Genomic DNA, 57,671 nt, shown 5'->3' with positions numbered 1-57,671 from the left:
TAGAAACTTCTTTGGTATATTTTCTTTTTCTGCTATAGTAGCTATAGTTAGGTGTCCATTTTGATATACTCTTGCTAGACACACCATTGCTTTTAAGGCATACTTACATCGTTTTGATAACATAGTATAAATGCATAAAAAAAGCCCCTTATCGTTAAATAAGGAGCTTCTATATATTGATTTAATTTAAATACAACGTACAAATAGACTACTCCTCTTTTGAAAAGCATTTACACATACACATTACCATATTTAAATTATTTATTCTCATTTTTTGATTTTTTATTCTTGTACAAATGAAAGGATTATATTTTAATGTGCAAACATTTTTTTAATAATTTTTTTAATAAAAGGTAATAAATACCTCTCTTTGATTTGAATGAAATCCTTCAATACAACACCTAACACATTAAATATCAATACTAAAAACTAAAATAACGAAGTTGTAATAATTATAAATACTAAATCGTGATTATTGATAATAATCTTTAATTTTCTTGTTTAATACAACATTAAACAAGCTACAAAATGTGAAAAAATAGAAATAATCACCGAATTAATGACTTACACTCTTTTAAATTGGATAATAAATAAAGTAAAAATCCCAATTATTACAATTGGGATTTTCTAGAAGACTAATAACTGATATCACGAAGACATCTTACTTTAACCAGGAAAAGTTAGAATAATAACATTGTTACAAATCCTCCAAAACTATTTTCATTCACTTTTAAAGGACCATAGAAATCTATATTAGCAGCAACTCCAAAACTAAACTCTTTATAGCTCAATCCTACTCGTCCTTGGATATAACTTCGAGAATGTCCTTTCCACTCTGTTGCATATCCATATAATCCCTGTGCTTTTGTATAAAGTTTAAAAGTATCATTAAGCTTAGGAGTATATTCTACTAAAGCCATTCCTTCATAAGCAGGCTTTGACATAATATCTACTCTTCCATTAAGAACAACAACCCAATCCTTTTTAACCCAAGTATATAATAAACCAGCTGCTGGTTTAACTCCAAACTCTGGATCATAGTGAAATCCAGCAGTTACATCTAATCCTTTAATTACGGTATAGGTTAACTGTCCTTGAATCATTCTATCCTTTACATCTGGCTCTCCCCACTCTCCTACATAATTTATGACACTAAAGAAACCTATTTTAGGTAAACTTTGAAACTTCTTGTTAAGGAGCATATTAAAAGTGACTCCTCTACTTCCTATTAATGTCTCTACATTAACAGGCGGATTAACTACTATACTATCTTTATTAACCACTTCATCTTGTTGTTGAGCAACAATTGAAACACTGTAAAACAAACTACTTAAGATAAGCAACATCTTACAAATAGATCGGAATCTCATGTTTTTGATTTAAAATTTAATTGTAAACCTAAGTGCAATACTTTACTTTTGCAAGTAGTAACACTTTTGTATAGTAATACCATAAATTACTGTATTACTCATAGCCAATCACTTATGACGAAAAATAAAATAGAAAAAGTTGAACACAAATGTACCCTACACGATGTTTTAGAAATAGTTGGGGGAAAATGGTCTATTCCTATCATATTTACACTCTTTGATGGGACTAAACGATTTAGTGAATTAGAAAGAGAAATTCCCAATATTAATACACGGATGTTAGTCAAGGAACTAAAAAAATTACAACAGACAAATATCATCACTAGAGATGCTCTTCCTACTGTTCCTCCTACTGTAAATTATACCTTAACGCATAAGGGGCAAATGCTAGAACCTATTCTACGAGCATTCTTAAAATGGGGAGAAGAGTTTATTGATAAATAAGCAATAAATAACTTCCTTAATAACATCAATATAGAATCAATTATCTTTGTTTAAAATACACGATATATGCAAGTATCAAAAGACCCATTACACGGAAAGAAATTAGTAGATATTCTAGAAGAATTAGTAGAATACTATGATGGATTCAAGGAGTTAGGCAATCAGATTAACATCAGATGCTTCACTCATGACCCTAGTATTAACTCTTCTTTAAAATTCTTACGAAAAACTCCTTGGGCAAGAGATAAAGTCGAGAGCCTTTACTTATATGTTCTACGTCAAAAAGCAAAACAACAGAAATCTGAAGAATAAATCCTACTTTACTTCTGTTTTTTAATCATTGTTGTCCGATAAAAATATTAAAAAGAAAGAAGTCAGCATACTGGCTTTTAAAAATTAGTATAGTTTAGTCTTACAAACTCTAAACACGATGAGTAAAAGTACATATTTTTCAAATAAACCACTATGGACTGAAAGTCCATAGTGGTTTATTTACTTCTATTAGACTACTCTTTACTAAATAAAGTAAAGTACTCATCTTCATATTTTTTCTTTAATCGCTGTTTTGCTTTTTTGACTGCATCAATAGTTACTCCTAGAATATTTGCAGTTTCTTGATTAGTTAATTCCATTTTTTGCAACAACACAATGCGTAGATTAGACTCGGTCAAGTCAGGAAACTGAGTAATAATTTTATTAAAATAAACTGCTTGTTCTTCTTTAAAGGTTTCTTTAAACAAAACCCAATTCTCCTCTGTCATCAGGTGAGAACGAAGTAATTCTTCGATAGCAGGACGCTTTTCCTTGAAGATCTCCCTAGAAGAATGAGAAGCCTTATTTAACTCATGTTCTAATTTTGCTATTTGTGCGGTTTTTTCACTCAAGTATACTTGATAAGATGCTAATGATGCTTTCGTCTCTTTTAACTTATTCTCTGAATTTATTTTAGATAACTGAAAATCCAATAGCTTCCCTTCATAAGCATATTTTTGAAGCTTTAAAATTCGTTTAGAAAATAAGTACACCATACACAAGATAAGCGTTAGAAGAACAGTGGTACTCAGCAAGAGTAGTCGTTGATATCTCACTCTTTCTGAGAAACTTTTTTCCGCCTCTAGCTCCCAGTTTACTCTCTCAAGATTAGTATTCCAGTTAATTTTATTAATGACTTCTTCTCCTTCCCTAGCTTCTATCATACTGTCTATTTGATCTAACTCCCTTCTATAAAAGAGCTCTTCTGTATCTATCCCACGAGCCTTAGCGATATCGAGTAAATAAGATATAATTTCTCTTTTAAAGCCAGCTAAATAGCTTTTAGTTTTAGTAATCTCATAAGACTTTTTTAAAACTTCTTCTGCAAGATCATATCGCTTGCGATCTATGTATAATTTGCCCAATTGTATCTGACTATACATTAGATTCCTCTCCTCACCTAATTGTTGGCTAATTGCTATATCCTCTTTCAAGTATAACTCTGCTTTATCTATATCTCCTTGTTTTTGATAAACTGACGCTATTCCTCCTAAACTTTTGGCATATCTAAGGGTATCTTTATACGATAAGGACGTTTCTTTTGCCAATTCATAGTAATGTATGGATTGATCTAGACTATCTACTTTAGAATATACTACTCCTAAGCCCCATAAAATAGCACTGTTATTTATCTTTTGCTTTTTCCCTTCTTCCAAAGCTTTTTTATAATAAATGATAGCGCTCTCATTCATATTCATGGTCTCAAAGAAATAAGCTGTACGCAACAAAATATTTTTTGCTTGTACATCTAATACAATGCTTTTATTCTCTAAAGTTTTAGCAATCTTGATAAAATAGGGAGAAGCTTCGTAATAATAGTTATAAGAATAATAATAGAACCCAACCTCACTATACACCCATTCCTTCAATGCTACATTAGAAGACTTTTCTACCATAGATACGCTTTCTAAAAAAAGAGAAGTCGTAATATCATTAATACTATCAGTTACCTCTACATGGGATAATCCCTTAAGAATATTTTCAATCACCTTGCGTTCTACAATATTTTCAATATCGTCTACCTCAACAGCACCTGTCTTATAGTACTCATTAATTAAAATATCGTATTGCTGATTATCTAAATGCTTAGTGTCTGTACAAGCAACTATAAATAGGAATAGAAAGAAAGTAAATAGTTTGGTGGTCATTACATCTCATTTTGTACAAAAATAATCTTATTTATCACAATATAAATCGATTCATTAAGATATAGTGCAAACAAATACTTTATTAATTCAGATATTTTTTTGAAAGAATGGCTAATTGTGTCTTTAAATGATGTGTTGACGAGGTTAACGAATCGTTTTGAGTCCGTAGTAAGTCCGTTTTTTGCACAAAATAACGGACTGATTATGAACTTACCCTTTAGTAAACAAATATTCATCTGCAATGAGTAGTAAAGTATTTTGAAAAGTTTATAGATACTAACAAATATAGCATACAAGCTTTATAAGAAGCCAAACCTATATCATCATAGCAAAAAAAACAGTACCCTTCCCCTCTAAAAACACTTTACTTTTAACCCAAATTTCGCGATAGACATATAGACGAAAAGTAATTATACAAAATAGCTCTGAATTAGTGAGTAAAGCATACTAAAGTATGGTTTTAGAACTAATGAAAGAGATGTGAAGTAGAATTGCTTTGTAGTATTTGGCTAATACGATCTAGGTTTAACATATCAACTACTTTTTTTTATCAAATGATAAATTATTAAATTTATAGAGATGATAATTTTGACCTGTTAAAAAACGAGATTGATTATGACACAAGACAATGTAAACAAAGAGTTATCCTTAGCGAGTATTTTTCCAACGAAAACAAGAATTCGATTAGCTGTGGTATGGCTTATTGTTATCTTATTTATGTTATTCGGAAGTTCTATTACTGGAGATAGTTTATTCCCTTTATTAGCTACTAGTATTTTCTTGATCTTACTATTTACGATAGTAGGAGCTGCTTTTGGTGTTGTAAAAGAAGCGGATGAACTCGCTCATAAATTAGGTGAACCTTTCGGAACATTGATTCTTACTCTTTCGATTGTATCAATAGAGGTAATTTTAATTTCTGCCGTAATGTTAGGCCCAGGAGAAAACCCAACTATTGGAAAGGATTCAATTTTCTCTGTAATGATGATCATTATGAATCTAGTAATAGGGCTGTGTATTCTATTAGGTGGACTAAAGTATGGTGAACAAGAATATAATGCACAGGGAACAATGTCTTACTTAGCAATGATCATTATGCTAGGAGGTATCGGGTTAATGTTACCTAACTTCATTCAAGGTGCTGGTGGAGGGATGTTTATTGATACACAGGCTATTGTCTTGGCTGTATTTATTATTATTCTCTATGCTGTATTCTTATTCTTTCAGATGAAAGGATATAGACATCTCTATGTACAACCTCAAAAAGGGTCAATGGAAATTCCATATAAAGATAGAGCCATTGCAGATATTCAATCTACAGATGAGCACCAAACTTCTACAGGAAATAAAGGAGAGATATGGATACGTTCTATTATCCTAATCGGGATGATACTACCTATTGTACTTCTTTCTCATAATATGGCTGTAGTAGTAGACTACGGGATTAAAACCGCTAACCTCCCTACTCTATTAGGAGGTGTGTTAGTTGCCATCATCGTGTTCACCCCAGAGTCAATGACGGCAGTAAAAGCAGCATTAAACAATGAGTTTCAACGCGCTATCAATCTGTGCCATGGCGCATTCGTTTCTACAGTAGGATTAACGGTGCCTTCTGTACTAATCATTGGATTAATTACAGGCAAAACAGTATTGTTTGGGATGAATAGTACAGAGACTATTCTATTTGTGATCACCCTATTATTAAGTCTAATGACTTTCTTAGGCAAACGTACTACTCCTATCATGGGTATTATGCACTTAGTATTATTTGCTGTATTTACACTGCTTATTTTCTATCCATAATAACGTATTTCTTGTCAAAAATTCATTGGTAGAAAAATATACTAATTGATTTAAGCCAGATTATTACTTGTTTTATTCAGAAAGCTCTCTTTACGTCTATACATAAAGAGAGCTCTTATTTTAAACCAGATTATGTAACAGTTATTTAAACGAAAAGTAATTATACAATATAAATCTAGATCAATAATTCCTGTATAGAAGTAATCTATATATCCCTTCTCTTATTACTATACAAACATGTCTTCTTAACAATTATTAAATACCGCTCTCCTACTTTACCTATGTTTAACCTTTCTCTATTATTAACCTTGTGATAACATTGAAAAGTTTAATCAATACTGTAATTTCATTGCACAAAATGAGAAAGTGCCTAAAAAATTATAAACTTTTTATATTTAGCCCTATCATCAATAAGAGATAACTGATTTTTTGTCACATATGTTATATTATCAATAAATAACTCTCCTTAACTCTATGATAACACAGTAGTAACTCATAGGTCACAATCACATAAGTACTTTGTCTCAATGAAAAAACACTATTTATCTATGAGAAAAAGTCTAGTTATTTTTTCTTCTTTATTATTTCTTTCTTGTGGAGACAAGGATCATTCTATCAAGATGAAAGGTTCTGACACAGAGGTAAATTTAGCAGTAAACCTAGCAGAGAAATACACTCTAATAGATTCTGACTTTAGTATTGCTATTTCTGGTGGTGGTTCAGGTATTGGTATTACCTCTTTACTAAATGGTCAAGCTGACATCGCTAATTCTTCTCGCCCTTTATCAGACAAAGAGATTGCACAGTTCGAAAACAAGAATATAAAGCTTCGTACTGTCATATTCGCTGAGGATGCTACTGCCTTTGTAGTACATAAGGATCTACCTATAGAAGAAATAGATCTTGAAACTTTAGCTAAAATAATGAAAGGAGAAATCACCAATTGGAAAGAACTTACTTCTGTAGACCTACCTATTAATATCTATGGTCGTCAAAGTAGCTCAGGTACTCACTCCTTTATTAAGAAGAAGCTAAAGATAGAGTTTTCTAATGCTGCTAAAGAAATGACAGGAAATGCTCAAATCTTAGAAGGTATTAAAACGGACAAATCTGGGATAGGCTATGTAGGTGCAGGTTATATCTCTCACGAGACAGCTACTAATCCTACTGTAAAGATATTGAGTATTAAAGAAACTGCTACTTCACAAGCTTATTCTCCTATAGACTCCAATGCAATCAATAACAGTCTATACTTCTTCCAAAGACCACTGTATCAGTTCATCTTAGAAGATTCGTGGGAAAAGGTAAAACCATTCATTGACTTTGAAAACGGTGAGATCGGAAAACAACTGATCAAAGAACACGGTTATTATATAATAGAACGACCATAATATGAAATATAACGTTAGAATAGGATTAGATGTTACTTTTAAGTACATCTTTAAAGCGACTGGTCTTTTAGTGCTTTGTTTATTAGGAGGAATATTAGCTATGTTAATATATAATTCTATTTCCTTCTTTATGGATGTAAAGCCCCTTGACTTTATCACAGGGATGGAATGGAATCCTACAGCAAAGAACCCTGTATATGGAATGCTCCCTCTTATACTAAGTACTACCATAGTAACCTTAGGAGCGATGCTTATCGCTATTCCTCTAGGAATAGGTACAGCTGCTTTTATATCTGAATATGCTGGCACACGACTAAAGAATATTTTAAAGCCAGCTATAGAGATGCTAGCTGCGGTTCCTTCAGTAGTTATTGGTTTCTTAGGAATTGTAGTGGTAAGCCCTGGCTTAGCTGATATGGCAGGTTTACCTAATGGTCTTAATGCCCTAAATGGAGCTATCTTACTAGCGATAATGGCACTACCTACTATTATTACAATTGCAGAAGATGCTATACATGCCGTACCAAAAACATATAAAGAAGCAAGCTATGGTGTAGGAGCTACTAAATGGCAGACTCTTCGCAAAGTAATCCTTCCAGCAGCAGCTCCAGGTATTATCTCGGCAGTCATGTTAGGAGTAGGTAGAGCCATTGGAGAAACCATGACTGTACTTATGGCAACAGGTAATGCGGCGTTAATACCTACTGGATTCTTTGATTCTGTAAAAACAATGACAGCGACTATCGCTATCGAAATGGGGGAAGTTCCTTATCAGACAACACACTACTATGGGTTATACGCTCTAGCGACAGTCTTGTTCTTCATGACACTTATCGCAAACCTAGTAGGAGAATATTTTATAAATAGATTAAGAAAATACCATGCAGCATAATAAACTAAAACTATCCTCTATCGTAGAATGGGGAACATTAGTAGGAACCACTCTTATCGTGTGCTTTTTCCTTGTTGTAATCATCCTAGAGATTGTGACAAAAGGAATGGGAAGTTTATCTTGGGAGTTTATCTCTACTATTCCTAAAGAAGGAATGACTAAGGGAGGTATTCTTACACCGATTATAGGTACAGTGCTTATTACTCTTATCACGGCTTTATTCAGTATTCCATTCGGTGTATTCTGTGCGATCTACTTAAATGAATATGCAGAAAACAACTGGCTAACTAGAACGATTAGAGCAGCTATACGTAATTTATCAGGTGTTCCTTCTATTATCTATGGATTATTTGGATTAGCCTTATTTGTTCAGACGCTATCTCTAGGAACTTCTTTACTAGCTGCTGGATTAACATTAGGACTATTATCACTTCCATATATTATCACAACTACAGAAGAGGCATTAATGCAAATACCAAATAGTACGAGAGAAGCAGCACTAGCAGTAGGAGCTACTAAATTTGAGACTATTAAAGATGTGGTGATTCCTTCTGCTGTACCAGGTATTCTAACAGGTGTAGTACTAACACTATCAAGAGCAGCTGGAGAGACAGCTCCCATCTTATTCACAGGGGCTGCGTTTTATATCAGTGATACGAATGGATATCTAAACCAGGAGTTTATGGCTCTGCCTTATCACTTATATATGCTATCGACACAACATCAGTCAATAGAAGAAGTAAGACCTATTGCTTATGGAACAGCATTAGTGTTGATTATCGTAGTGTTCCTATTAAACTTAAGCGCATTTTATATCCGTTATAAATTCAGAAAAAATGAAAATTAAATTATCTGCTGAGAACTTAAATATTAGCTTTGGAAGCAAACAAGTTTTAAAAAATGTAAGTGTAGAATTCGAAGAAAATAAAATAACTGCCCTTATCGGGCCTTCTGGTTGTGGTAAGAGTACTTTACTAAGAAGCTTTAACCGTATGCACGACTTAGTTCCCTATGCTAAAATAAATGGAACTATCAAGTTAGAAGATATGGATATCTATTCTAAGACTATACCTGTAACGGAGATTAGAAAGCGCATCGGGATGGTATTCCAAAAAGCGAATCCTTTTCCAAAAAGCATCTATGACAATATCGCTTATGGGTTAAAGATCAATAATCTCCCTCATGATAAAAGTGTAATCGAAAAAGCATTAACAGAAGCATTTTTATGGGATGAAGTAAAAGATGATTTAAAGATGCCAGCTCATCGCTTATCAGGAGGACAACAACAACGTCTGTGTATCGCAAGAGCTGTAGCGCTTCGTCCGGAAGTAATCTTAATGGATGAACCGTGTTCTGCACTTGACCCTGTAAGTACAATTAAAATCGAGGAACTTATTCTTCATTTAAAAGAGAAATATACAATCGCTATTGTAACACATAATATGCAACAAGCACAGCGTATCGCTGATCAAACTTACTTTATGTATCTAGGTGAAGTAAAAGAAAGCGGTTTGACACAAGATATCTTTGAGAATCCTAAACACGAAATGACTAAGAATTATATCAACGGTGTTTTCGGATAAAAAATAAAAATGCCAAGTAGACCACTTACCTACTTCGTCATCAATAAGTCTGACTTATTAGAGTAAAAACGGATACCTTATAAGGGTATCCGTTTTTTATTATTTACAAGACTTCTGGATTAGCAATATAAAGTGGTGTACCCTTAATATAACTGATCATATTCTCGAAAGCTGTTCCGAAATATAATTCATAACTAGATTCTTCCACACATCCTATATGAGGTGTGCATACAACATTATCAAAATGTAGTAACTCATAATTAGTATCATAGATAGGCTCTTGCTCATAGACATCTACTCCGACTAATAGCTTCTGCCTACTCTGAAGCACATTAATCAATGCTCCGCGTTCGATTAGTTCTGCTCCATTAGAATATCTTAACGTTGTTACTTTTTCTACTTATTGCTATATTGTCACCTCTATTCTAACTGATTTAAGTATGCTATTTACCCCTATAACGACTTCTTTAAAGAACAATAAACAAGTAATTATTCGCCTTGCAAGCTCAAATGATGCTAGTGCATTATTAAATCTTATCAAACAATACTTAGACACCTCAGAGTATATTCCTATTAACAGTAGTGATTTTAATAAGACTGTAGCAGAAATAGAAGCTTGGATTGAGAAACTCAATGGTACTGATAATTCTATAATGTTAGTGGCAGAATACAATGGGCAATTAATAGGGAATTTAGATCTAACAGGGCAGCATAGAAAGACACTACAACATACAGCTGTATTAGGCATGGGAATATTACTAGAATGGAGAAACACAGGATTAGGAACAGCATTATTAAGTAGTGCTGTAGAATGGGCTAAAAGAAATAATACACTTGAGATACTTACATTAGATGTCTATACAGAGAATATAGCAGGAATAGAATTATACCGTAAACAAGGCTTTAAAGAGGTAGGCATTGTCCCTAATTTCATTAAAGACAATGATAGGTACTATGATAATATGCGTATGTGGTTGGCGTTGAGGTAGATATTATAGACCTCCGTTTTCAATATACTTAAGGTTATATTCTTCTTTCATTGGAGTATTCCCTAACTCTTCATATAAACCTGCTAACTCTTTGTAAATATAAAAAGAAGACACTCCTATCTCTTCGCTAATCTTAAAAACTTCTATAGCTTTATAAATACATTGTTCATCTCGATAAATATATCCTAAATCTTCAGCAATAGCTCCATAATGATCAGACTGCTGAAGCCCCTCTTTTAAAACATCTATTCCTATTTTCGGATTCGTATGCACATAGTATAACTCATAATTTCCATAGCACTCACTAGCCACCGAAGGAAGATACTGATTACTACTCGTCTCAACACATTCTAATACTGTCAATTGACCTAATACATTGTTTTTAAGGGCTATTTCACTTATTCGTTCAGGAAGTATCATTCCTATATATACTTCAGATATACCAGTATTCGAAATCTCTAATCCTTTGACAAAAAAATCCCCTTCTGCATCTGGCAGTACAGCGTATTTAGTAGCTTCAACCTCCCACTCAAGCACATCTTCATTGTCTTGATTAATGATAACAAATACTTTTACCTCTGAATCAATATGTAACTCTCTTACTTTCATAATAAGTAGTTTTTACTATTCACCCCCCTTATCTAACCATTTATTCATTTGTTGGATCATTCTAGAGTAATCTACACAATCATAAGTCCTAAAGGATTCCCAATCTTCTATTTCATCTTCTATGGCATAGTGTTCTCCTTCTTCATAAACACCTGTAATAATCTGTCTTTGTATCAATTCTTTTACAAATTGTTTATCAACTATTCCAGGTAGACCACGTGTACAACTAAACTGATAAAAAGGTTTATAAAAAATGATTCCATCTAATCTGTCTTGATACAATACTTTATCATCATCAACATAAGGATAATCAAAGTGAGTTTGTCCAAAAGGAGTTCCTTTTAGAGTAAAACCTATAGGTTTATTTCCTATCAACTCAAAAGCAGCATCCCATTTACCTTCATTGGATAATTCTATCTTATGTCCTTTACCATATTTGGGACTTTTAGAGTTTTCTGATTCATAATTGTACCAGTTCAAAGCTACTATCTTTACTTGATGCCTATATTTTTCTTTTAAATAACCTCCAACAGTCTTTACCTTAAGATTACCAATGATATCATCTATTTTCTCAGCATGAGGTCTATTCTGTATATACAAAGCTTTTTTATGTTCATTAATTGGACGCTGATTTTCATATAACTCTATAAAGTTGTAAGCCATAATACTATCTCGTGTATTTAACGTAGATAAATACTTTCGTTCAAAATCTATATACTTTTCTCTCGTCATTCCTTCCCATTCAAAAAAACAATCAGTAAAACCTATGGTTATCTTCTCTTGAATGGATAAATCTTTATTTATAGCATAAACTCCTTTTAGATATTTAATCATATTATACTTATCCCACAGAGCATTATAATCAAGTCCTCTATATAATAAAACTAACTCCTTTTCGAACTCCTCTTGTTTATTATAATCTCCTTTAACAACAATGTTTCCCCTGTCTGTTTGATTAACCACACCTACTTCTGTATATACATGACCGATTTCATTAATAAATCTATTATCCTTTAATATCTTTAGAATCAAATCATACTGTGTAGACTCTCTATGGTCACGTTCGCCTAGAATAACAATATCATTAGTTTTAAACAGCTCAAAAATATAATCTTTAGGAGACTGTTTTTGCTCTTCTAAGAATTCATAATACTCCTGTACTGTATATTGTGCAGAACAAACAAATGGCAAGAAGAACAAGATGATATAAAATAATTGTCTTCTCATTCTGATACTATTTATTGTATAATATTTTAAGTGTTTTACTCATAGATGCGCCAATTACAGAAGTATGAGTCTCTTCTTCAAAAACTTTAGTTATAATGAAACTGTCATTTATTTTGTATTGTTTTAAAGCATCTAGAAACAAATTAGTAGACAAGATAATAACTTCTGGTTCTAAACTACCATAAGATAAGAACACTCGTATATCTCTTCCAACCAAAGAGTTTTTAACAGCAGAAATCATTTCGTTATTATTCCAAAATAATGAAGCGCTATTTATTCCAAAATGACTAAACAGGTCTGAAGCATTAAGTAAACAATATGCTGCAAATAATCCACCTACTGAATGCCCTGTGATACCTCTATCCTTAGAAGTCTTATAGTGATTATCAATGTATGGAATAATATCTTTTCTTAAACATTGTAAGAACTTACTAGCACCTCCTGTTATTTCTTCAGATATCTCTAAGCCAAGTCCTGTAGCCACCTCTTCATCTACGTTCAAATCATTAGAAGGAGTATAATCTATCATTCTATTTTTAAACCAAGCGGGTGTAGACTGATCTTTATCACCTATCGCAACTATGATAACATCCTTAATTTCTTGACTTGAATCAAGTAATTTATGTATAGAAGAAATCATAGCAAAAGAATAATAAGCATCTAATACATACAAAACGGGGTAAACAGCATCTGCTTTCTCATTATAACTAGAGGGCAAAGAAACATATAACTGATATTCTCGATTATTAATACTGAATGTACGATATGTCCTTTCATAGTTAAGTGGTTATTAGTACTATATTGTCCTAAGCTATCTATACTACTAAATAATAAACAGAATAATAAAAAACAAACCCTCATATTAAAAAACACTATACAATTCTTTCATTTACATTACTTTACAGACAAAACTATCTCTATCTTAGTAAAGATAATGAAAATCACTACTAACTAAACAATTATTATGAAGATACAGAATAAACTTATCTATCCGATTCTACTATACTTTTTATTATATACTGTTATTACAGCTACCTATTTCTCATTAAGCTTTATTGACAATACAGAGTATCAATCAGTACTAGCCTCTATTCCTTTAATTATTCTAAGTATCCTTTTTATCAAGAAACATACATTACCTATTCGCGTTTCTTTAAAACTAAACATAGACAGCAAGTCTAAGAAAAATCTAATCAAATACACTACTTTGTTTGCTGTTATTTTTTTAGTAGTTAATAGTCTACAGATATTTTTATCTGATTCATCAGATATACATCATGAATACTTAGATCAGATTTGGTTCTTTATCCTGATATGCTTTCCGATAAAGGCTTTAGGAGAAGAGGTCTTATACAGAGGGTTAATTCAAAATTACATTGATAAATACATTAAACCTTCATCTAAAAGCATCAGTCCAGGTAACATTATCACTGCTTTATTAATGACTATTGCGCACTTAGGTTTCTTTTATATTATGCCGTTACCTAATGCCATATTAGCTTTTGTACTAGTATTCGTTGTTTCGCTTTTCTTTGGGTATATCTCTAAGATTACTAATCGTAACATCTTATACTGTACTATAATCCATATATTCTTAAACTATATCCATGTAGCTGTACAGTGCTTTTATATCTCCTTTATTCTTTAACCTTACCACCCCACTTCTCAGGTGCTGAAATAACACTAAACCTAAGAGTCGTAAACTCATAATGAAAGTCCTTTCGCTCTCTTTCTTTCATTGCGTCTATATGACGGTTAGGTTTGTCTATTTTACCGTGTCCTTTGACCATATCTAACATATTTTTCTGTGTATTCCATAGAGAAAAAGTGGAAACTGTATGTGGAAAACCAATAGATGCTGTAGCAGATAGTACTCCTGGGTGATCCCGTACCAACATCTCTACTGGTCTTCCCCATTTAATAAACCTTGGTATCTGTAAGAACTTCATTCTAGCCACTGTAACTGCTACAACTGAAGCAGATTGGTTTTCACTAGTACTCTCTAGTTCCTCTGGTACAAACCCTGAGACATTTCCCCATTGTTTGATTAATTTTAACTTGAGATACTCTCCTTTTGCAAGTGTTCTACCAACCGTATTATGGATTAAAAAATAATCTAATACACGTTCATCTTCCCATTGGGCAAATATAACTACATGCCTAAGTTTTAATCTGGATAGGGTAAAAATAGGAGAACCTAACACCATACTAGACATTACTTCTATGTGTAATAAACTTTTTTATCTCTTTAATCTATGTGAATTAAATAGCAATTTTAGTCTCATCCATAAAGATACTTTCACTAAGTGATAACTATATATAGTCATGGATTTAAACGTTTTTATTACATTATCATTTGTATCCTACCTGTAATATAACGATTTACATTTATAAAAAAACATATACTACAGTAAATAAGGGTTATATACTCACAACTGTGTTAATAATAAACGCAACTTACATATTCTTAAACTAACTCTATATACTATAAAGCCTCTTTAGAGAATACTCTTCTTATTATTTTAAATACGGATTATTATCCTTATCATGTTCTACCCATATAAGTTTGCTAGTATCATATCCAACTTCTTTAGCAATTTCTAAATACTTTACTTTTACATCTTCAGGCAAAGTTTTTTCTCTAGATAGAATCCATAAATAATCAAGATTTTTTCCAGCTATTAAAGCATATCTATAATCTTCATCTAAAGCAATGACATTATAACCAGAATAAAAAGGACCAAAGAAACTAACTTTTAAAGCTGCTGTTCCTTTATCATTCCTAAACTTTGCTACTCCTTTTGCTACAGACCACTCCTTCTCTACATAGTTGTATCCACTATTAAGAACCTCTACATTACCGTCTTTATCTAGGCTGTACTGAGCTGAAGTATTATTCAGATCTTTTTCAAAGCGAAAGTCAAAACGCGCTACCTCATACCATGTTCCCAAATAACGGTCAACATCAAAATTAGTAATTGGCGTAGCTTTCTCGGGAACATCACTATTATTACATGACATTAAGAACGTTAAACAAAAGAATAATAAACTGAAACGAATAAAGTAATTCATAATTAGTACATTTTGAGTTTTATCAAAAATAAAAAAACTACTTTTAATACAACTGTTTTATTTAGAATTATTTTAAACAATACTTATTATTTAATAAAAAGTAGTTTAGAATAGTAAGCATTCATCCCTTTTTAAAATTTAATATACTATCTATCATTTTTTTACCGATTTTTGGATTGTCATTAAATAACAAAAAACAAATCAAAAAACACAAAACATGAAAAAAACCACACTTTTATTAGCAATGGCATTAATCGTAATGTCTTGTAACCAAAAGAACAAAGAAGAAAATAAACCCGAAATAACAACTCAACAAACATCAACAAATGTTGAAGAAATAGACAGACCTATAGCTGGATTTAATATTGAAGATATAGCTTATAGCAAAGCGGATATAGGTACTTTCCCATTCTTTACCTTGCCTAAAGGGTTAAAAGAAATGAACAAACCATTTCAGAAAAACTTTGATATATGTTACTTCCCTATTGATGGAGTAATGACTCCTATTGAAGGAAAACTGTATAAAACTAATGTAACTGCTGTAACAGGAGAAGAGTTTTCTCAACGCTACTTTGAAAAAAGCTTAGAGGATTATTTAAATTCTATAGGAGCAGTAAAAGTTTTTGAAGGAGAAATCACAGGGGAAGAATATGAACGTTATAATAAACAAGATCCTAATAAAGGAGATGAAGGAGATATCGGATATACTGGAGAATTAATTAAACTTTATATTATCCGTACACATAATCAAGGAAACGTTTATATCCAATACACTGCTAATAATGCAGGTGGTAAGCTTAATATCTTACAAGAAGAAGCTCTACAACAGACAATTACTAAAATTACAGCAGACGAAATAGTAAAAGATCTAACAGAGAAAGGTAAATCTATCTTATATATCAACTTTGATATCGATAAATCTACACTTACTCAAGATGGAGAAAAAGTAGTGGATGAAATAGCTGTTGCCTTAAAGAAAGATCCTTCTTTAAAGATTTCGATTGAAGGACATACAGATAATACAGGCGAAGCATCTCACAACAAAAAACTATCTACCGATAGAGCTAATACAGTGATGAATGCTCTAATAAAACAAGGCATCGCTAAAGAAAAACTATCAACGAAAGGCTTAGGTGCAGAGAATCCATTAGTTGCTAATGACTCTGACAGTAATAAGGCTAAGAACAGAAGAGTCGAACTAATTCGAGTAAAATAAGACTATATCAATAGTGCTCTCCTTTAAACATGCTCCAAAGTATTTACCTTATTGGGGCATGTCTTAATGCACAGGCTGTAGGTGGTTCTATCTGAATATCGTATTAAAATCATATTATATATTTGTATCATGTGGTGCATCGTAAACATCCAGTATGCGTCATCGTAGGGGCGATAGGATGTTGGTATTATGTTATTGACATATATTTTACATGGGCGTAATGTTTTACACCCCTACCTATGTGTCCTAACAGAACATAATATGTAATTACCTATTTCTAATACATTAAAATATTCCCTTAAACGTAGGAGGACTAAACTTAATTCGCTTTCCTTCCCATTCTGTTATATTACCAGAACTATCCATGAAGGAAAACTCTATTTCATAATCATTATCTCTTTTAAAACTAAAAGCCCCTGAACACATATCATGCCCTACACTAATAGTATCTTTATAGGCAACTAAATAATAAGTAGTTTCTTCTTTTGTCTTTACATTCTTCATTGTAGTCTTTACTAAGAACTCTGAATCATCTTTGGTAGGATTAGAAAATATCACATTAGAAGAAGGACCACATCCATACATAATGTTTTCTTTCTTTTCTATCTTAGGCTTAGAAGCAACCACAGGTTTATTAGTATCAACAGTAGGCAATACCTTATACGTTATGGCTTCATATTTACCCGACTTTGTATTACGTCTTTCTAATTTGTCATGTTGAGGTAGATTATTAATTACTAAGGTATATTCAAGGCCTGCCTCTAACTCGTTCTTAGGCTTTAAGATAGCTTGTGTCAAATTAAAACTGCCTACGTAAGTCTCTGTCACAATTAATGGCACTATCTTATCACCACTTTTAAGATATATGGGATATTCCTTATTAAGCGCTTTAATGATTGATTGACTGTCAGCATAGCCCTCTATCATAAAGATAGAGTTCTGATTAATGGTCGATCCATTAGGGAAAGCACTTAAGCCAAATGATCCACATTTCGCATAAGTAGCCTCTATACCAAAAAACACCATAAATAACACTAAAAGTTGTTTCATCCTTTTTGAATTTATTAATACTTTATCTAAGATAATCTATTCATATAAAGATTATAGCTAGTAAGTATAAAAAAGCCTATATCAATAGTAATTCCTTTGATATAGGCTTTATATTTTATGTCCAAATAACTACTTCTTATTAGCCATTTGGTTCACTATTTCTTTTAGAAGTGCTTTGCGTTTAACAGCTGCTTCCTGTTCTTTCTTCTTCTTTTTATCTATTTTATCCTTGACAGCCTTTCTATTGGCAGGTGTATTTCTTCCCATTATTATCTGTATTACTATATACTCTAGTGCAAAGTTATCATACTCCTATCAATAATAAATATGATTTAATTAAAAATCTTTTTCTATAGGATTACTACTTAAGATCAGTTTCTGTTTCATCCTCGCAGGATATTGATCTATATTTTTTGCATTTGCTGGATTTAACTCTATCAGTAAATCTACAGCTGTTTTATTATAAAAAACCTTATCTGCTTTCTTAGCTTGTTTTCTAGACACCTCTTCATAATTAGCTAATCCGTCTAAAGCATCCTTAGCTAATTTTATATTTTGGCTATTAGTAAACTCAAAAGCGTACTCTCCTGCCGTATCCCATGCCTTAACTACAAAACCAGGTAGATTATTAAACTTATAAGGGCCATTTAATGCAGGAATATCTGTTGTAAATAAAGCATACCACACACGTCCACCATAGCTTGTTGTTGCCTCTTGTACATTATATCCTTCCCATTGAGTTACCTCAGGAGCAATTGTCCATTTGATACTATTTTTATCCTCTTTATAATAATACTTTTGTCTACTTTGTTCAAGATAAAACTTATTTTCATCAGCATTACTATATACAGACCAAGCAAAACCAGATTTAAACTGCCTTAGTTTATTCATTATATCCATTCTAGACAATGATTTATCTGTCTTCGAGGTTGCCATAAACTCAGTTCGTTGTAGACTACCATAATCAGTAAAGCGAGAGTTACTTTGATTGATATCTAGAATAGCTACCCCTTCCGTTATCTGATCTGTTTTTTGAGGATCCTTTAAGATTTTTGTGCTATAAAAGAATCTACTGACAGCAATAGAATCATTAGATTCTTGTGCAAAAGTGTTACCTACCAATGCTAAGGTTAAAATAAGACAAAGTTTTTTCATGATAAATATTTAGTTTTTTTAAGTGTTTGTTACTAGACTAGTAAACATATAAAAAAACTTCTAATTACCTCCTAAATATTTAATATTGATTTTATTGCCTTGATAATAACTTAGAGTTAATCTCCTTCTGTCACTAAGAAATACAATGTAAGTAATCAATAGGCTCCCTCCTAAAATACAAAAGAAGATAAATATATACCTATCCTCTTTTGTATTATCATTACTTTATTCTATCCAAAACTGTCCCTTAGAATACGTTCTCGCTTTACCAGCTACGATTACCCTTTCGGCTTTATTCTCACAGTATAGCTCACCTCCTCTTTCTGATATTTGCTTTGCAAAAAGTGTATGCTTTCCTAATCGTGATGACCAGAATGGTATAAGAGAACAATGTGCTGATCCAGTTACAGGATCCTCAAGAATAGTAGACTGAGGTGTGAAATATCTAGAAACAAAATCACTCTCTACTCCTGTTGATGTTACTACCACTCCTCCAGGATCTAAGTTGATTAAATCTAAAACAGATTGATTCACTTTAATATTCTTTACATCTTCCTCTGAATCATAGACTAAGATATAATCTCTAGATTTGAAAACTTCTTTAGGCTGTATATTAAGTGATTTAGCGATAACATCAGGTAATGCTGAAGCCTCTGGCATTCTTGAAGGAAAATCCATATAGTACATCCCATCCTTAACCTCTACAATTAGCTCACCACTTTTGGTGTCAAATACAATTCTATCCTTTGGATAGTTTAATATACTAGATAGACAGTGTGCTGTAGCCAATGTAGCATGACCACATAAGTCCATTTCTATCTCAGGAGTAAACCACCTCAAATGAATACTATCTCCATTATCTATAAAGAATGCTGTCTCTGCAACCGCATTCTCTCTTGTTATTTTAAATAATACCTCGTCAGGTAACCAACTTTTTAAGGGTACAACACAAGCTGGGTTTCCATGAAAAATATGTTCTGTAAAGGCATCTATTTGATATAATTCTAATGTCATTATCTACTTTTTAAAATATTATATTGTTTCTATAAATTGTATGTAAGGAATTACACTGTTTTTGATGGTTTCTACTGAGCTATCCTGCTCTATACCATAGTATGCATAGAATCCTTGATAGTCAGCCTTAATGTAATTAAAGGTTACTTCAAAAGGAGCTAACAGTTGTTCTAGAGTATATTTATACTTTCCCTCTGTGCTATATTCCTGCTCATCAATTCCTGCTGATATGGCTAATCCTATTTTCTTATTACTCATCTTATACCCACTCTGGCTACCATAAGCCCAGCCATAAGTCAGTACCTCATCTAACCACGTTTTAAACAAAGGAGGACAATTAAACCAGTAAAAGGGAAATTGAAATACAATATGGTCATAGGATTCTATCAATTCCTGTTCTTTTTGAATATCAAGTATTCCGTCAGGATATTCACTGTGTAAATTATGAATAAAGTATCGTTCAGGAGATTGTTCTAACTCCTTTAACCATAACTTATTTACAATAGATTCTCCAAAATTAGGATGGATTAAGATCACTAATGTACGCATCATTTCTTAGCATTAATCGTTATTACTACCGCAAAAATAGGGAGTTCAAACAGCTTTTTGTACCTTAGCGCCCAATTGTTAGATACTATCAAAAAAGTAAGTATGACCAAAATTAAGGAGACTTCTACTCACTTCGAAAACAAAAAAGCCCTTGAAAATGAATGTAATGAGGTATATGCCACAAGTATAATTGGAGGGCAATGGACGATGGCTATTTGTTGTTATTTACTTGAAGGGAAGATGCGTTTTGGAGAGATTAAAAAAGTATTACCAAATATTACAGAAAGAGTGCTTACTCTTCAACTACGCAAATTAGAAGAGAATAAGGTTATTATCCGCACTATTTATCCAGAAGTACCCCCACGCGTAGAATACGAACTTACACCTATAGGTCTAAAACTAGCTCCCATCATTAAAGCACTAGGCAAATGGGGAGCTGAGCATAAAAACCTTGAAGAAGAAACTAAATAAACATAGCAAGTTATTTCTCTTGTCTAGATTCTATCTCTTTTCTAATATTTTTAGCAGTAGTGTATAAGTTTATCACAGTTGGCAAAAGTGCAAAAGGAACAGCTATTAAAGCATTAAAGCCTTTTGTCAAAGCTCTATATCCCAAGAACACCAAGAGAACAAGAAGCATCCCTACCAATAAACCAGCTAATACTTTTGACTGTTTTTCTTTTTGTTTTAATTCTTCAATACTATAATTTGTGTAATTTGTCTTATTCATCTTTTTTGGCATTTAATATCTTATCTAACTAATAAGTAGTTCGATATAATAATTTGTTACACTCTTTTTTAAGTATTCAATTAAAATAACTATCTATAAAAAATATTCCCACCACTAAACAATAATAGACAAACACTTTATATAACAACTAATAAAAAGCTATATATCAATAACTAACAGATTATTTACCGATAAACTTAGAATCACTTAAAGTAGACATAAAAGCAATTAAAGCTTCTTTCTCTTCTTCACTAAGTGCGATACGGTTGTTTGCCTCTTTGAAAATAGGGTCTAAGTTATCTGCATCTAATACTCCTCTATCAAAGTAATCCAACACCTCTTTTAAAGAGCTAAACTGCCCAAAGCTTCCATAAGGTGCAGTATATTCAATGTTTCGAAGAGAAGGTACCCTAAAACTCATATAGTCTTTTAAATCACCTGTTACCCTAGCTCTCCCCGCTTCATTACTATCGGGATTGATAGGAAAACCAATATTTCTAAAACTCTGATCTGTAAAAAGCGCTCCACTATGACAGCTACTGCACTTCTGAGTAAATACCCTATATCCATAAGCCTCTTGACTAGTAAATTCCTCTTGTCCTAGCTGAACACGATCGTACTTACTATCAGCAGAGATCAACGTATACTCATACTGAGCGATACTCTTATATATTCTCTCTGGAGTCATAGACTCATCGCCATAAGCTTTTTTAAACAGCTTTTTATACTCTATATCGGTTCCTATTTTATCTAGTACTTCTACGATAGAAGAGTTCATCTCTTCATGTGTAATAATAGGTACTATAGGTTGATTCTCTAATTGAAGTTTACTACCATCCCAATTGTAATACTTCATAAAGAGTAAGTTCTGGATAGGAGGTGCATTGCGAAGCCCTACCCTTCCTTCTATACCTATCGCTTGGGCGTGATGATCTGCATAAGCTGATTCTTGTATATGACAGCTAGAACAGGAAATCGTATTATCCTTGCTCAACCTTGGATCTGTAAACAGTTTTTCTCCTAATTCAACTCCATATTTTGTAGGTTTATTTTTTAAAGCAGCGGAGTTCCACTCTGGAAAACTAGTAGGAATTCCTAACTCTATCTCTGGATTGTCAATCACAATATCTTCATACTCATCCTTATTACAGGAGATTAAGCACAGTAGAAGTAATAGTACAGTTATTTTTGTTGTTGTTTTCATTTGTAATAGCAATTATATAAAACCCTTTAGAAGACAAAGAGCTGTTATCTCCATAACAGCTCTTCTATACTTGTACTTCTTATTTTACACTGATAATAGAGAACATTCCAGTAACATCACTCGTTCCATTTCCTCCTAAATTATCTACGAACTTCACCATCTGTACTGCTGTATGAATATTAGGTGTAGCATTATCATTTGGTCCTTTACCTGTACTTAATTTAATTGTATTCGATTTCCCAGTTAATAGTTTATCAAAATCAGCTTTAATCTTAATCGTTGGTGCAGAACTTCCCACCACTGCATGCGTTGGTAAATTTAAGACTATCTCTCTATAAGCATCCACACCTTGTATTAGCTCACCATTATCTCCATCATCTAGAGTACTTCCTGTGTGTATAGACATCTGCTTTTTATCAGCATCGTAGAATCCTTCTATTTTAGTAAAACGATATCCTGTTCCCCATTCCCACATCATTTCAGTATCATTAGCTCCAGCGTTAGCATAAAAAACAGGAAACTTGATTTGATCAAGAACATTTAGATCACTGCGTACACCTAGACCAAATTTGATTTGTTTATACTCTCCTCTAGGGATATTAGTTAATAAATAATTTAATGTCTCTGCCTTTGCTTGGTTAACAACAGTTGCTCCTTTATCTAAGTCATTCACATGATAAGGAATCTCTTTTCCATCATTTTTAATTAGGCGAATATTACTAATCACATATTTTAATTCAGAAAATTGATGTTCTTGTCCCTCTGCAGATTTATTAACAGTAGCAGAAGAAGAACTAGCATCACCTAGAACAATTACTTTATCCTTGAATGTATTTGTAAACTCTAAAGTCACATTATTAGCAACAGCGTTACTATCATCATTAGAACAAGAAACAACAGCTAATGAAGCTGCAAATAGTAAAAAGCTCTTTGTTAAATTTTTCATTTGTCTTATTTATTAGGTTTTATTTTTAAAAGTTTATTTTTAGAGACGTGAATACATTACGTCCCATTCTAGGGATATTACCCCAATCTGCATAAGTACTATAGTACTCATTCAGTAAATTCTCTGCTCCTATTTGAAACACTGTTTTAAAGTTTTTGATATAAAAAGTGTAATCAACTGAAGCATTCCAAATCGTGTATGATGGAGTCAAACTCTCTCCGTATTCTGGACTAAAATCTCGTTGTTTTGCATCACCATTGATAGAAGTCTGTATACTAAAATCTCTGAAGAGATAGTGTAAAGACGTCTGATAACTAAATGGTCTAATGAAAGGCAAGTTTCCCTTCTCGTTATCTTGACCTCTAGCATAGGTTACACCACCTTTCCAATGCAAATCATCCATAATGTGATAGTCTGCATTAAGAGCGAAGTTAAATAGCGTGGCGTAGTCTAAAGAGGTATATCCTTTTACCCCAACTGATTGATAATTCATCGGACTACCTAAGCTCAATATTCTTCCGATAACATAATTCTTGATATAGAAGTAATTTACCTTAGCTTGTAGTGAAAATCTATCTCCTTTATACCCAACACTTGCATTTAACTCATTAGAAATCTCATTTTTTAAATTAGGATTTCCGATATAGTCATAGCGATCATAACTATTGTAGATATAATATCCATAAGCTTCCGACACAGAAGGCGCTCTATGCCCATACCCTACACCAACAGAAAAATTAAATCGATTAATATCCATTTCATAACTAGTGTGTAGACTTGGTAAGAACCTTGTCTTCTCTTGTGGGCTTCCTGGATGGAAAATCCAGTTAAACTCTATATACTTTGAGTAATTATAGTTTATTCCTGCTGATCCTCCGAAATTTAGTCTATGATCATCCGAGAACTCTATCGTATTGTTCAATGACACCCCTGCATAAGTCGTCGTTACCCATGGCCAACTATATGCAAACATTGTTTGTTTAGAGCGATCCTGTGGGTACATACGCATTTCTGCAATAGAGAGATTATTATAAGCGTTCAATTGTAATTCAGAAGAATACTTTCCACTTTTAAAGTTTGCTTTAGACAGTAACCCGTAAGTAGTACTCCACCCTGGCATATCCATATGCACCAAATTCTCTGGGCGTGTAGTATCATCCATATAATGCTCTATCGCATTAAAATAAGCCTTGGTATCCCAAACACGTATAAATTTGTCCTCAAATAATTGTTTATAGGATACAGAAGTAATCAATGCACGAGAAAGCCATAAATCCATCGGTAAAGCAGGGAAACCAACATCTTTAGCAACGTCAAAAATAACATCTGCTCGCAATGAAGATAATCCACCTGTCTTATAAGCCAATCCTAAAGCTGTATTAAATTTTTTGTACTGTGAGTGCTTTACCTCATCGTTATTTCCATCTTTATAATTACTCGCCTCTCGATAAGCAATACTAGCATCACCAGCTAGTTTTTCACTCGAAAACGAAACATTACCAAGATTAAAGAATTGTTTATTATTAAACTCGAACCCACTTTGATAGGCACCTGTCCATACCTGTCCTATCCCAAAGGCTGTAGTTTTTCGTTTAAGATCAATACTCCCAGCTACAGTAGCTCCGTGCATTCCTCCTTCTTGACCAGATTTAATATCTATAGTAGATAGATTATTACTCTCTACATAAGAAGTAACAGGATCCATCTTATCTGTACAAGCACCAAAAATATGCATCCCATCAATAGTCAAGGTAGAGCGTTCTGTACTCATATTATTCAGCATAGGCTCCCATGCATAAGCTCCTCTTTTGATAAAACTTATTTGTTCTGAAGAAGCCAAAAACTCATCGACAGACACAGCCATTTTCATCTCTGTCTCTATTCTCTTCTTCGCTTGAACTAGCATAGAGATTTCGTCTAATACAGTTGGTATACTATCTTGTAGACCTTTATTATCTTGTGCTACACTCGCTGTTGTAACCCCTAAGACTAATATGGTAATAAAAGGTTTCATAATAATTAAAATAAGGTATCTATATGTAGTTCACTTTTCTTGCCTTCTACACCTGGTGTAAAATCACTAGGTACATTCGTTCCCTTTAGAATACGACCATGTTGGTTTAGCATAATAAAGTTCAATGTCCAGTTACCTGTCATTGTATAGTTCACTACACCATAATAGAACTTATCCTCACGTTGTACTAGATCTTTATTATTAGGAGAAGAGTGATTCCCCATCGAAGGCTCAGGCATTCTAGGATCTAGTAATAAGGTATAATTATCAACTACCGTATAAGCATCTTTTAAACTACTGTTTTCAGTATTAAGTTTATATATCCCAGCTACAAGTTCATTTTCTGCTACCTTTGGTTTTATAGGTGCTACTAATGCTATAATATAATCCTCATTGTCAATCCCTCTAAAAGAAGTCATATTAAGATTCTTATTGTTTTGCTTTTCAACGAAAACAAGCTGACTCGCTGTTACACTTTGATTCTTATCCTTAAATGTGATTTCCACTTTCCAGTCTCCTTGAGTATTCTCTTGTGTAAAAACAGAAAAACCTTTATAAACTTTCTCTCCTTTATCATACACCATATCATATTGATTAGGACATGACTCTATCTTCCCTTCTGCAGTAGTATAGATAGGTAAGAATGTCACTTTTGCATTCTCTACAACTTGCTTTGTAGTTGCATCAGCGATTTTTAATCTTACTTCATTATACCCTTTGTACAGATGTCCATTAAAGGCTTCTAAGCTTATTGTATAGTTGTTTTTTTGGATTGAGACCACTTCCTTAAATTCATTATGCTCAGGATTCGTAATATTACTTTCTGATTCATAATCTGTTTTATCAATAGTACAAGCTGTAGTAAACAGAAACAGTACTACTATCCACGTTAAGATTCTCATTGTTACATAAAAGTGTGTACATGACTAGGCGAATCTGTATGATTCTCTTTTATAGATCAAATCATACACCTGATCTTTTAACCCAAAATCAGTGTACAGCATTAAGGACATTATCAAGTATATTGACAATATCATCGGTTAAACTATTTTACTTATTTTACCCAAAAACATACAGTAGATGCTTATTATCAAAGAGATATAAACATCGTATTTCTAAGTAGATATAGAAACTCTCCTATAAAATAACTTAGCACCATGTAGTACATACTACAAAAGAGTGATACCTCATACCAAAAAGATACAACTGATTATACTGGTACCTACAAATCAATGTACTATACCAATATATGATCCACTATACATGAAATGGGATATGATTACTTACTATCTAGACCAACAATCACGTTAGGTACAGAAACAAATAATCTACTAAAAGTCAATAGTTTATTAGACAGGTGGTCTAAAAAGGAAATTGTTGAAAATATAAGTATATACACTATCAAGGCTAAAGAACGCCTTAAAAGTATAACTCTTAAATAAATGAATAGATGTGTTATTTACAATGTCTTGAAAATAAACAAGCTGTATTTCTGCTGAAGCAAAATTACTTTTACTTTTATCTTTACCTGTATCAGAAGCATTAGCCATCTCTTTAGATAGATGACACATTCCATTACATTCTAACTCTGGCTTATCTCTGTTCACACAAAGTTCATCCTTGATATAATCATATAACACCACATATTCAACAACCGGAAGTACTGGCTTGAATAACATGAATAGGGATAATATGACGATTGCAAATTTCACGAGTACAAAATTCTGACTATTTTTTCAATCTACAAAATCTAGGATTGTTTATATAAATCAATAGCCTAAAAATATAAATAGAAGCCCCCTATTTTCAGAGAAATAAGGTATGATTCCAAAATCCCATTAACCAAATACTCCAAAGCGATTCTACTTCATAACTCCTCCATCAGTTATAAAACCATACTATTGTATGTTTGTATCAAGAATTCAGATCTATTTTGTACAATTATTTATCGTTTATATGTCTATTTCATATTTTGGGATAATAAAAAACAAGCCTTAAGTATTCCTTAAGGCTTGTCTAAATTAACAACAAATGATCAATACTAAAAGTACATACTTTTGTGTTATTAAAATTATTTTCATCCTATAAAGGGATAGAACTACTTTCTTTAAATTCAGTCCACACTCTTTTTCTTTCTTTAAATTCTGGTAAATACTCTTGTCTCATATAGAAAAAACCATCCACTACTGTAGATATATCGGTCTTATATGGGGTTAAACCTATTAATAATGACTTATTAATCTTATGGTTATTAACTATCTCTTTACTCAAATCAGTTCTAGTAGACATAAAGGCGTACTCCTCCTTTATTGATTCTTTTATATATCTTTCTATGCTGCCTTTAGTCGCAACGACTCTTTTCTTTCCTATACCTAAATACCCTTTAAGACCAGTAACACCGCTACCTGGTACAAAAGCAATATGGTAGTACTTCTCTTTATATTTCTGTTTTAAAAAATAGCCCATAAACTGCCTGTCCCTCTTTTTAGTATCTTGAGTAGAATTTTTATCTGCCAATAAGTGGACTGTTGCAGCCCATAAAATCATTTTTTTATAAGGATATTCATTGTTAACTAAGTAGTCAACATTTTTAGCCATCATGTAATCCCTGTCATATAACTTATAATTCATACGGTATCTAGACTCTAGATTAACTAAAATCTGTTCCCAGTACTTAAAGTATTTATCTTTAACTTCTAATTTATCTAATGATTTTTTTATTTCTTGAAATTTACTGTGAAGCACTAAAGTATCAGAAACTGGTAGTGTCTTAATTGAATATGATTTTCTTACTGCATGATTTAAAGAAGAAATAAAAATACTATCTGTGGTGATTTCAGACATAGTTGCTTCATTTAGCTTTGTTATAAACTTTCTGAAATTTTCATCAATTTGACTGTCCAAATGGAAGAAGCTATTATCAAAACCTGCATAAATCAATGGTCTATCTGTTTTTTGTGTTTCAACGATATAATTAAATAACTCAAGCATATCATCTGAAAGCCATACTCCACTTATTGCTCCACTTCTTAGAAAATCATCGCCTGTTACTTTTCCCTTACTAATACTATCATTATAATACTCCTTCGCATTATACAATGGTGACTCTATCGCCAATACGTCAAAACCACATTCTTCATGAAGATATTTCACCATCTTTACTTTAGCTCTATAAGTTTCTCCCATAAAATGAGAAGACTCTCCTAGCCCAACAATACTGACATCTTTTAAATCTGACTTCAACGTAGTTAAAGATTCAAAATTAGAATTGATAAAATCTTCTTTACTTAATTCTTGTACTTGTCCAAAGGATACAGAAAGACCAAAACAGACAAATAACGTAGCTATAAATTCTCTAATCATAAATATCCCTTTTTTAAAGCAAATTCTCAATTCCTTTTTCTAGTATTAAATCTCTCTTTTCTTTTAGAGCTTGTATAGTAGGGATAACTTCTTCATCTATTCTAACACCTATTTTCTGAGTCTCAGAGCCATCAGGATAATATATACCGATACCTGAGAAAATAACTTGTATATCCCCTGGTAATATTAGAATACTGATATTACCATCTGCACCAGCTGTCTGTGTACCTATTACTTTTACATTAGGTGATGTCTGTAATCCCATAACATTAAATTCTGATGCACTCATTGTACTTTCATCTACTAGAATAGACACTTTCCCTGGATAGTAATAATTAGGATCGCCATACGTCTTACTTTCATCGTCATTTAATTTACCTAATTCATTCTTGCTTGGTATTTTATATTTAACAAAAGGTACTCCTGACTGGGTAAAATATTTCATTAACTCTCCTAAACTAATGATCGGATAAGAACGAAAATCTAAGATAATCCCCTTTTTAGATTTAAAACGCAACATAATATCAGTCAACTCTCCACTCTTCAAAGCTCCAATATTGATATAACCTAGATTATTATCTAAGTCCTGATGCGAAATTAAAGGATCAGTAAAAAAAGCAAATTCATGTAAATCAACAGTAGGTAATGATTCTTTAAAATCGCCTTGTTCACTACGCAATCCTAATTCTAACTCTGCTTTATTCGTTCTCAACATAAAACTTGCTAAATTATATAGCTTAGCGTTATTATTAGAATAAGGATAGAACCCTTCTCTTTCCTGTATTATTTCTTTAACACCTCTTCCTCCGATTGTTTTTATTTCATCACCAATGCGGACTTTGAACTCTTCTTCTCTTCCCTTGATTAGTTCTGTGACCATTAATCTACCTTCTATAAACCTAACTTTAAGAGGTATAATCTTTAGACCTAAATACTCCCCCATCAGCCTATCTCCTTTTGCATTAAAGAAAGAATGTCCATCCCCCAGTTTTTTAGTCAATTTCATCAGGCCCATCTTATATTCTAACTCATCTCTACTAGACAATAACTTGAAGATATATTCTTCTAATACTGTATCCCAATCTTTAGAAATCAAATTTTTATAAGGATAAAAGTATTCTATCACATTCCAATAACGAAATAGCGCTAATAAACGATAACCGTGATCATCAAAGCTAATATCTTTATAACTCTTCTCATTCTCAAAAATTGCATTACCTACATTTGGAAAAAAATCCACATAATAGTGGTTATCAGGAATTGTCAAGGACTCTTCTGCAAAACGATTTTTCCATAGTACTAATTGTTCTTGGAAGTCATTTCTTTTTACTATTGGTAATATCCTAAAGAGTTCATAATCCCAATTGTAATTACCCTTTGCGATATCTGGATGAGTATACTTAAGTCTCCCCCACACCTTACATAATTCTGCTAACCTCTTTACGCTCGTCTCATTCACTTTATCCAGTGTAAACTTAGAACCAGTATCAAACTCATTATCTAGTTCTGCTTTAGGAGGTGATTTTTTAACATTTTCTAGCTCTTTTAGACTTTTACCATCTAATGTCACTTCAAAGTCTTTAAACCACACCTCTCCTTTTCCTTGTAATCCTCCAACAATAAAAATCGTATCTGTAGCTGTATCAAGTGGAAGCTTTACACTATACCTTTTCCAATTTGTCGTTCCTACTATCTCATTATGTTCTAGCATAGCATATTTTATAGAACTTCCTCTCTTTAAAAGATTAATCATAATCTTAGCATCACCTTTTTCAATATCTTTACTTCTAATAAACGCTGATAGTACAAGAGTATCTCCCTGATAACCATTCGGTATTTTACTTAACACACTACAATAAGAATGATTATCACCAGAAGATTTTATATTCAGAGACTTCTCTTTTTTATTTAAGCTATCTACTACTACACTATACTCAGTAGCTCCTTTTTCTATATACCAGTTACTCTCTAAAGATTCCTTCTCATACAAATTTTGAAAGCGTACTGTCTGCTTTACTTGTGAAAAACACATTATAGGAGTTAAAAACAACAATACTTTTAGAAAGGTTTTCATTATCATCTAATTTAAAATTTAAAGTTTATAGATAGTGATAATGATTTGTATATTATCAACTACTTTGCTTGTTTATATCTAATACTAAATCTAGTACTAAATAACTTTTATTATCTAATAAGAGCGCTAAGTTTAATAAATATGAGTGTTTTCACTCCATATATGTTAAGAGCATATTAAAATATATAATAAATTAATCTCCTATACAATGTTTAAATCTATAGCTATAAGAGGTTAATAATCTATTTTTCTTGCACTTTCCTTGGGGTTTCCTTGCCTAGAAGGCTGTTTTGTCGAAGAAACCTGCAAGAATCCCCCTAGCAATCCTCAAGCAAAGCAATAGTAAACCTAAAAAAGTTCTGATCAGGAGTCTAGAAAAAGATACCTACCTAATAGTGGCAATTAAGAGATAATATATAAAACCACCTTATACTAAACCAACACCCCTTTATTGATAGAAATCAATGAAGGGGTGTCTGTAATAACTTACGCAGGTATAGTATCTATCGAATACTGTTCCTTATTTCTTTTCTTTCTCTCCTTTATGATTATAAGTACCATCACTTAAGCCCATCGTTCTCTTTCCAAAATTACTAGAGCCAAAATAATTTCTGTCCATAAACTTAGATACTTTCTCATTTTTTAAATTAATTAATCCTAAAGTATCATTTAAGTATACAGGCGCTATTCCATAAGAAAAAGGTCCTTTAACATCATCATACATAAATGGAATAACAGTCTTATTATGTATATCTACAAAGCCCCACTTCTCATTCTGTTTGACAGCAAATAATAAATCACTTGGCAATAAATCAGTCATATCGTCAAAAGCATGTGCATCATCATACTGAATAGGTACAACAATCTTTCCTTCTGTATTCATAAAGCCAAATTTATTATTCTTCTCTACAATAAAATATCCTTTATCTGCTGTGCTAACTTTATCTACATTAGTGATTTTCTGTGGTGCTAGGGTGTTCTTATTTAGTAGATAATATGAAGCATTCGATTCGATTAAAGTGAAATTATACTTATTATTCATCTCATAGTTATCTACCTTCATGATCTTTTTATTCGTTGGATCTACTAATTCCCATGGGGATTCATCATCCTCTTTTATAACTATAAAATTATTAACTAAGTTCTCCAATTTATAATAAGAAAGGGGTTGCATCTCTAATTTATCATTCAAATAAAAGTATTGTCTGTTTGTTCTAAAATAACAATCATTAATAAAAGTATAAGTACCTGAAAATTCTTTTACTAGTTTTAGATCTTTATTGTATATCAATGTTTTATCATCTTTATAGTCAATAAAGTGAGTACTAGGCATACTATTACTCAATGTCATAGTTACATCTCTTTGATAGGTTTCACTCCCCTTATAAAGAACTATTTTATCTATAGGCTCTCCAAACTCATAATATAGATAAGTAACCTGCTGTGATTTTTTATAATCAGTTGATAATTGCTTCTCTAATGCGTCCATTTTAGCACCTATATCCTTTTTGAATTGAGAATGCTCCATATTGATATTCTCTTCAGAAAGTGCTAGAATCTCTCTAATTTTCTTTATACATAGCTGTAAAAAAAGATCAAACTGATCTGGATGCATACCAGATCGCTGAGACATATAGCTCTTTACACGTCTTTTATCTCTTAAGATTGCCTGAATATCATCTAACTCCAATTGATCAGAGGAAGTCCTAAGCAATACACTTTTATCTGATACTTCCACTACCTCTATATCTACTCCATTATATTTCGCTTTTTGACTAACTGCAGCAGGAAGTACGATACTATCTAGTTTTTGCATGGTAGAAAAAGGAATCCTAATATCTATCTTATCTACAGCCTTAGTAAGTCCTAGCTCAGTAGTGAAATGTGTATTCACATCCTTCTTTACCTCCATATTCTGTGTTGTACCATCGTGATAATACACCTTTTCTACATAGATAGGAGCCTTGATATCATCTAGAGACCTATAGATGGCAGGGTCTTTTATAAGTTGTATTGTAACAGCGTCTTCTGCTATAAAATCTATAAACCGAATATTAGCTTGGATTAATAGATCGATATTAGCATCATACTCCTGTTGATTAAAAGCTAGTTTTAAGGGGGCAACTACAGTAGGTTTACTTGGTTTATCATTGCTTTTGCTAAATAATCTTACAAACCGATTAAGGTCTTCTAAATCACTTTTAAGTAAATCAATATACTCTTGATTGGTAGTAGTAGCGTTATACTTTTTTATATCAACTTGTGCTGTTGTTACCTGCGTAATCAAAAAAAGTATACATATATTTAGGTATGTTTTCATCGGATAATTTTTAATTCGTCTGTATTCTGATCTATGTAGAACATAAAGGATATATTCTCTATATAACTTAGACCAACTGCTTTTAAATACGAAGTTTTATCTAGCGCTTCTAAATAAGCTAATTTTCCATCATTACTGATATGTAGTTTGGTTTGTTGTGCGGTTACAACCTTAAAAGATTGTTCTAACATATATTCCATATTGTCATAATCATGATATGATTTTTGTTCAGTACTATTATAGTTATACGTATATTTCTCTAAGAATGAATCATATACTAGTTGGGTAATCTGATTGAGATTCTTATCTAATATCAGGGCTGCGTACGCTGCATAGAACTGTTTGATTCGCTTTTCAAGATTCTTTTCTTTGCGAAGGTCTTTTCCTTTAGACCATCCTGTAACTTTATAATCTACTAAAGGTTTTAGCTGATGGTTAAATCGAATATCTTTCTTTGTATAATCATTTGTACCATAATAATGATGGTATTGTATTTGGCGATTTTCTACAATGGTATCTATTAGATAAACTTGATTGTTAAACAGATCTATAGTTTCTATAATATCACCTTTTCTATTGACATATTCGATAGCTACACTAGCTTTCGATTTTTTAGGAATATGCGTCATGATATTACCTTTATCATCAATACCAGGAGTGAAGGCAAAGGACAAGTCAATAGGTGTCTCTGGATTTAGGATATATGGGTTAAGTACAATAGTTTCATAACGCGAATACTTATCTTCCTCGTTTTTTGACAATATAGGGATACCATTTACTAAAACACTAGGTAAAACATTACTACAGTGTACATACAACTGACAAATAAGCCCCTCTTTATTTATCATTAATTCTTCTGATAAATTAGCAATAGGGTTATCAGCTACTTTTGAGAAAGTGATTTGCATTCTTCCCTTGGTATCCTCCGTTATTTCTTCTTTCGTTTTTGCTTTTACTGTAAGCTCAATAGTAAAGCCACGAGTAGCAACCTTATAAATAAGCTCATAATACATTTCCTCAACTGTTAAGTTATTTGGGTATGTTTTTTCTAAGTAGTCGATTAATTTAGTAGTTATATTTTTAGCTGAAGTATCAATAGAACACATCAGATGATCTTCATAAAAATATACATCCTCTAGAGGTATATTATTCCACTGCCCTTTATCATTAGACTTAAAGTAACTGTTATTATGATCAAAAGTATTCGTTTCATACAGTTTCTTATAACTATCTAATGTTGTAATCTTATCTAGTATAACAGGTGACTGAGCCGTTATAAAAGAAGGAAAAAGGAAGATGAATAGCAATAATATTGATTTGATAGAAATATTGAAAATATTCATTTCTTTAATTTGTTAATGAAGACACTAATTTAAGAATAACATTAACATTACTACTATAATTATTAATACTTTCGCATCGATTATAGTACCTTATAATAGGTGCTTTATTAAATTAAATACTTAATGAAACAATTTCTTCAAAGAAAAGACATACAGATTTCAAGCAAGCGATACTTTATCGATGCTATGGGAGCTATGGCCTATGGGTTATTCGCTACTCTACTAGTAGGAACTATTCTAAAGACGATAGGAGAAGAATTTGATATTTCGTTTTTAAAGGAGGTCGTTTGGCCATTTGCGAATCAGGCGACAGGCCCTGTAATCGCATTAGCCGTTGCCTATAGTTTAAGAGCGCCACAGCTAGTGTTATTCTCATCTGCAGTGGTAGGTGTAGCAGCGTATCAATTAGGTGGTCCATTAGGTGTGTTTATCGCAACTATTATTGCTGTAGAAATCGGAAAAGCCATAGCAGGTGAAACAAGGATAGATATAGTGATTACTCCAATAGTCACAGTTTTAGTAGGAGTAGCTTTAGCACAATGGATTGGCCCTAGTGTTAATCAGTTGATGCAATGGATTGGACAGGTTATTATATTTTCTACAGAGGCTAATCCTCTAATCATGGGTATGGTTATCGCTGTGGTAGTGGGTATGGTTCTAACCTTACCAATCTCTTCAGCTGCTTTATGTCTCATGTTACAACTAGATGGGTTGGCAGCAGGTGCAGCGACCATAGGTTGTTGTGCTCAAATGATAGGTTTTGCTACCATCAGTTATAAAGATAATGGTATAAAGGGCGTACTAGCACAGGGTATCGGTACTAGTATGTTACAAGTCCCTAATATTTATAAGAATTGGAAGATATGGATTCCACCAACCTTAGCCTCTGCTATTTTAGGTCCAATAGCTATTTTGTTCTTTGACATGCAAAATACGGCATTAGAATCAGGTATGGGAAGCTGTGGGTTAGTCGGTCAGATAGGAACCTTTAATGCGATGAAAGAAGCCTACTCTACTTCCTATATTATATTGGCTATACTAGGTTTACAGATTATATTACCTATGATTTTGTCATACCTAATCTACTATATCATGAAAAAGAAACAGTGGATCAAAGATGGTGATATGAAAATATTTTAATTTAAGACTAATATACTATACATAAGGATACCTCTATTTTATTTCGTGTAGGAAAGTGAATATATAAAGAAGCTGCTTCAATAGATCTATTGAAGCAGCTTCTTTCGTATAAATATCATATTATCTCAAGTCTCAATATAAATTAATCTATATCTAGACTTCCTTATACTATTAATTTAATCGTTCATTTTGTTGTTTTGAAATTACATTCTTTATTCTCTTATTACCTAATGTATATCTCATACTTATAAAATAGCTCTTAAAATATTCTTGCTTTTTATTAAAGCTATAGGCAGAGTTACTAAACCTCATATTAGTATCTGGCTTCAATAAATCATACGCTCCAATACTTACGTAAAAATCATTAAACGATCTTCCTAAATCAAGGTTAAGAGAGTGTTGAGCATTCACTTTACCGAATATATCCTCGAAGCCATTGTCATAACCGTAAGTTAAGGTTAAAACAGTGTTCTTTTTCTTGTCAAAAAACAGGTTGTTTTTAATGTTGAAATAAAAGTTTGTATTCTCGATTTTAACTGGAATATTATTATACTCTCCTCTAACTTTATACATTTCCAAAGACATACTAAACGAAAAACTCCAATGGTTATTACTACTGACCACTTAAATTATTCAACAAAAAGCACTTCAAAAAGTCTCCTTTTATGCTTTTTTTGTATATTCGACGAATGCAAAAGAATTGTCAAAAAGATTTTTTACCACTATACTCTAAGGATAATGTACTACTTACTTGGATCTTCAATATTTGTGGAGGTGCGCTGCTAGTGTGCTTATTTATCTTACTGGCTTTGTTGCCTTTATTGGTATCAACGCAGATCAAGACATTGGTCATTATAGGTCTATTCTACTACCCTATATGGGCTATCGTATTGTATCGCTTTTATCGTTATATAAAAAGTAAAATGGCTGTAGCCATAAAAAATATCAAAGTAGATGATCAAGGTATCCACTTTTCTAAAAAAGATGGAAATACAGCCGAAATTCTTTATAATCAATTAGGACACTCTTACCGTTCAAAGTACTATGACGTATACTTAGTACCTGTAAATAAGACATGGAGGCTAGCTGTAGGAATAGACGGCGCTCAAACTGAAGTTGTATTTGATGGTGCAGATGTGGGGAGCGTTTATCAAATCAAAAATGCAAGAGCGTTAAGAGCAAAATTCATAGAAGGTATTGTTCGCTTTAGACCTGATTTAAGAATAGACCCGTCTGTATTTAAAGAGTTTAGTATTCATCCTCAATACTTTACCTTCGATGGAAAAAGATATATGAAGCATATAGGACAAGGAGTACTTATCTTAAGTGGTATTCTAGTAGTCAGTGTATTACTTGGGCTGCTTATTATTAAATTGTCTTAATTATTCGAAATAAAATAGATAAAAACTACAAATCTAATTTTAGAAAGACTGAAATCTAGCAGATGTACCCAATGAAGAAAATAGTTTAGTTTATACCATATCACTTAATAACAAAGCCTAATTACGAGAAATGCGTAATTAGGCTTTGTTGTTTTACTCTACTTTTTTATACCATAGAGAAATATTCGCTTAAATGCATATAAAGCTGGTAACTGTTGAAATGCAGCAGCTATTTTTTCTTTAAACGCTTTGATAAATGAGGCTTTCTCTTCTTTATCTAATCTTTCTAGGTACGGAATCAAGGCTGAACCAGCGATAAATTCATATAAAGTATCGTGATCCTCTGCTATAATAGGATAAACACGTTGAGAAATATGAAGCTCACTTAATCCTCCATCAAACATAATCTGTGCATACTGATCTAGAGTTAAAACAGGAAGTCTTCTGTTCCATCCTTTTAATTGCGCTTTATAGTGCTGTTGATCTGCTAAATCATATAGCTTTAGTATGTTTTCAGCCTGACAAGGCATTTGTATAACAAACTATCCTACTTCATTCACCTAAGAAATAAGATGAGGAAATAACTCTTCATGATGATCTGACCACTGTAAAGCAGCATTACTAAAAATCAAGTCCCAAGACTCATCAGCTGAGGTAAATTCCTCTATCGTCTGATGTTTAAATACTAATCTATCTGACTCTAATAGATGGGCTTTCTCAAGCATTTCTAAAGAGGAGTCAATCCCTGTAAATATAGCATATTTAAACTTCTCTACTAATAAAGCTGTCTGTTTCTTTAAACTTGTTGTATACTATTGGATTCCAAGGCATATTCTATGTTTTTAAATTGAATATAAAATTATGTACTCTGAACAAAAATAACGATTACAATATGCTAAAAACAAGGAGAGCTTTCTGCGACATTTGTAAAAATAACAGCAATAAATAAGAAATTAATACTAACATAACCAAGTGTTTCTTCATTATTCTAATCTTTCAATATCAAAAAGACACTATAAAGTACTTATACTATGCAATATCCTTTTGATAGTAATTCCATCCCCATAAACACTTAGCTTTTATATTTTTTAAAGCTATAATAGATAAACACTGCGCTGATAAACATCAATAGCGACGCTAATAAAAATGGAGCTCCCGAAAACTCAAAAGGTGCACTCTCATGAGTAAAATAATAGAATAAGTTAGTCATAACAGGTGGCCCTATTATAGAAGTAACACTCACTAAACTTGTTAAGGCTCCTTGTAATTCACCTTGTTGATCAGAGGGGATACTTTTACTAATTAAAGACTGAAGAGAAGGACCGCAGATCCCCCCTAAAGAATACGGTATTAAAAAGACTAACATCATCCACCCTTGATTTGCAAAAGCAAACAATAAAAGTCCTAATGCATAAAATAAAAGTCCTAAATAGATACTTTTTTGCTCTCCTAATTTAGGTGCACTCCATCTTATCAATATTCCTTGTACCACCCCAATTAACAATCCTAATATCCCTAATGAGATACCCACTAGCTTTTCTGTCCAACTAAACTTATACATCGTAAAGAAATGCCAATTACTCTGAACTGCATGTAGTCCGATATAGACAAACACTAAAGCGAATACTAGATTGGATATTTTAGGATGTTTAAATAAAAACTGAAAAGAACCTATCGGATTAGCACGTTTCCACTCAAATGACCTTCTCTTACTCTTATCTAGGCTCTCAGGAAGCTTAAAATACCCGTAAATAAAATTCAGAAGACATAATACAGCAGCTACATAAAAAGGTACTCGCGCTCCATAATGTCCTAATAAACCTCCCAATACAGGTCCTATTATAAACCCTAGACCAAAAGCAGCTCCTATAACCCCAAAGTTCTTTGTTCTGTTCTTATCAGTAGATATATCAGCAATATAAGCACTTGCTGTAGAAATACTAGCTCCTGTCAGTCCTGCTATAATACGTCCTATAAATAACCAACCTATAGAAGGTGCAAGAGCTAATAAAATATAATCTATCGAAAAACCAAAAAGAGAAATCAGTACAATAGGTCGTCTACCATACTTATCACTAAGATTACCTACTAAGGGTGAAAACACAAACTGTGTAAATGCATAGGCAAAACCAAGCCATCCACCATACTTAGCAGCTTCGCTAATATCGCCTTGAATAAGCTCACCAATCAGTTTTGGAATGACAGGAATTATAATACCCCATCCTGTTATATCTAGCAATAGGGTAATAAATATAAACCCTACTGCTGCTTTTTTATCTGTTTTTTTCATGTAGTAAAAGTAAACAGAGTGACAAAACAGGGTATTGACGATTTAAGAGGTTTTAAGTACTATTTCTAAGCCTTCTTGATGATTACTCTTCCTCTCGGTATAATTTAGGAGACATTCCTGTATTGCGCTTAAAGTATCTACAAAACACACTAGTGTCTGTGAACTCTAGCTCATTACTAATCTCTTTTATTGATAGACTTGATGATTTAAGTAATGTTTTAGCGTGTAATATGAGTACATGATCAATCCATTGCAAAGTAGATCTTCCCGTATTTTGTTTCAGAAACGACGAGAGGTACTGCGTACTTAAATGTAGTTTATCTGCATAAAACTGTACATTGCGTTGCTTGTGAGCATATTTAGATACCAAAGAGTAAAAGTTATCGATGATTTCGTGTGTTCGATTCTTCGTTTGTTTTTTAGTATTAGGCACATCTTGATACTTTTCGATAATCAAATTAATCAATGCCATAACAAGATGTTTGAGCATTTCTATTTTATTAGAACTTTGCTCCTTATTGTATACTTTCTCAATAATCCTGATTAACTCCTGTTGTAAAAGAAGCTCTTTGGGATCCAATCTTATAATTGGCTGCCAACGAATCTGGTCATTCATTACAAACTCTCTTAATATGGGAAAAGTTGAAATAAAATCTAATGAAAGACCAATAGTTACTATTTCTGCATCTTCACTTAAAGACTTTGTTTCGATCATCACCTGCGGAGGAACAACTGCTATATCCCCTTTGTTAACCTCATATTCAGAAAAGTGAATTTGAGTTTTCATTACCCCTTTTAATACAACACCTAATAGTAGTCCTTCAAACAGACGGCTATGTTTCTTATAGTTTTGATTTGCCTTACTGTGTTGATGAAAAACAACGATACCATCTATCTTCCTTGCCGCATCAAGATCATATAGACTATAAACATTATCAAGGGTTATAAATAAAGCCATATTCACACATATTTTTAAATATTCAAAAAGAAGTACCTCCCTCCTTTTGATGACAAATATCTTTATCCTTCTCTATTTAATGTACCTATTAGATATCGTCACACTACAATATTACCTATTTCTATTTAGAGATTTTGGTATTTTACTAATTTTTATAAATTAGCTTATTAGGTTAAGTAATCTCAGCGGTTGTAAAGAATATAAAGTTGGAGTTCTTATACTAAGATTGAGATAGAAGGAACTAACTTTAAAAACTTATGTATATTTTATAGTAAGTAACATATCTTCTTATTGTCTTTACATTTCTTCGTTTTAACTATCTAGAATTCTAAATAATATATCCTTGGTGATTTTTTGGTTTATATTTAATTCTGTGGCTTCTTCATCTAATTCATATATTGAATAAGATAAATTACTTTCATCAAGTAAATTAGTGATTTTCTTTAATAAAATAGAGGTATCCTCGTGGTCATTATAAAATAATATCCCCGTGAATATAGGCTCCTGTCTTTCTACTTTATGTTTTATTTCACTTAAGGATACCATAGTAAGGCTTTTTATTTTGAACAATGACTTACTATCTATTTCTTTTTCGTTTAATGTAATTGCAATTTTCGACATATCCTTAATGATAGTTTAATCAATATACTCTTATCTAACGTCCTATTCAGTTTAGAACAAAACTCATCTTCAAAACACTTTCTAATGAAGATAGTAAGAACCAACTTTTTAACTTGATTACATTATATACCTTTATAGAAATCATATTAAAAAATAATAAAGAGTTTAAGTTAAATCCTCTGTAAACTTACTTTATTGCTAAATACTCTTTCACAATAGGGATATCCGCTTCTGCCCAATCATAGTTTAATAAATCCTGAGCTTCTACCCACAAAACTTGAGCGTGCTCTTTCACTTCAAACTCTTGTGAATCTGTATAACAAATAAAGGGAAATAATTCTAAAGAAAATGTATCGTAGTGATGAGTTACAGGTGTTAGCCTAGATTGTACTACAATATTTAGACTGAGCTCTTCTTTTATCTCTCTCACAATACACATTTCGTCTTGCTCCCCTTTCTCTACCTTTCCTCCTGGAAACTCCCATTTATAAGGCAATAGCATATTTTGATTTCGCTGAGCTATCAAAACCTTCTGATTAGACTCAATTATGGCACAAGTAACTCTTAACATAATGATAAATTTTAACATTTATAAAAAACACAATGCAATACACGTTTTATACAATCACATTGATTTAAACAAAGTATCTATTTAAAAATAAGACATTTATAGCCAAAAAGATGTCTTAGGTAATTTTAAAAAAGCTATTATACTGAGCTTCACCTGTATGCTAAAGGTATACTTTATGTTAATACCGCATCTATAAGATTATATATTTTATGAGATACACATACATTTGCACTGCTTTTAAAAATAAAAAAGCTTTATTTTCTTTGTTCGAAACATAAGTTGGTAATAAAGATTTATCCTAAATTGAATATATATTGCCCTACAATTGAAAATAAATTAAATTGCTATGAAAAAAAAAGCCTCAAAAGACGAATGTCTAATGAGGCTTTTTTTATTTTATCTCTTTAATTCTAACTCCTTAACCTCTCCTGTCAGCATATCTAAGGTATGGTAAGTATATAATAATACCTTATTATCGAAGAGTGCATCTTGTATTCTACCTCTATATTGATATCCTTCTATAGTATTTACTAATTTTCCTGTATTTACTTCTAGAACAAACTCTGCTCCCCAATTATTGGTCTCAGTAGAGGATGCTTCTAACATTAGATATTGATTATCTTCTGACAATAACATACTTGATGAATTAATACGTACAGGTGATCCTAATAACGTATTAAAATCAACAGACCAAATCACCTTATATGATAAATCAAGACAATAGACAATACTACTTTGTGTCAACGCAATTAAATGCTGACTATCATTAGTATACTCTACCTTACCTATCTTTTCTTTTAGACTAGTTTTTATCTTCTCTGTTTCGCCTGAGGCAAAGTCAAATAGATAAAGTGTATCCTTAAAAGTCTCTGAAGGAGCAATGAATTTATTCTTCTCTTTATCAAAACTCCCTTGATAAGTACGGATATTTTTAGGCATCTCTGCTATAATCTCTTTGGTAGCTAAGTCTAAACAAAAAGGTTTTTTATTATGAGCAACGATTAGTACTTTATCTGAGTCTAAACTAAACTCTGCATCATATACAAAATAAGTATTCGTAAAAAACACTTGTTCTTGTGTATCCACACGTAGAATAGCAAAATCTGTTTTAAACGCTCTAGTCGTCTCTGATATCTTATTTATAGCAATGTAATTCCCATCTTGAGAAATAGCATTAATACGCCACTCTTTATAATCCACAAAACGAATAACTCGCTCTTCTAGAAAGTCATACAGCATTAATCCTTCTTCGTTGCGGTCTTTTTGATATTCAAATAATCCTCTTTTTGCTATTCTATTTATTTTCATCTATGCTTATCTTGTTACTTTGATTTCCTCAAAGCCTTATTAAGCCTGCAAGATAGAAAATTGAGTAACAAAAATCAGATATTAATAAAGAAGATATTCACAGTGATATCACCAAGGCATTTTATCTGTTTTCACCTCGTTAGACAAATCAAAAGAAGCACTGAAATAACCTGTACTATCTACTCTCTTTAGATTATAAGTATATTTATTATCTTTAATCGTCACCCACCATACATTCCCTGCTATCGTACTCATCATATCTACTGTCTCTTGATCTGATGGAAAGAATTGCATATCGGCAAAGCCTGTATTAGTAGCAGTACCTCCATACATCGTGATATCATCTGGTGTTCCATCTTGATGTCTATGATCGTGTTTTAACTTTACTAGTCCATTCTCTAGTGTAAATACCCAAGTACGAGATAAATCTTCCCCTACAAAGAATGAGATTTTCACTTCTTCCTCTTTACAAGAGATTACCTTCATCAATAACTCTTTATCTTTGAAATCAGCAGGTACATTAGGAGACACGATTTGACCTGTATACGCTTTTCCACAGTGAGTAGCGAGAGACGCTAAGAATTTCTTAGGATTATCTATAGTCTTCTGTGCAAAAGAAGTAATAGTCATTAAACAAATCACAAGGGTAAATAAAACACGCTTCATAAATATAAATTAATTAGTTGGCTTCAAACATAGACATTTTAAATTCAATTTACTATCAATCATGTAAAAAACAAGGCTACTTAGTATACTAAGTAGCCTTGTTCTTGTTTGGATCAGACACGATTTATATTACGGTAATAAAATAAATAGCAATAGTGTCTAGATCTAAGCGATTATATATTCTTGAAAGATCTTCTTTGCTTTCTTTGCACCTACTTCTTTCTTGTACTTGTCATGAGAAGAGATATACACCACAGGAGCACTCTTACACATCCCTTGGCATTTCATCTTACACACAGAGTAATCGTTAGAAAGCCCACTCTCTTCTAATAAAGCTTTAAAACAACTTTTAGTCTCTTCATTATATCTACAGCATTTTTTTCCGTCACAAACGAAAATAGTTCTCTCACCTTTCTTAACTTTACTCATAGTTTTAGAATTTGATACAAATATATTTATTTTTATCTATTCTAAATTAATTAAATGAAATTTAGCACACTTTTATGAAATTAAGATATTGGTTGATATTATTTGTTTGTTCTATTCTTACTTTTAATATTATTACACGTTTTCCTGATGCTATTGAAGCCTTTTATACGAATGGTTTTTATTTCTATTTATGTAAAGTTTTCAATACGATTACGAGTCTATTCCCTTTTTCTGTAGGAGATGTATTGTATATGATTATAGGATTATTTCTTATCTATAAATTTTACCAAGTTTTTAAAACACAGAAAGGATGGAAGAAAATCACAATGGTTTGTACTGCATTATCCTTTAAATGTATTGTTATATTCTATATTCTATTTAATATCGGCTGGGGATTAAACAACTTTAGGCCAACTCTAGAAAGCCAATTAGGAATAGAACGTGGCTATGATCAGGAGAAATTAATAAATTTAACAACCAAATTAATACAAAGAGCTAATTTATTACAACTAGTTATTACAAATGACAGTACTATAGCTGTAAAGTTAAAACAAGACATCAATACAATATTAGTTGATTCAAAAAAAGGAATTGAACAAATAACCTTCTTGCATCAAATAGATAACACTAACTCATTAGCAATCAAAGAGTCTTTATTTAGCCTTGCTTTAACTTATATGGGATTCTCTGGATATATCAATCCTTTTACATTAGAGGCGCAGGTAAACAATAAAATACCTACCCTTACCATGATTGTCACAGCATCTCATGAAATGTCACATCAGTTAGGGTTTGCAAAAGAAAGTGACGCTAACTTTATAGGCTTTATGGCGGCATATAATCAAAAAGATACTGCTTATCAATATGCAGCTATTATCTATGCCCTTAGATACTGTGTATCCAATATCAATAACAAAGAATCAGTAGAAGTCAAAGCTTTGTTTGAAACAATACATCCTGGAGTGAAAGATAACCTAAACGAGAATATTATATTCTGGAGTGAGTATAAGAATATCACAGATTCTTTCTTCAAAGTATTTTACAATGGTTTCTTAAAACTTAATAATCAAAAAGAAGGCCTACAATCTTATAATAAGTTTGTAGACCTTCTGATAAATTATGATTTAAAAAATCCTATTCTATAAGATTTTATTCTCTTTCATCCTCTTTGTTTTTGAATGGACGAATGATTAAACGAGCTTGTCTGTCAAACATCATATAGTTATACATCCAGTTCCAGAATACAACTAATTTGTTTCTAAATCCGATTAGAGACATCAAGTGAACAAACATCCATACAAACCACGCAAAGAAACCGCTAAACTGGAACTTAGGTAAGTCCACTACTGCTTTATTACGTCCAATAGTTGCCATAGATCCTTTATCATTATAAACGAATGATTTTAAAGGTTGTCCATCTCTTAATCTAATCAAATTATTCGCTAATAATTCTCCTTGCTGTATAGCAGGCTGGGCCATCATAGGGTGTCCCATAGGAGTTTTATCTGTCATCATAGTAGCGACATCACCAATAGCAAAGATATCTGTAAAGCCTTCTACTTGATTGTATTCGTTTACTTTGATTCTATTTCCTCTTTGAATAACAGTTGCATCAAAACCATCTACAGTAGCTCCCATTACTCCTGCTGTCCAAATCACAGTTTCTGCTGTGAACTCTTTACCTGATTTTGTATATACTTTTTTATCTTTATAATCTGTTACTATTTCACCTAAGTATACTTTCACACCTAGGTTCTCTAAGAATTCTTGAGCTTTAGTAGATGATTTCTCGCTCATTGCATCAAGAACCTTATTAGCTCCTTGAATTACGTTGATTTCCATCTTATTAAAATCTAAGTCTGGGTAATCCTTAGGCAATACATGCTTCTTCATTTCTGCTAAAGCACCAGCAAGTTCAACCCCAGTAGGTCCCGCACCAACGATCACAAAGTTCATTAATGCCTTTTGTTCTTGATCATCTGTAGTCTGTAAAGCTTCTTCAAAGTTCTCTAAAACTAAACTACGGATATCTAATGACTCAGGGATAGTCTTCATGGCCATACTATTCTTAGTAATATTTTCATTACCAAAGAAATTAGTTTTAGATCCTGTAGCAATTACAACATAATCATAAAAAATCGTACCAATATCAGCAACTACCTTTTTATTTTCTGTATCTATACGTTGTACATTAGCTAATCTGAAATATATCTCTTCGTAATTTTGTACAACTTTACGAATAGGATATGCAATAGATCCTGACTCCAATCCTCCCGTTGCTACTTGATACAACAGTGGTTGAAACGTATGATAATTATGCTTATCTAAAAGCACAACTTGAAAATTTTTGTTCTTTAGTTTTTTAGCAAGTGCTAAACCCCCAAAACCTCCACCAATAATAACAACACGTGGGCGTTTTGAAGTAGGAATATTCATCATAATCACTCGATTTTTACAATGCAAATTTACAATAATTAATTCGCATTGATAAAAATTTCAGTTTTCTAAAATCCCCCTAATCCACGTTATATTTTAAGACAATAGGAAATTTAAAGCCGTATTTTTATTGATTTGACAATATGAGTTACTCTAATTATAGAACTTTTACTTCTAATGCTAAAAAACTAATAATAACATTATTTTAATAATTTTCATAAGTTTTTGACAAAGACTTGAACTTTATAATTTTACCTAGTATACATTTATAAAAAAAAGCAAGCCGCTATTCACAACTTGCCTTTTCTCTATTTAATAATCAATGATTATTTAAAGTTATTTCTAATATTTCGTATTAAAGGCTCTAATCCATTTAATTTTAATTCATAGATTAGACCTAATTGTTCTCCTAGTTTACCCTTTGGGAAGCCTTTATTATGATACCAAACGATATAGTGCTCTGGTAAATCAATCAAGTATCTTCCCTCATATTTACCATAAGGCATTTTAGTATGAGCGAGTTCTACTAAGTATTTTTCATTATCTATCATTAGTTAAGCACCTTTACATTTAAGTCTGTATCATACTGTAGTAAGTATACTCCACTATTTCTAAGTGTTCCTTCTGGATTACGACTATAGCTAAATCTGTTCTCTATTTCTTGAGATTTCTTATTAGTAGTCTGCATAAATCCATCTTTTTGGAACATTCTAAAAATCACATCTAATGTCACGTCAAATCCTCTTGTTGCAAAGCGGTTAGGATAGACATTATATCTGTTTTTATATTCTTGACCAAATAATGATTCAGATCGAGACTCTTGAGAATCTCTTGTCACTGAAGGGAAAGTATATTTTAAATCAACCAAGGTCTCTATTCTAATCTCACTGTAATCAAATACATCTGACTTGTCAAAAGAAGCAATCTGAATATCATAATCCTTTGTTCTATTCTTTAACTTATCGGTGAATAATAATGCTGATGCTATACTATTAGAATCTAGTACAAAGACATTTTTCTTGTCTTTTACTAATGTTTTATCTATCTCTTCGATTTGACTAGTACTAATCATTTTTATCTCCGGAAAGTACTGATTCATAAACTGCTTCGTTGATTGTTTCTTATCATCTACAATCACGGTAATCTTAGCACCTGATTTCTTAAAGTACTCTAATAACTGATTCTTAAGTACATTGCTATAAGGCATAGTCTGTACAAGTCTATTAGACGCAGTAGCTTTCTCATTTGACAATGGAGATACTAATATTACTTTGTCATTAGGTAATGCTTTTACAGCAGCATCTACATTACTCTGATAAAATGGCCCAATAATAACATCTGTATTACTAAAGTCTTTAGAGTTAAATAAACTCTTCACACCACTACTATTCTTACTTTCACTAGAATCATAGACATTTACTGTTAAAGGTAGATTAAGACTCTCTGCATACTCCACAGCCATCTTAGCTCCTGAGTAAAAATCCAAAGTCATATTTAAAAACCCATCAGAACTCAACTTAGCATCTACATTATCTCCTAACTTATCAATATTAAAAGGCAACAATAACGCCAACTCCTTATGATCTAATCGACTAATAGAATTACTCAAATCAACATAACCTCCTGTTGTATCAGGTGTTAAGTATCCTTCATTTTCTTCTTTAGGTATATTTTCTTCTACAACAATATCTAGGCCTTCTTTATAAGGTAATATTAACTCCATACCACTCTTTAATCCTTGTTGAAGATCTGGGTTAAGTTTAATAATCTCCTTAATAGGCACATCATATTTACGGCTAATACTATACAGCGTTTGTTGTGGCTCTATTACTAAGCGAACAAACTTTGTCTCAGCAGTTTTAGGAGTTACCTCTACCACTTTAGCCTTTGCTTGAAAGCCATAAGCTGGTACTTTTATCGTTTGCCCACTTTTAAGACCATCTTTTAGCTCTGGATTCAGTTCTAGTAGTCTCTGTACAGAAGTATTGTACGTTACAGCTAGACTATAAAGTGTTGCTTTAGGTTCTACATTTATATTTCTATAATAGATATTATTAATATCTTTAATAGTATCTGCTGTAGACGATGGCAATGTAGCTGGTATCTTCTTTGGTTTTTCTTGCTCATACTTAGTCACATCCATAGAAGGTGATTTCTTAGTATTGGGAGCAACAATAATTTCACTATCAGCTAGTAAACCTGTTTCTTTTAAAGAAGGATTCCATGCGTGTAGATCATTGATAGACACATTATATTTTTTGCTAATACTATACATTGTTTCCTTAGGTTGCACAGTATGCGTTCCTTTAGAAGCAGAAGTATTCTTTGTCTTCTCAGCGTTTTTTAATAGAGGATTAGATCCTTTATTTTTTTCTTTAGTTATAAAATCCTTTGTAGGAATTAATAAAAAACTATTCTCATTGATCCCATTCTTTGCATCAGGATTATACTTTAGTATTTCACTTACAGGTATATCATAATCTCTAGAGATCTTACTTACAGTATCCCCTTTATTCACTCTATACTGAATAAATGAGCCCGACTGAGCTAGAACAGACGATGTAAAAACAAATGCCGTTAAGGCTATAAATATCTTCTTTTTCATTAGCAATACAATTTATAAAAAACGATAAGTCGCTATAACAAAGTTACAGCGACTTATTGAATTATTTAAATTATTCCCACTCAATTGTTGCAGGCGGTTTTGAACTAATATCGTAAACCACTCTGTTTACACCTTTTACGCGGTTAATTATTTTATTAGAAATCTCCATTAAGAACTCATAAGGTAAGTGTACCCAGTCTGCAGTCATACCATCTGTAGAAGCAACTGCTCTTAGTGCAACCACTTTTTCGTAAGTACGCTCATCCCCCATTACACCAACACTGTTTACTGGTAGAAGGATTGCTCCTGCTTGCCATACTGAGTTATAAAGACCATGTTCTCTAAGTCCTTCTATAAAGATAGCATCTACTTCTTGTAATAATCTTACTTTTTCTTGAGTGATATCTCCTAAGATTCTAATAGCAAGACCTGGTCCTGGGAAAGGGTGTCTTCCTAATAACTCAGGATCTATTCCTAAAGAAGCTCCAACTCTGCGTACCTCATCTTTAAATAACATACGTAAAGGCTCTACTACTTTTAATTTCATAAAGTCAGGTAATCCTCCTACGTTATGGTGTGATTTAATAGTAGCTGATGGCCCTTTTACAGAGATAGACTCAATTACGTCAGGATATATAGTACCTTGACCTAAGAAAGTAGCATCTTTGATTAATTTAGATTCATCATCAAATACATCGATAAAAGACTTACCGATAGCTTTACGTTTTTGCTCTGGATCTTCTAGACCTGCAAGAGCTTCCATAAAACGATCTGTAGCATCTACTCCTTTTACGTTTAGTCCCATTCCATTGTATTGGTTTAATACATTTTGGAACTCGTTTTTACGTAATAATCCATTATTTACGAAGATACAGTGTAAGTTCTCTCCAATTGCTTTGTGTAATAACACAGCAGCTACTGTAGAATCTACTCCTCCTGATAAAGCTAAAACAACTTTCTCTGATCCGATCTTATTTCTTAAATCTGTTATTGTCTCTTCAACAAAAGCATTTGGAGTAAAATCTTGACTAACACCAGCGACATCAACTAAGAAGTTTTTCAACAGTTGTGCTCCATCTGTAGAATGGTAAACCTCTGGGTGAAACTGAATAGCATAAGTTTGTTCTCCTTCTACTTTATAAGCTGCATTCTTTACGTCTTTAGTACTAGCTAACAATACTCCATTAGTAGGTAATTGTTTAATAGTATCACTGTGACTCATCCAAACTTGACTATTATGAGGAATATCCTTAAAGAAATCATCCTCTGCTATAAAGTCTAAATTTGCTCTACCATACTCACGTGTATCAGATGGTGCTACTTCTCCTCCAAAGAAATGAGCTAAGTACTGAGCACCGTAGCATACTGCTAATAGAGGCATTTTTCCTTTGATATTCGACAAATCTGGGTGTAACGCTTCTTCTGAGCGAACTGAATAAGGACTACCTGATAAAATAACAGCTTTATATTCTGTCAAATCCTTAGGCATATCATTATAAGGTAAGATTTCGCAGAATATATTTAACTCGCGAACCCTTCTCGCAATCAACTGTGTGTATTGCGATCCAAAATCTAAAATAAGTACATTGTGTTGCATGCGCAAAAATAGTTATAATCTACGTATCTCAAAAAAGTTTTTAGAATTTCTTTCTACTTCTTATTTATGACCACTCCCGAACACAGTAACCACTACAAAACAAACAACTTAAGAATAAAAAACATTATTTAGATAAGAATAAAAACAAGTTTTTTAGGTTACTACATCCTAGTTTATTTATATTTGCGAACGAAGGTCTACCTTTTAGATCATTATTTTTTCACCTTAAATAGAACAAACTTATATGGATTTTGGAATTTATGAAACGTTAATGCTTGCCTGCTTCGTGTTATTATTAGGACACTTCGTAGTTCAAAAAGTAAACTTTTTTCAAAAATTTAATATCCCCGAACCTGTTGTAGGTGGTTTTATTGTTGCTATGTTTTCTTGGATTGCCTATTCCGTTACTGGCAAAGAATTTACGATTGACGAAAATATCCAACAAGGAATGATGTTTATCTTCTTTTCCTCTATCGGTCTTAATGCTGATTTTAGAACACTTATTAAAGGTGGAAAAGGATTAATCATATTCCTAGTTATAGCAGCAGTATTTATTATCTGTCAGAACTTCTTAGGAGTGACCTTAGCTTACTTATTAGAACTAGACCCTCGATTTGGATTAATCGCTGGATCTATTTCATTAACTGGTGGGCATGGAACAGCAGGTGGATGGGCAGATACCTTTATGGCTAGTGCAAACCCACTTATAGGAGCTAAAGATATCGGTATGGCATGTGCTACTTTTGGACTAATCTTAGGAGGTACAATTGGTGGACCATTAGCATACAAACTATTGCGCAAAAACAACTTTAAAGAACTATCTCCTGAACAAATACAACAAAACGATGAGACTCATGAAATCTCTGTTCCTTCTGTAGTAACCGATAAAAAAGTAAACTATAAAAGCATTATGCTTACAATTACTTTTCTTTCAATCTGTTTAGTTGTAGGACAATATCTAGCTGAGTGGAATACCCAATACGCTTTTAAACTACCTACATTTGTATGGTGTTTATTCATCGGAGTCGTAATTAGAAATGTATTACCTCATCTTTTTAAAGTAAAAATGCATGATGAATCAATAGAAATTTTAGGAAATGTCGGACTATCTATTTTCTTAGCTTGTGCCTTAATGTCTTTAAAAATATGGACTGTAACAGACTTAGCATTACCTATCCTACTAATTCTATTAATACAAGTTACAATGATGTTATTCTTTGCTTACTTTATTACCTATAGAGCCATGGGCAAAGATTATGATGCTATCGTTCTAAGTGCTGGACACTGTGGATTTGGTTTAGGAGCTACTGCAACAGCTGTGGCTAATATTCAAGCTGTGACAAGTCGTTTTGGATCATCACCTAAAGCATTCCTAATTATCCCTATGGTAGGAGCATTCTTTATTGATATTCTCAATGCATTAATCTTAAATGTGTTTATTACATTTTTATAGAAAACGAGATATAGAGTTACACATAAAAAAATGCTACTTAAACTAGATTTAAGTAGCATTTTTTTATTGGTGTAAGTATATACTCAAACCGTTGATATAGGTTTGTAATCTGTGACAAACATCCCTCACTGCACAAGGTCTCCCAGCTTTAAAGGATGTGATTCTTCCTTACGTCAGAATAACAAACTATGTGTGCTATACTTTATATAGGCGTATTGTAATACCCCCCTACAGTTGGCGCGGATTTCTAATCCGTGACAACATAAAACTTTAATTATATCGCTGAATCAATCTCTCTAATTTCTCCTCGATACCTTCTTCCACCACACCTCCGTGATAACAAATTACACGACTAGGTTTTAAAGCTTTTATCTTCTCTACAGAAGCTAAAGCAGCCTCCATATCTAAAGTAAACTGAGGATTGGCAATATTAAACTCTCCATCCTCTACCACTATAGCATCCGCTGCTATTAATGTCTGACTCTCTGTATCAAAGAATGAGATATGCCCCTTTGTATGACCTGGTGTTGCTATCACTTGTAAAGTATCTTTAAAGAACTGTCCATCCTCTAAAGTTTGAGTAATCTCAAAACGTTTGATACCCTCAAGTTGTTTAATGAAGTCATTTACCCATCCTTTCATCTCCTCAGGGATATGAGTAAGGCTCTCTTTAACTTGTATAAGACGTTCAGACTCTACCTTACCAGAAACAGAGTCAGCCTCCAGAGCGCTACTGATGATCTCTAAAGAAACATATTCCTCTTTAAATAAATGTATCCCTTCTAAATGATCAATATCATCATGAGAAATAATAATCCCATTCAAATCAGCAATCATTAATCCTAGATGCATTAACTCTTGTTTAAACTCTTGAAAATTATAAGTAAAACCACAATCTATTAAATAAGAAGTTCCATCAGCAAACCCCACTACCACAGGATTAAAAACAGTTGGCTTTCCTTCTGCAGATTGAGCATTTATATGTAATATTTCTATATTCATTTATTAATCTATTATTTTTTTCATGTATTTACATCCCACATTGGACGTATACTGATAACCTCGCTAGGTAAAAGTCGCTGTTGTCACAGATTTAACAATCCGTGATATTTACTCACTACGTAAAGTCTCCCGACTTTGCGTAATCTTTGTCTTCTTACCACAGACTTATAATCCGTGACATATAACTTAAATTTACTTCGTTACTACATCCAACACAATCTTTACTAAGAAAAGTACCGATAACACATAGACTGTTGGCGTAATATCCTTGTACTCTTTTGCTCCTATTTTTAGTATGGTATAACTCAACATACCAAATACAATCCCTTCAGCAATACTGTAAGTAAAAGGCATAAAAACAATCGTTAAGAACGCAGGCAATCCGTCTGATAGCTTCTCAAAGTTGATTCTAGTCACAGACGAAATCATAAATAACCCCACTATGATTAAAGCTGGAGCTGTTGCAGCAGCTGGAATAATCAAAAAGATAGGCCCTAAGAATAAAGCTAATGCAAACATAACTGCTACACTTACGGCTGTTAATCCTGTACGCCCACCAGAAGCTACTCCTGATGCACTCTCTACATAAGAAGTAACAGAACTCGTTCCTAAGATAGATCCTACTGTAGTTCCCATAGCATCTGTAAATAAGGCTTTTTTCATCTGTGGAAAGTTACCATTCTTATCTGCCAAATTCGTCTTAGAAATAACTCCTATTAACGTCCCTACGGTATCGAATAGATTTACGAATAAGAATGTAAACACCACTACCACCATATCAATAGACAATATCTGATTCCATCCCTCTGCTGTAAACATAGGTTTAATTGCCTCTCCAAAGATAGGCTCTATAGAAGGTGGCAACGCGACAATACTAGTCGGCAATGCTACATCCCCTAATATCAATCCAAAAATAGTAGCACTCAAAATACCAAATAGAATAGCTCCATTCACATTTCGGATTAATAAAATACCTGTCACAATAAGCCCGATAAAAGTCATCCATACAGTATGCTGACCAAAATCTCCTAATCTCACTAAAGTATTAGGATCTGATACAACTACACCAGCACTCTTCAGTCCTATAAGGGTAATGAATAACCCAATACCCGCTGGTATTGCTTCTTTTAAAACTTTCGGTATACTTCTAACAATAAGTTCTCGTACATTAAAAAACGTCAATAACAAGAAGATAATCCCTTCTATAAATACAGCCGTTAAAGCGAACTGCCAAGTATATCCCAAGGTCAAAACTACTGAATAAGCAAAGAAGCTATTCAGACCCATTCCTGGTGCCTGCGCTATTGGTAACTTTGCATAAAATCCCATTAACAAGGTTGCTACGATTGTAGCTAAGGCAGTTGTGGTAAATAACGCTTCTCTATCCATCCCAGCATCTGCTAAGATATTAGGATTCACGACCAAGATATAAGACATGGTCAGAAACGTGATGATACCTGCTATAAACTCTCGTTTAATAGTGGTACCATTGCTACTCAACTGAAAGTAGCGCTCAAGAAAATTCTTCATTATGTTGTGTTGTTGCTTTTTAAAGCATACAAAAATAAGAAGATTTAACCAATTCTAATTAAAATAAAGAATTATATCAGTCTTTATACCTAATAATCGCGTTCTATAGGATTTATATAATTTGCCTTCTTTACATTTAAACTCTCTTGCCCTTTTTCACCTATAGTTATACCAATTCCATCTAAATCACTTAAAAAGGTTTTATTAGCATTGATACGCATGGCCTTCTTTGTCTTCTCTTTAGAAGATTCTGTATAAGTCCCTATTTCATTCACATCCCAAATCACTTTAATCTTTTGACTATTTAAAAATTCAAAAGAGTACTGTCCTTCGGTATCCCAAGCCTTTACTACGAATCCTGGTAAATTATTGAACTTATAAGGTCCTACTTGTCCTGCAATACCTTGTGTAAACCATACTGTCCACTCCCTTCCGCCATAGGTAGCAGTTGCCTCTTGTACGTCATAATCATACCACTTTAGCTTACTTGCTTTGATATCCCACTTGATTTCATTTCTATCTTCTTTATAGTAGTTATGTAATCGCCCTATCTTATCATAAAAGGTATTGGTATCCTTATCTGTCATGACAAACCAATTAAAAACAGGTACATAAGACACTACTTTTTGCACAATCTCTTCTTTAGAAGTATTCTCTGATTTGGTTAGTCGCCATCTATCTCTCTCATAAAATGCATAATCCATAAATCGAGATTGATCCTCTAGTACATCTACAACAGCTGTCCCATCCTTAATTTTACCTAGAGATTTATCTGTTAAGACCTTGCTTTCATAATAATATCTCATCACTTCTACTTCCTTAAACTCTTGAGCAGATAGAATACAACTAGAAAACAGTAATAAATACAAATACTTCATATCAATTATCATTAAAGATTATCTCTTATACTTCACTTCACCTAACTTTATTGGATTACTATTCTTAAGCACCCAATTATTTGCCGCTTCACATAGATAATTAAGTTCTCTCGTTTCACCATCTCCACTTCTGCGAATTTCCTTTACCAATGCTGTGATATCAGCTAATTCCTTTTGAGACAATGCATTCGAAGAAGATATATACACTAAGAAAGCATCCAACATCTTTTTAAAATCAGCATCCCAATTGCCTCCTCCATTTCTATAAATTTCATCGCGAACCTTCCCTGCTATACGCACTACTTCTCCTTGTACAGTCTTAGCCTTACCTTTAGAAGGAATTAAGTAATCCCACAGTTCCTCAAACTGCTCTTCCCAAGTAGTACCTTCTACTTCTATTTTAGATACTCCATCGTGCATAATACGTCTTTTGACAGGCGTGACATCGAATAGTTCATATAAAGCAGTCAAAGCTTTATCGCTTTCTTCTATAAACTCTTTATTAAAATTCTCTCTATGAAATTCAAAGCGTTCTCCTATACGAGTAACATCATCTTTTAATCCTAACGTAATCTCTTTTGTAAATGGTAAAAGTAGCTTAGCGATTTCTACTAAAGCAGGTAAGTCAATATTGCTAGCACGTCTCAATGCACATTTTAAAGGTGTTTCTTTATAAGAGTCTAGAGCATGAATATTAGCCCCTACTTCTATCAATCTCTTTACAGCGTCTTTATTCACTCCATATCCTGCCGCAAAGTGTAATGGCGTAGTCCCATACGTATCCACAGCTTGTATATTAGCCCCTAATTCTAAGAAAACCGCTATACTTCCATTGCGTCTACTAGCGTGTTCATGTAGCGCTGTTCGCTTATATGTATCTACAGCTTCCAGATCAGCTCCATTCTCCACCATCCAACGGACAAACTCATCCTTTACGTTATAAAAACTCAAGGCAGTATGCTTACTATAACCACCGCGTGCATCTATCTCACAAGTGTCAAATACTTTCTTTAACGCTTTCATATCCTTAGCATCTACTAATTCTTGAAAGTCCTTGGGCAGGGTTTTCTTCTTCTTTGCCATTTACAACTTTTCTTTTTCTTTTTTCAACCCGAATATACAAAGAATAATGCAATATAATTTATATTATAAATAATATTTATTAAAACTAAACACCAAAATCAAAACTATCTGCAATGCTCCTTCAAATCAAAAGACGCTATATGCAAACTATAAGAATCCTCTATTCTAAATATATCTAATAAAAAACAGCTTCTTTCTTTAACTAGTTTGCGATAAGTATACTCCTTTTTTCCATCACCATTAAAATCACCATATATCCTTGACCCTATATTTTTATTTATAGACATCACTCCCTCTGACATATGACCATCTTCTTCCTCTGATATCAATCCTTCTACATTATCATCTATATCAATAACTTCTTCTACATTTAGTGGCTCTCTCTATATCAAAACCCCAAATAATCGCAATAAAAAACAGTACGGCACATAGTAATAGAAATGATATTATCAATAATATCTTCTTTTTCAGATCCCACTTCTTATTACTTCCAATAAGAATAATTACTATTAAACGATTAAATAATATAACATAGCTTATTATTAAAAACAAAGCTAATTTCCTCCTTTTAAAACATCTTATCATAATATGAATTAACATCTTAAAAAAAAAACAGTATCCATGATAGACACTGCTTTATTATAGTTATTTCTTCTTCTTAGACTTTCCTTTTTTCTGTTCCTTCTTATTCTTCTTCTCAGAAATTAACTTATCGTTTTCTTTTAGAATCTTTTGAAGTTGATTTAAAAAACCCATTAACTCATCAGATGTAAAACTTCTCTTAAGCTCTTTGTTTTGTGTAGTAATATTTTCCTGTACCTCATCAGCAGTTATATTCATATTTATTTTGTTACAGAGAAGTTTTAATTTTAAATCATGCAGACGATCACAAATTAAAAGACATCTTCTTTCTTCTTCAAACCAAATATATTCTGCATAGAGACGAATCATCACACATAAAATAGTCAGTAGTCCAGAAATATATAAAATTGTACTTAGTACACGACAAAAATATTAATTAGTTGATTTTAAGATAAATAAAGGGAGGAATTATTTGTAAAAAAGGCTGATATTCAGTATATTAAAGAATTATTTCTCACGTAATGCCTTTAAAAACGAACAACAGCCTAGAGTACAAAAATACAGAACTTCTAACAACTATAAAAGCCAATTTTAAAGGTAAA

56 protein-coding genes and 2 pseudogenes (1 of these 58 running past the window's edge) are annotated in these 57,671 nt (G+C 32.4%); 15 read left to right on the top strand and 43 right to left on the bottom strand.

Going from position 1 to position 57,671, the window contains the following annotated elements; all coding sequences use genetic code 11:
• Together HX049_RS12425 and HX049_RS12420 are read right to left on the bottom strand one after the other, a co-directional pair.
• On the bottom strand, nt 1–123 hold the 5' end (the start) of the coding sequence (locus HX049_RS12425) for an RrF2 family transcriptional regulator (RefSeq protein WP_073144814.1). The gene continues 294 nt to the left of window position 1, outside the view; the window shows 123 of its 417 coding nt (coding positions 1–123); its start codon is at nt 121–123; its stop codon lies off the left edge, out of view.
• A gap of 557 nt (nt 124–680) precedes the next feature.
• Nucleotides 681–1,370 carry a hypothetical protein gene (locus tag HX049_RS12420; protein ID WP_286416177.1) on the bottom strand — a complete coding sequence of 230 codons (690 nt, stop codon included), beginning with the start codon at nt 1,368–1,370 and terminating at the stop codon, nt 681–683.
• A 114-nt stretch (nt 1,371–1,484) separates the two neighbouring features.
• Here HX049_RS12420 and HX049_RS12415 point away from each other — a divergent pair, with 114 nt between their 5' ends.
• Together HX049_RS12415 and HX049_RS12410 are read left to right on the top strand one after the other, a co-directional pair.
• Nucleotides 1,485–1,814 carry a winged helix-turn-helix transcriptional regulator gene (locus HX049_RS12415; RefSeq protein ID WP_006260390.1) on the top strand — a complete coding sequence of 110 codons (330 nt, stop codon included), beginning with the start codon at nt 1,485–1,487 and terminating at the stop codon, nt 1,812–1,814.
• Nucleotides 1,815–1,880: 66 nt separating this feature from the next.
• Nucleotides 1,881–2,126, top strand: a complete 246-nt coding sequence (locus tag HX049_RS12410; RefSeq protein WP_286416175.1) for a VF530 family protein — start codon at nt 1,881–1,883, stop codon at nt 2,124–2,126.
• Nucleotides 2,127–2,320: 194 nt separating this feature from the next.
• On the opposite strand, the gene HX049_RS12405 is transcribed toward HX049_RS12410, so the two are convergent.
• Complete coding sequence (locus tag HX049_RS12405; RefSeq protein WP_286416173.1) at nt 2,321–3,994, bottom strand: tetratricopeptide repeat protein; 1,674 nt, start codon at nt 3,992–3,994, stop codon at nt 2,321–2,323.
• A 615-nt stretch (nt 3,995–4,609) separates the two neighbouring features.
• On the opposite strand from HX049_RS12405, the gene HX049_RS12400 reads away from it, so the two are divergent.
• The 5 genes from HX049_RS12400 to pstB all read left to right on the top strand — a co-directional run bounded on the left by HX049_RS12400 (nt 4,610) and on the right by pstB (nt 9,663).
• On the top strand, nt 4,610–5,797 hold the full coding sequence (locus HX049_RS12400) for a calcium:proton antiporter (protein WP_286416171.1): 1,188 nt from the start codon (nt 4,610–4,612) through the stop codon (nt 5,795–5,797).
• A gap of 548 nt (nt 5,798–6,345) precedes the next feature.
• Nucleotides 6,346–7,188, top strand: coding sequence for a substrate-binding domain-containing protein (locus tag HX049_RS12395; RefSeq protein WP_286416169.1), 843 nt, complete (start codon nt 6,346–6,348; stop codon nt 7,186–7,188).
• A gap of 1 nt (nt 7,189) precedes the next feature.
• Nucleotides 7,190–8,080: a phosphate ABC transporter permease subunit PstC gene (gene pstC, locus HX049_RS12390; protein WP_006260159.1), complete on the top strand. Its 891-nt coding sequence runs from the start codon at nt 7,190–7,192 to the stop codon at nt 8,078–8,080.
• Nucleotides 8,070–8,927, top strand: a complete 858-nt coding sequence (gene pstA / locus HX049_RS12385) for a phosphate ABC transporter permease PstA (protein WP_006260158.1) — start codon at nt 8,070–8,072, stop codon at nt 8,925–8,927. Before pstC ends, pstA begins: the two co-directional genes overlap by 11 nt.
• Nucleotides 8,917–9,663 (top strand): phosphate ABC transporter ATP-binding protein PstB, encoded by a 747-nt coding sequence (gene pstB, locus HX049_RS12380; RefSeq protein ID WP_286416168.1) that lies wholly within the window; start codon nt 8,917–8,919, stop codon nt 9,661–9,663. The genes pstA and pstB overlap by 11 nt, the downstream gene beginning before the upstream one ends.
• A gap of 103 nt (nt 9,664–9,766) precedes the next feature.
• Here pstB and HX049_RS12375 read toward each other — a convergent pair whose 3' ends face one another.
• The gene (locus HX049_RS12375) at nt 9,767–10,018 is read right to left on the bottom strand and encodes an NAD(P)-dependent oxidoreductase (protein WP_286416215.1); all 252 of its coding nucleotides are present in this window, start codon (nt 10,016–10,018) and stop codon (nt 9,767–9,769) included.
• Between the two features lie 85 nt (nt 10,019–10,103).
• Between HX049_RS12375 and HX049_RS12370 the strand changes: the two genes are divergently transcribed.
• A complete protein-coding gene (locus HX049_RS12370; protein ID WP_286416166.1) occupies nt 10,104–10,652 on the top strand; it encodes a GNAT family N-acetyltransferase in 549 nt (182 codons plus the stop codon).
• A 3-nt stretch (nt 10,653–10,655) separates the two neighbouring features.
• Here the strand turns inward: HX049_RS12370 and HX049_RS12365 are convergent, their stop codons facing one another.
• From HX049_RS12365 to HX049_RS12355, 3 genes are read right to left on the bottom strand one after another with little or no spacing between them, the layout of a single operon-like run.
• Nucleotides 10,656–11,261: a hypothetical protein gene (locus HX049_RS12365; protein ID WP_286416164.1), complete on the bottom strand. Its 606-nt coding sequence runs from the start codon at nt 11,259–11,261 to the stop codon at nt 10,656–10,658.
• A gap of 15 nt (nt 11,262–11,276) precedes the next feature.
• A complete protein-coding gene (locus tag HX049_RS12360; protein WP_286416162.1) occupies nt 11,277–12,488 on the bottom strand; it encodes a hypothetical protein in 1,212 nt (403 codons plus the stop codon).
• A gap of 7 nt (nt 12,489–12,495) precedes the next feature.
• A complete protein-coding gene (locus tag HX049_RS12355; RefSeq protein WP_286416213.1) occupies nt 12,496–13,239 on the bottom strand; it encodes an alpha/beta hydrolase in 744 nt (247 codons plus the stop codon).
• A gap of 213 nt (nt 13,240–13,452) precedes the next feature.
• Between HX049_RS12355 and HX049_RS12350 the strand changes: the two genes are divergently transcribed.
• Nucleotides 13,453–14,136, top strand: coding sequence for a CPBP family intramembrane glutamic endopeptidase (locus tag HX049_RS12350; RefSeq protein WP_286416160.1), 684 nt, complete (start codon nt 13,453–13,455; stop codon nt 14,134–14,136).
• Here the strand turns inward: HX049_RS12350 and HX049_RS12345 are convergent.
• Both HX049_RS12345 and HX049_RS12340 read right to left on the bottom strand, forming a co-directional pair.
• A pseudogene (locus tag HX049_RS12345) lies at nt 14,126–14,815 on the bottom strand (hypothetical protein). The gene HX049_RS12350 and the pseudogene HX049_RS12345 sit on opposite strands and share 11 nt — an antisense overlap.
• A gap of 190 nt (nt 14,816–15,005) precedes the next feature.
• Nucleotides 15,006–15,560: a lipocalin family protein gene (locus tag HX049_RS12340; RefSeq protein ID WP_286416158.1), complete on the bottom strand. Its 555-nt coding sequence runs from the start codon at nt 15,558–15,560 to the stop codon at nt 15,006–15,008.
• Nucleotides 15,561–15,777: 217 nt separating this feature from the next.
• Between HX049_RS12340 and HX049_RS12335 the strand changes: the two genes are divergently transcribed.
• Nucleotides 15,778–16,776, top strand: a complete 999-nt coding sequence (locus tag HX049_RS12335) for an OmpA family protein (RefSeq protein ID WP_286416157.1) — start codon at nt 15,778–15,780, stop codon at nt 16,774–16,776.
• A 285-nt stretch (nt 16,777–17,061) separates the two neighbouring features.
• On the opposite strand, the gene HX049_RS12330 is transcribed toward HX049_RS12335, so the two are convergent.
• From HX049_RS12330 to HX049_RS12310, 5 genes are all read right to left on the bottom strand, one after another.
• Nucleotides 17,062–17,826 (bottom strand): hypothetical protein, encoded by a 765-nt coding sequence (locus HX049_RS12330; protein WP_286416154.1) that lies wholly within the window; start codon nt 17,824–17,826, stop codon nt 17,062–17,064.
• A 129-nt stretch (nt 17,827–17,955) separates the two neighbouring features.
• Nucleotides 17,956–18,093: a hypothetical protein gene (locus HX049_RS12325; RefSeq protein ID WP_006260146.1), complete on the bottom strand. Its 138-nt coding sequence runs from the start codon at nt 18,091–18,093 to the stop codon at nt 17,956–17,958.
• Nucleotides 18,094–18,162: 69 nt separating this feature from the next.
• On the bottom strand, nt 18,163–18,981 hold the full coding sequence (locus tag HX049_RS12320) for a GLPGLI family protein (RefSeq protein ID WP_286416152.1): 819 nt from the start codon (nt 18,979–18,981) through the stop codon (nt 18,163–18,165).
• A 225-nt stretch (nt 18,982–19,206) separates the two neighbouring features.
• Nucleotides 19,207–19,995 (bottom strand): PhzF family phenazine biosynthesis protein, encoded by a 789-nt coding sequence (locus tag HX049_RS12315; protein WP_286416151.1) that lies wholly within the window; start codon nt 19,993–19,995, stop codon nt 19,207–19,209.
• Nucleotides 19,996–20,013: 18 nt separating this feature from the next.
• The gene (locus tag HX049_RS12310; protein ID WP_286416211.1) at nt 20,014–20,544 is read right to left on the bottom strand and encodes an NAD(P)H-dependent oxidoreductase; all 531 of its coding nucleotides are present in this window, start codon (nt 20,542–20,544) and stop codon (nt 20,014–20,016) included.
• Between the two features lie 102 nt (nt 20,545–20,646).
• Between HX049_RS12310 and HX049_RS12305 the strand changes: the two genes are divergently transcribed.
• Nucleotides 20,647–21,015, top strand: a complete 369-nt coding sequence (locus HX049_RS12305; RefSeq protein ID WP_006260142.1) for a winged helix-turn-helix transcriptional regulator — start codon at nt 20,647–20,649, stop codon at nt 21,013–21,015.
• A 10-nt stretch (nt 21,016–21,025) separates the two neighbouring features.
• Here HX049_RS12305 and HX049_RS12300 read toward each other — a convergent pair whose 3' ends face one another.
• The 10 genes from HX049_RS12300 to HX049_RS12255 form a co-directional block, all read right to left on the bottom strand.
• Nucleotides 21,026–21,274 (bottom strand): hypothetical protein, encoded by a 249-nt coding sequence (locus HX049_RS12300; RefSeq protein ID WP_286416149.1) that lies wholly within the window; start codon nt 21,272–21,274, stop codon nt 21,026–21,028.
• 181 nt (nt 21,275–21,455) lie between these two features.
• Nucleotides 21,456–22,478 (bottom strand): cytochrome-c peroxidase, encoded by a 1,023-nt coding sequence (locus HX049_RS12295; RefSeq protein WP_286416147.1) that lies wholly within the window; start codon nt 22,476–22,478, stop codon nt 21,456–21,458.
• Between the two features lie 79 nt (nt 22,479–22,557).
• Nucleotides 22,558–23,424, bottom strand: a complete 867-nt coding sequence (locus tag HX049_RS12290) for an MbnP family protein (protein ID WP_286416145.1) — start codon at nt 23,422–23,424, stop codon at nt 22,558–22,560.
• Between the two features lie 25 nt (nt 23,425–23,449).
• Nucleotides 23,450–25,438 carry a TonB-dependent receptor domain-containing protein gene (locus HX049_RS12285; protein ID WP_286416143.1) on the bottom strand — a complete coding sequence of 663 codons (1,989 nt, stop codon included), beginning with the start codon at nt 25,436–25,438 and terminating at the stop codon, nt 23,450–23,452.
• 5 nt (nt 25,439–25,443) lie between these two features.
• Nucleotides 25,444–26,340 carry a hypothetical protein gene (locus HX049_RS12280; RefSeq protein ID WP_286416141.1) on the bottom strand — a complete coding sequence of 299 codons (897 nt, stop codon included), beginning with the start codon at nt 26,338–26,340 and terminating at the stop codon, nt 25,444–25,446.
• A gap of 447 nt (nt 26,341–26,787) precedes the next feature.
• Nucleotides 26,788–27,150 carry a hypothetical protein gene (locus HX049_RS12275; protein ID WP_286416139.1) on the bottom strand — a complete coding sequence of 121 codons (363 nt, stop codon included), beginning with the start codon at nt 27,148–27,150 and terminating at the stop codon, nt 26,788–26,790.
• Between the two features lie 370 nt (nt 27,151–27,520).
• Entirely contained in the window at nt 27,521–28,801 is a 1,281-nt protein-coding gene (locus HX049_RS12270; RefSeq protein WP_286416137.1) for an erythromycin esterase family protein, read from the bottom strand.
• 13 nt (nt 28,802–28,814) lie between these two features.
• Entirely contained in the window at nt 28,815–30,875 is a 2,061-nt protein-coding gene (locus HX049_RS12265) for a S41 family peptidase (protein WP_286416135.1), read from the bottom strand.
• A 520-nt stretch (nt 30,876–31,395) separates the two neighbouring features.
• Entirely contained in the window at nt 31,396–33,195 is a 1,800-nt protein-coding gene (locus HX049_RS12260) for a WG repeat-containing protein (RefSeq protein WP_286416133.1), read from the bottom strand.
• Nucleotides 33,192–34,538, bottom strand: coding sequence for a hypothetical protein (locus HX049_RS12255; RefSeq protein ID WP_286416131.1), 1,347 nt, complete (start codon nt 34,536–34,538; stop codon nt 33,192–33,194). The genes HX049_RS12260 and HX049_RS12255 overlap by 4 nt, the downstream gene beginning before the upstream one ends.
• 123 nt (nt 34,539–34,661) lie before the next feature.
• Between HX049_RS12255 and HX049_RS12250 the strand changes: the two genes are divergently transcribed.
• Nucleotides 34,662–35,678: a PTS transporter subunit IIC gene (locus tag HX049_RS12250; RefSeq protein ID WP_286416129.1), complete on the top strand. Its 1,017-nt coding sequence runs from the start codon at nt 34,662–34,664 to the stop codon at nt 35,676–35,678.
• Nucleotides 35,679–35,849: 171 nt separating this feature from the next.
• Here the strand turns inward: HX049_RS12250 and HX049_RS12245 are convergent, their stop codons facing one another.
• A complete protein-coding gene (locus tag HX049_RS12245; protein ID WP_286416127.1) occupies nt 35,850–36,251 on the bottom strand; it encodes a hypothetical protein in 402 nt (133 codons plus the stop codon).
• Between the two features lie 92 nt (nt 36,252–36,343).
• Between HX049_RS12245 and HX049_RS12240 the strand changes: the two genes are divergently transcribed.
• The gene (locus HX049_RS12240; RefSeq protein ID WP_286416125.1) at nt 36,344–37,060 is read left to right on the top strand and encodes a hypothetical protein; all 717 of its coding nucleotides are present in this window, start codon (nt 36,344–36,346) and stop codon (nt 37,058–37,060) included.
• Nucleotides 37,061–37,218: 158 nt separating this feature from the next.
• Here the strand turns inward: HX049_RS12240 and HX049_RS12235 are convergent.
• The 8 genes and pseudogenes from HX049_RS12235 to HX049_RS12200 form a co-directional block, all read right to left on the bottom strand.
• Nucleotides 37,219–37,891 (bottom strand): annotated as a pseudogene (locus HX049_RS12235) (methyltransferase domain-containing protein).
• 241 nt (nt 37,892–38,132) lie between these two features.
• Complete coding sequence (locus tag HX049_RS12230; protein ID WP_286416123.1) at nt 38,133–39,350, bottom strand: TCR/Tet family MFS transporter; 1,218 nt, start codon at nt 39,348–39,350, stop codon at nt 38,133–38,135.
• Between the two features lie 82 nt (nt 39,351–39,432).
• A complete protein-coding gene (locus HX049_RS12225; protein WP_286416121.1) occupies nt 39,433–40,308 on the bottom strand; it encodes a helix-turn-helix domain-containing protein in 876 nt (291 codons plus the stop codon).
• A 312-nt stretch (nt 40,309–40,620) separates the two neighbouring features.
• The gene (locus HX049_RS12220) at nt 40,621–40,929 is read right to left on the bottom strand and encodes a hypothetical protein (protein ID WP_286416119.1); all 309 of its coding nucleotides are present in this window, start codon (nt 40,927–40,929) and stop codon (nt 40,621–40,623) included.
• Nucleotides 40,930–41,116: 187 nt separating this feature from the next.
• Nucleotides 41,117–41,500, bottom strand: a complete 384-nt coding sequence (locus HX049_RS12215) for a (deoxy)nucleoside triphosphate pyrophosphohydrolase (RefSeq protein ID WP_286416117.1) — start codon at nt 41,498–41,500, stop codon at nt 41,117–41,119.
• A 396-nt stretch (nt 41,501–41,896) separates the two neighbouring features.
• Complete coding sequence (locus HX049_RS12210) at nt 41,897–42,808, bottom strand: hypothetical protein (protein ID WP_286416114.1); 912 nt, start codon at nt 42,806–42,808, stop codon at nt 41,897–41,899.
• A gap of 108 nt (nt 42,809–42,916) precedes the next feature.
• Nucleotides 42,917–43,474 carry a hypothetical protein gene (locus HX049_RS12205; protein ID WP_286416112.1) on the bottom strand — a complete coding sequence of 186 codons (558 nt, stop codon included), beginning with the start codon at nt 43,472–43,474 and terminating at the stop codon, nt 42,917–42,919.
• A 165-nt stretch (nt 43,475–43,639) separates the two neighbouring features.
• Nucleotides 43,640–43,903, bottom strand: coding sequence for a (2Fe-2S) ferredoxin domain-containing protein (locus HX049_RS12200; RefSeq protein WP_041892020.1), 264 nt, complete (start codon nt 43,901–43,903; stop codon nt 43,640–43,642).
• A 74-nt stretch (nt 43,904–43,977) separates the two neighbouring features.
• Here HX049_RS12200 and HX049_RS12195 point away from each other — a divergent pair, with 74 nt between their 5' ends.
• Nucleotides 43,978–45,048 (top strand): DUF3810 domain-containing protein, encoded by a 1,071-nt coding sequence (locus HX049_RS12195; protein ID WP_286416109.1) that lies wholly within the window; start codon nt 43,978–43,980, stop codon nt 45,046–45,048.
• Nucleotides 45,049–45,052: 4 nt separating this feature from the next.
• Here the strand turns inward: HX049_RS12195 and HX049_RS12190 are convergent, their stop codons facing one another.
• From HX049_RS12190 to guaA, 4 genes are all read right to left on the bottom strand, one after another.
• Entirely contained in the window at nt 45,053–46,342 is a 1,290-nt protein-coding gene (locus tag HX049_RS12190; RefSeq protein ID WP_286416107.1) for an NAD(P)/FAD-dependent oxidoreductase, read from the bottom strand.
• Nucleotides 46,343–46,665: 323 nt separating this feature from the next.
• Nucleotides 46,666–46,890 (bottom strand): DUF3820 family protein, encoded by a 225-nt coding sequence (locus HX049_RS12185; protein ID WP_006259000.1) that lies wholly within the window; start codon nt 46,888–46,890, stop codon nt 46,666–46,668.
• On the bottom strand, nt 46,890–48,944 hold the full coding sequence (locus tag HX049_RS12180) for a LysM peptidoglycan-binding domain-containing protein (protein WP_286416105.1): 2,055 nt from the start codon (nt 48,942–48,944) through the stop codon (nt 46,890–46,892). Before HX049_RS12180 ends, HX049_RS12185 begins: the two co-directional genes overlap by 1 nt.
• A 70-nt stretch (nt 48,945–49,014) precedes the next feature.
• Entirely contained in the window at nt 49,015–50,541 is a 1,527-nt protein-coding gene (gene guaA / locus HX049_RS12175) for a glutamine-hydrolyzing GMP synthase (RefSeq protein ID WP_286416103.1), read from the bottom strand.
• Between the two features lie 244 nt (nt 50,542–50,785).
• Between guaA and gltS the strand changes: the two genes are divergently transcribed.
• Nucleotides 50,786–51,994, top strand: coding sequence for a sodium/glutamate symporter (gene gltS, locus HX049_RS12170; protein WP_286416101.1), 1,209 nt, complete (start codon nt 50,786–50,788; stop codon nt 51,992–51,994).
• Between the two features lie 270 nt (nt 51,995–52,264).
• Here the strand turns inward: gltS and HX049_RS12165 are convergent, their stop codons facing one another.
• The 6 genes from HX049_RS12165 to HX049_RS12140 form a co-directional block, all read right to left on the bottom strand.
• Nucleotides 52,265–52,996 carry an MBL fold metallo-hydrolase gene (locus HX049_RS12165; protein WP_286416099.1) on the bottom strand — a complete coding sequence of 244 codons (732 nt, stop codon included), beginning with the start codon at nt 52,994–52,996 and terminating at the stop codon, nt 52,265–52,267.
• A gap of 192 nt (nt 52,997–53,188) precedes the next feature.
• Nucleotides 53,189–54,526, bottom strand: coding sequence for an NCS2 family permease (locus HX049_RS12160; protein WP_286416097.1), 1,338 nt, complete (start codon nt 54,524–54,526; stop codon nt 53,189–53,191).
• Between the two features lie 89 nt (nt 54,527–54,615).
• Nucleotides 54,616–55,404, bottom strand: a complete 789-nt coding sequence (locus HX049_RS12155; protein WP_286416095.1) for a GLPGLI family protein — start codon at nt 55,402–55,404, stop codon at nt 54,616–54,618.
• A gap of 18 nt (nt 55,405–55,422) precedes the next feature.
• Nucleotides 55,423–56,487, bottom strand: a complete 1,065-nt coding sequence (locus HX049_RS12150; RefSeq protein ID WP_286416093.1) for an ankyrin repeat domain-containing protein — start codon at nt 56,485–56,487, stop codon at nt 55,423–55,425.
• A gap of 104 nt (nt 56,488–56,591) precedes the next feature.
• On the bottom strand, nt 56,592–56,816 hold the full coding sequence (locus tag HX049_RS12145; protein WP_286416092.1) for a hypothetical protein: 225 nt from the start codon (nt 56,814–56,816) through the stop codon (nt 56,592–56,594).
• 316 nt (nt 56,817–57,132) lie between these two features.
• Nucleotides 57,133–57,327: a hypothetical protein gene (locus HX049_RS12140; RefSeq protein WP_286416090.1), complete on the bottom strand. Its 195-nt coding sequence runs from the start codon at nt 57,325–57,327 to the stop codon at nt 57,133–57,135.
• Nucleotides 57,328–57,671 lie beyond the last annotated feature (344 nt).

Origin of the sequence: Myroides odoratimimus (genome assembly GCF_030326305.1) — a bacterium.
Classification (GTDB): domain Bacteria; phylum Bacteroidota; class Bacteroidia; order Flavobacteriales; family Flavobacteriaceae; genus Flavobacterium; species Flavobacterium odoratimimum_A.
Note: the sequence above shows the minus strand (reverse complement) of the source record. Positions and strands in the feature narration are given on the sequence as shown.

Coding starts and splice junctions, on each gene's coding strand:
- HX049_RS12160 (WP_286416097.1), bottom strand. CDS start 54,526: ATGAAGAATTTTCTTGAGCGCTACTTTCAGTTGAGTAGCAATGGTACC.
- HX049_RS12340 (WP_286416158.1), bottom strand. CDS start 15,560: ATGAATTACTTTATTCGTTTCAGTTTATTATTCTTTTGTTTAACGTTC.
- HX049_RS12365 (WP_286416164.1), bottom strand. CDS start 11,261: ATGAAAGTAAGAGAGTTACATATTGATTCAGAGGTAAAAGTATTTGTT.
- HX049_RS12320 (WP_286416152.1), bottom strand. CDS start 18,981: ATGAAAAAACTTTGTCTTATTTTAACCTTAGCATTGGTAGGTAACACT.
- HX049_RS12225 (WP_286416121.1), bottom strand. CDS start 40,308: ATGGCTTTATTTATAACCCTTGATAATGTTTATAGTCTATATGATCTT.
- HX049_RS12290 (WP_286416145.1), bottom strand. CDS start 23,424: ATGAAAAATTTAACAAAGAGCTTTTTACTATTTGCAGCTTCATTAGCT.
- HX049_RS12230 (WP_286416123.1), bottom strand. CDS start 39,350: ATGAAAAAAACAGATAAAAAAGCAGCAGTAGGGTTTATATTTATTACC.
- HX049_RS12185 (WP_006259000.1), bottom strand. CDS start 46,890: ATGATAGATAATGAAAAATACTTAGTAGAACTCGCTCATACTAAAATG.
- HX049_RS12310 (WP_286416211.1), bottom strand. CDS start 20,544: ATGCGTACATTAGTGATCTTAATCCATCCTAATTTTGGAGAATCTATT.
- HX049_RS12250 (WP_286416129.1), top strand. CDS start 34,662: ATGAAACAATTTCTTCAAAGAAAAGACATACAGATTTCAAGCAAGCGA.
- HX049_RS12285 (WP_286416143.1), bottom strand. CDS start 25,438: ATGAAACCTTTTATTACCATATTAGTCTTAGGGGTTACAACAGCGAGT.
- HX049_RS12335 (WP_286416157.1), top strand. CDS start 15,778: ATGAAAAAAACCACACTTTTATTAGCAATGGCATTAATCGTAATGTCT.
- HX049_RS12245 (WP_286416127.1), bottom strand. CDS start 36,251: ATGTATAAAGTTAGAGGAGAGTATAATAATATTCCAGTTAAAATCGAG.
- HX049_RS12405 (WP_286416173.1), bottom strand. CDS start 3,994: ATGACCACCAAACTATTTACTTTCTTTCTATTCCTATTTATAGTTGCT.
- HX049_RS12305 (WP_006260142.1), top strand. CDS start 20,647: ATGACCAAAATTAAGGAGACTTCTACTCACTTCGAAAACAAAAAAGCC.
- pstC (WP_006260159.1), top strand. CDS start 7,190: ATGAAATATAACGTTAGAATAGGATTAGATGTTACTTTTAAGTACATC.
- pstB (WP_286416168.1), top strand. CDS start 8,917: ATGAAAATTAAATTATCTGCTGAGAACTTAAATATTAGCTTTGGAAGC.
- HX049_RS12280 (WP_286416141.1), bottom strand. CDS start 26,340: ATGAGAATCTTAACGTGGATAGTAGTACTGTTTCTGTTTACTACAGCT.
- HX049_RS12215 (WP_286416117.1), bottom strand. CDS start 41,500: ATGTTAAGAGTTACTTGTGCCATAATTGAGTCTAATCAGAAGGTTTTG.
- HX049_RS12400 (WP_286416171.1), top strand. CDS start 4,610: ATGACACAAGACAATGTAAACAAAGAGTTATCCTTAGCGAGTATTTTT.
- HX049_RS12370 (WP_286416166.1), top strand. CDS start 10,104: ATGCTATTTACCCCTATAACGACTTCTTTAAAGAACAATAAACAAGTA.
- HX049_RS12180 (WP_286416105.1), bottom strand. CDS start 48,944: ATGAAAAAGAAGATATTTATAGCCTTAACGGCATTTGTTTTTACATCG.
- HX049_RS12325 (WP_006260146.1), bottom strand. CDS start 18,093: ATGGGAAGAAATACACCTGCCAATAGAAAGGCTGTCAAGGATAAAATA.
- HX049_RS12240 (WP_286416125.1), top strand. CDS start 36,344: ATGCTTTTTTTGTATATTCGACGAATGCAAAAGAATTGTCAAAAAGAT.
- HX049_RS12330 (WP_286416154.1), bottom strand. CDS start 17,826: ATGAAACAACTTTTAGTGTTATTTATGGTGTTTTTTGGTATAGAGGCT.
- HX049_RS12410 (WP_286416175.1), top strand. CDS start 1,881: ATGCAAGTATCAAAAGACCCATTACACGGAAAGAAATTAGTAGATATT.
- HX049_RS12205 (WP_286416112.1), bottom strand. CDS start 43,474: ATGAAGCGTGTTTTATTTACCCTTGTGATTTGTTTAATGACTATTACT.
- HX049_RS12395 (WP_286416169.1), top strand. CDS start 6,346: ATGAGAAAAAGTCTAGTTATTTTTTCTTCTTTATTATTTCTTTCTTGT.
- pstA (WP_006260158.1), top strand. CDS start 8,070: ATGCAGCATAATAAACTAAAACTATCCTCTATCGTAGAATGGGGAACA.
- HX049_RS12195 (WP_286416109.1), top strand. CDS start 43,978: ATGAAATTAAGATATTGGTTGATATTATTTGTTTGTTCTATTCTTACT.
- HX049_RS12300 (WP_286416149.1), bottom strand. CDS start 21,274: ATGAATAAGACAAATTACACAAATTATAGTATTGAAGAATTAAAACAA.
- HX049_RS12200 (WP_041892020.1), bottom strand. CDS start 43,903: ATGAGTAAAGTTAAGAAAGGTGAGAGAACTATTTTCGTTTGTGACGGA.
- HX049_RS12155 (WP_286416095.1), bottom strand. CDS start 55,404: ATGAAGTATTTGTATTTATTACTGTTTTCTAGTTGTATTCTATCTGCT.
- HX049_RS12210 (WP_286416114.1), bottom strand. CDS start 42,808: ATGAAAATAAATAGAATAGCAAAAAGAGGATTATTTGAATATCAAAAA.
- HX049_RS12360 (WP_286416162.1), bottom strand. CDS start 12,488: ATGAGAAGACAATTATTTTATATCATCTTGTTCTTCTTGCCATTTGTT.
- HX049_RS12220 (WP_286416119.1), bottom strand. CDS start 40,929: ATGTCGAAAATTGCAATTACATTAAACGAAAAAGAAATAGATAGTAAG.
- gltS (WP_286416101.1), top strand. CDS start 50,786: ATGGATTTTGGAATTTATGAAACGTTAATGCTTGCCTGCTTCGTGTTA.
- HX049_RS12350 (WP_286416160.1), top strand. CDS start 13,453: ATGAAGATACAGAATAAACTTATCTATCCGATTCTACTATACTTTTTA.
- HX049_RS12260 (WP_286416133.1), bottom strand. CDS start 33,195: ATGAAAACATACCTAAATATATGTATACTTTTTTTGATTACGCAGGTA.
- HX049_RS12140 (WP_286416090.1), bottom strand. CDS start 57,327: ATGAATATAACTGCTGATGAGGTACAGGAAAATATTACTACACAAAAC.
- HX049_RS12190 (WP_286416107.1), bottom strand. CDS start 46,342: ATGATGAATATTCCTACTTCAAAACGCCCACGTGTTGTTATTATTGGT.
- HX049_RS12265 (WP_286416135.1), bottom strand. CDS start 30,875: ATGAAAACCTTTCTAAAAGTATTGTTGTTTTTAACTCCTATAATGTGT.
- HX049_RS12315 (WP_286416151.1), bottom strand. CDS start 19,995: ATGACATTAGAATTATATCAAATAGATGCCTTTACAGAACATATTTTT.
- HX049_RS12150 (WP_286416093.1), bottom strand. CDS start 56,487: ATGGCAAAGAAGAAGAAAACCCTGCCCAAGGACTTTCAAGAATTAGTA.
- HX049_RS12415 (WP_006260390.1), top strand. CDS start 1,485: ATGACGAAAAATAAAATAGAAAAAGTTGAACACAAATGTACCCTACAC.
- HX049_RS12255 (WP_286416131.1), bottom strand. CDS start 34,538: ATGAATATTTTCAATATTTCTATCAAATCAATATTATTGCTATTCATC.
- HX049_RS12420 (WP_286416177.1), bottom strand. CDS start 1,370: ATGAGATTCCGATCTATTTGTAAGATGTTGCTTATCTTAAGTAGTTTG.
- guaA (WP_286416103.1), bottom strand. CDS start 50,541: ATGCAACACAATGTACTTATTTTAGATTTTGGATCGCAATACACACAG.
- HX049_RS12270 (WP_286416137.1), bottom strand. CDS start 28,801: ATGATTAGAGAATTTATAGCTACGTTATTTGTCTGTTTTGGTCTTTCT.
- HX049_RS12295 (WP_286416147.1), bottom strand. CDS start 22,478: ATGAAAACAACAACAAAAATAACTGTACTATTACTTCTACTGTGCTTA.
- HX049_RS12165 (WP_286416099.1), bottom strand. CDS start 52,996: ATGAATATAGAAATATTACATATAAATGCTCAATCTGCAGAAGGAAAG.